This window comes from Methylobacterium frigidaeris, assembly GCF_022179185.1.
GTDB classification, from domain to species: Bacteria; Pseudomonadota; Alphaproteobacteria; order Rhizobiales; family Beijerinckiaceae; genus Methylobacterium; species Methylobacterium frigidaeris.
Genome location: NZ_BPQJ01000006.1, coordinates 227,385 through 285,055 on the forward strand (window position 1 = coordinate 227,385; position 57,671 = coordinate 285,055).

The window sequence follows — 57,671 nt, forward strand, 5'->3', positions numbered from 1 at the left end:
GAAGGGCGCCGTGGCCTTCAGCCCGGACCAGGCGGTCTACGCCGCCACGGAACTCGGCGGCGGGCACTGGGCGGTGAAGGCGCAGATCCATGCCGGCGCCCGCGGCAAGGCCGGCGGCATCCGGCTCTGCCGCACCACCCACGAGGTGCGGGACGCCGCGACCGACCTGCTCGGACGGCGCCTCGTCACGCACCAGACGGGCCCCGAGGGCAAGCCGGTGCAGCGGGTCTATATCGAGACCGCCGACCCGTTCGAGCGCGAGCTCTATCTCGGCATCGTCCTCGACCGGAAGGTGGAGCGGGTGCGGGTCGTGGCTTCCAAGGCCGGCGGCATGGACATCGAGGAGATCGCCGCGACCGATCCGGAGGCGCTGCTCCAGGTGGTGGTGGAGCCGGCGGTCGGCCTGCAGCCCTTCGAGGCGCGGGAACTCGCCTTCCGGCTCGGCCTGAACATCAAGCAGGTCGGCGCCGCCGTGAAGACGATCATGAGCGCCTACCGGGCCTTTCGCGATTGCGACGCCGTCATGCTGGAGATCAACCCGCTCGTCGTGACGCGGGACGACCGGGTGCTGGCGCTCGACGCCAAGATGTCGTTCGACGACAACGCGCTGTTCCGGCGCCGCGCCATCGCGGACATGCACGACCCCTCGCAGAGCGACCCGCGCGAGGCCCAGGCCGCCGAGCACAACCTGAACTACATTGGCCTCGACGGCGAGATCGGCTGCATCGTCAACGGCGCCGGGCTCGCCATGGCGACCATGGACATGATCAAGCATGCCGGCGGCGAGCCGGCGAACTTCCTCGATGTCGGCGGCGGCGCCTCGCCGCAGCGGGTCGCCACCGCCTTCCGCCTCGTCCTCTCCGACCCGAACGTGCGGGCGATCCTGGTCAACATCTTCGCGGGCATCAACCGCTGCGACTGGATCGCCGAGGGCGTCGTCCAGGCCGCCCGCGAGGTGAAGATCGGCGTGCCGCTGGTGGTCCGGCTCGCCGGCACCAACGTCGAGGCCGGCAAGGCGATCCTGGAGAAGAGCGGCCTCGACCTCATCACCGCCGATACCCTGACGGAGGCCGCCGAGAAGGCCGTCGCCGCCATCCGCACCAAGAACTGAGGAGAGGCCCGATGAGCATCCTGATCGACGAGACGACCCGGATCCTGGTCCAGGGCATCACCGGGGACAAGGGCAGCTTCCACACCCGCGAGATGGTGGAGTACGGCTCGCGGGTCGTGGCCGGCGTCACCCCGGGCAAGGGCGGGCGCACCGAGCACGGCGTGCCGGTCTTCGACACGGTGCGCCAGGCGGTGCAGGACACCGGCGCCGAGGCCAGCATCACCTTCGTGGCCCCGCCCTTCGCGGCCGACGCCATCATGGAGGCGGCGGATGCCGGCATCCGGCTGATCTGCTCGATCACCGACGGCATCCCCGCCCAGGACATGATGCGGGTCAAGCGCTACCTGCGGCGCTACCCGAAGGAGCGCCGGCCGATGGTGGTGGGGCCGAACTGCGCCGGCATCATCTCCCCCGGCAAGGCGATGCTCGGCATCATGCCGGGCCACATCTACCTGAAGGGCAATATCGGGGTGATCTCCCGCTCCGGCACCCTCGGCTACGAGGCCGCCGCGCAGATGAAGGCGGTGGGCCTCGGCATCTCGACCTCGGTCGGGATCGGCGGCGACCCGATCAACGGCTCGTCCTTCCTCGATCACCTCGCCCTGTTCGAGGAGGATCCGGACACTGCGGCGGTGCTGATGATCGGCGAGATCGGCGGCCCGCAGGAGGCCGAGGCCGCGGCCTGGATTCGAGCGAACATGCGAAAGCCGGTGGTCGGCTTCGTCGCCGGGCTCACCGCCCCGAAGGGCCGCAAGATGGGCCATGCCGGCGCGATCATCTCGGCGGCCGGCGACAGCGCCGGGGAGAAGGCAGAGATCATGCGCTCCTTCGGCCTCACCGTGGCCCCGAGCCCCGGCGCGTTCGGCACCACCATGGCGCAGGTGATGGCGGAGCGCCGCAAGGCGGCGTGAAGAGCCATCTCTCCTCCCCCTTGTAGGGAGGAGCCGGAGGTGGGGGGTGATGCCGGGTAGACCACAGCGGTGCCTCCTGCACCACCCCCACCCCTAACCCCTCCCCTCAAGGGGGAGGGGGAAGACACCTTGCTGCCCTCCCTCGATCCCCACGGGGAGCCCCCTGATGATCCACACTCCCGTCCCCGACACCGCCTTCGTCCCGCCGCTGATCACCGGCACCGAGGACCGCGTCGCCCTCGACGTGCTGTTCCGCTCGCTGGTGGATGTCTGCCGGCGTCACCAGCCGGAGCTGGAGGCGACCTTGCGCGGGCAGGCGGACATCGCCGGGCTCTCGCCGGAACTGACCGCGCGGGCGTTGCAGGTCCAGGGCATCTGGTTCCAGCTGATAGCCATCGCCGAGCAGAACACCGCCATGCGCCGGCGGCGCCACGTCGAGCGCAATGCCGGGCGCGATCGGCTGAAGAACTCGTTCAGCGCCGTCCTGGCCCGGGCCGCCGCGCAGGGCGTGCCGGCCGAGACCGTGCACGAGCTGCTGACGTCCTTACGCGTGCGCCCGACCCTGACGGCACACCCGACCGAGGCCAAGCGGGTCACGGTGCTGGAAAAATTCCGGCGCATCTACCTGATCCTGAAGGAGCTGGAGATGCCGCGCTGGACCGAGCGCGAGCGCCACGCCCTGATGGACGACCTGCGCGACGAGATCGAGCTGGTCTGGATGACCGGCGAATTGCATCTCGAGAAGCCGACCGTCGACCGGGAGGTGGCCTGGGGGCTGCACTTCTTCGACGAGACCTTGTTCGAGATGCTGCCCGAGACCTTGAACTCGCTGGAGGAGGCGCTGGCGAGCGCCTATCCGGGCGCCCGGTTCGAGGTGCCGGCCTTCTTCCAGTTCGGCTCCTGGATCGGCGGCGACCGGGACGGCAACCCCTTCGTCACCGCCGAGGTCACGCGGCGCACCCTGCGGCGCAACGCGCTGGCGAGCCTCCGGCGCTACCGCGACGGCGTGGCCGGGCTCGCCCGCACCCTGTCGATCAGCGCCCGCGCCCTGCCGGTGCCCGAGGCGTTCGCGAGCGCGCTCGCCGGCGCGCTCGCGCTCCAGCCGGACGGGGAGGCGATCGCCCGGCGCAACCCGGGCGAGCCCTACCGGCAGTTCCTGACCTGCCTGAGCCGGCGCCTCGACGCGACGGTCGCCGGGCTGGAGAATTCCGGAAGCGCGCCTGCGGGCCCCGGCTACGCCGATGCCGACGCGCTGATCGCCGACCTGCGCGCGCTCGAGGAGGGCCTCTCCGCAGCGGGCTGCCCGTCGCTCGCCGCCAACCGGGTGCGGCCGGTGCGCCGGATGGTCGAGATCTTCCGCTTCTCGACCGTGCGGCTCGATATCCGCGAGAACACCACCCGCACGACGCGGGCGCTCCAGGCGCTGTGGCGCCGCACCCATGACGGCGAGCCGCCGGACGTCGATGCCCCGGCCTGGACCGAATGGCTCGAAGCCGAGCTGGGGCGCCCCCTCGACGGCTTGCCCGACCTCTCCAGCCTGGACGAGGAGGCGCGGGAGACGCTGGCCACCTTCCGGCTGGTGGCGGAGATGCGCGGCAGCCTCGACCGCGAGGCCTTCGGCGCCTTCGTCCTGTCGATGACCCATTCGGTGCCCGACATCCTGGGCGTCTACCTGCTGGCCAAGACCGCCGGCGTCTTCCTCGACGCGGCCGGAATCGAGGTCTGTCCGCTGCCGATCGTGCCTTTGTTCGAGACCATCGACGACCTGCGCGCGGCGCCCGCGATCATGCGGGCGCTGCTCAAGGTCCCGGTCGTGCGCCGCTCCGCCCGCCAGCAGGGCGGGGTGCAGGAGGTGATGATCGGCTACTCGGATTCGAACAAGGATGGCGGCTTCGTCGCCTCGAACTGGGAGCTGGCGAAGGCGCAGCGGCTGCTGACCCAGGTCGGCGAGCAGGCGGGGATCGGCATCGCCTTCTTCCACGGCCGCGGCGGCTCGGTGAGCCGGGGCGGCGCCCCCACCGCCCGGGCCATCGCCGCCCAGCCGCCGGGCTCGATCCGGGGCCGGTTCCGCACCACCGAGCAGGGCGAGGTGGTCTCGTTCAAGTATGCCAACCGCGGCACCGCCGCCTACCAGATGGAACTCCTGGCCTCCGCGGTGCTGGCCCATGCCCTCGACGGGGCGGCCCCCGGGAGCCTGGCGGCGAACCCGGAATTCGACGACGCGATGGAGGCGTTGTCGGGTGCCTCGCGGGCAGCTTACGTGCAGCTCCTCACCCATCCGGACCTCGTGACCTATTTCGGCGCCGCGAGCCCGCTCGACGAGATCGCGCTCCTCAATATCGGCTCGCGCCCGGCCCGACGCTTCGGCGCCCGCAGCCTCGCCGACCTGCGGGCGATCCCCTGGGTCTTCGCCTGGAGCCAGAACCGGCACGGCATCACCGGCTGGTACGGGGTCGGCAGCGGGCTGAAGAGCCTCCTCGACGTGCGGAGCGAGGGCGGCCGGGCGCTGCTGCGGCGGATGTTCGAGCAGTCCCCGCTCTTCCGCCTGATCATGGACGAGGTCGAGAAGACCCTGCTCACCGTGGATCTGTCCATCGCCCGCGACTTCGCCGGCTTGTGCCCGGACGAGGAAGCGCGCGAGGCGGTCTTCGCGATGATCGAGGCCGAGTACCGGTTGACCTGCGCGATGGCGCTCGCGGTGAGCGGCGCAAGCACCCTCGCCGAGCGCTTCCCGCTCTACCGCGGCCGGCTCGACGAACGGCTGCCGGTGCTCAACCAGGTCAGCCGCGAGCAGGTGGATCTCCTGCGCCGCTTCCGGGCCGAGACCGACGAGGCGAAGCGCGAGACGCTGAAATCCGCCCTGCTCCTGTCGATCAACTGCGTCGCCACCGGGTTCGGGGCGACGGGGTGAACCGGGCCACCCCGCGATGAGACCGGGGGCCCCGTCTCGCCGCCCGGGCGGCAGGGCCGCCCGGGACAGGAACGTTGCAAGACCGAATCACGCGGACGATCGTCTCACGCCTTCTCGAGCACGTAGGTCCCGGGCGCCTGGCCGAGCGACGGCAGGACCCCGCCGCCGGGCTGGCGCGCCGGCACCCGCTCGGAATTCTGGTATTCGAGCCACTTGAACCAGTAGGGCCACCACGAGCCCGGATGCTCGGTCGCGGCCGCGATCCAGTCCTGGAGCGTGCCGTGAGCGGGACCGCCGGTCCAGTACTGGTATTTCGGCTTGGCCGGCGGATTGACCACGCCGGCGATGTGGCCCGACCCCGCCAGCACGTAGTCGACGGTGCCGCCGAAGGCGCGGCAGCCCTCGAAGACCGAGAGGGCCGGGGCGATGTGGTCCTCCCGCGTGGCGAGGTTGAAGACCGGGATCGTCACCTTGCCGAGATCGAGGCGCACGTTGCCGAGCACCATCTCGCCGCGCGACAGCTTGTTGTCGAGGTAGCAGTTGCGCAAGTAGAACGAGTGGTTGGCCGCCGGCATCCGGGTCGCGTCGGAGTTCCAGTACAGCAGGTCGAAGGGCAGCGGCGCCTTGCCCTTCAGGTAGTTGTTGACGACGTAGGGCCAGATCAGGTCGTTCGGCCGCAGCATGTTGAAGGCGTTGGCCATCTTGGCGCCTTCGAGGTAGCCGCGGCTCTGCATGCCGGACTCGATCGAGCGGATCTGCGCCTCGTCGACGAACACTTTCAGGTCGCCGGCATGCGTGAAGTCGACCTGGGTGGTCAGGAAGGTCGCGCTGGCGATGCGGTCGTCGCCGACCGCCGCCATGTAGGCCAAGCTCACGGCGAGCAACGTGCCGCCGACGCAGTAGCCCACCGCGGAGACCTGGCGCTCGCCGGTCGCCCGCTCGATCGCCTCCAGCGCCGCGAAGATGCCCTCGCGCATGTAGCTCTCGAAGTCCTTGGTCGCGTGGCGCGCATCCGGGTTGACCCAGGAGATCACGAACACCGTCAGGCCCTGGCTCACAGCCCAGCCGATGTAGCTCTTGTCCTTGTTCAGATCGAGGATGTAGTACTTGTTGATCCAGGGCGGCACGATCAGCAGCGGGCGCTTGAGCACCGTGTCGGTCTGCGGCGCGTACTGGATCAGCTCGATCAGGTCGTTGCGGAACACCACCTCGCCCGGCGTGCTCGCCATGTTGACGCCGACCTGGAACTGGCCCTGGTCGGTCTGGCGCACGCGCAATTCGCCGCCGCCGGCCTCGACGTCCTCGGCCAGCATCTTCATGCCGCGCACGAGGTTGGCGCCGTTCTCCCGAAAGGTCTCGCGGATCAGCTCCGGATTGGTGGCGAGGAAGTTCGACGGCGACATCGCGCCGGAGATCTGCCGGACGTAGAACTGCGCCTTGGCGCGCGTATGCGGATCGAGCCCCTCGGCCTCGTCGACCAGGATCTCGGCCCAGCGGGTGGTGATCAGGTAGCCCTGCTTCAGGAAATCGAAGACCGGGTTCGTCGTCCATTCGGGCGCGGCGAAGCGCTTGTCCTTGGGATCGGGCAGGGCGACGGGGGTGACCGTCGTCTCGCCCTGCATCCGCTGCAGCGTCGAGCCCCACAGGGCCAGGAACTGGCCGCCGATCAGGGACTGGGCCTCCAGCGCCTTCTGCGGATCGGTGAACCACTTCTCGGCCACGGTGCCGAGCGTGCGCACCACCTCGGTCACCGACTCGGCGAGCGCCGTGTTCGGCTTGCCCTCCTCGAGGGGCTTGGCGTAGGCGGCGAGCGCCCGGCTGAACTGCTCGGTCATCAGGCCCGCGTTGCGCGACAGGGCCTCCACATCCGCAACCGGCGCCGTACTCCTCTCAGACGTCACGCGCGTTCTCCTCCCTCATGTCGACGGTCCGCCGCAGCAAGCCGCCTTTCCGACAAAATATCGTCCCAAACCGTCGGTTCCGCCAGATGACCGGACCGGGTTTCCTCACCGCCACGGTGCCCTCGCGCAAGGTTCCCCAAACGTCATGCCCGCGTTCCCCGCTGTTTCGCCCGTCGTCGTCCGGGCCGCAACGCTCTTGACCTGCCTCGCGACGCTCTCGGCTTGCCTCACGGCGGGCGGCTGCGTCCTCGACGGGGCCGGCATCCGCGACGCCGCCAAGTCGGCCGGTTTCGGCCCCAAGGAGGTCGCAGCTCCCGACTTCGTGAGGGAGACCCGCCGCGAGGGCGGCGACTTCCTTCCGGTCGGCGTCTCGGCCCCGCCTCGCGAAACTCGCGCCAAGTCGGCCGCCGGGGTGAAGGCGCTCGAGGCCGAGCTCGATGCCAGCCGCCAGCGCAACGAGGCCAGGGGCCGCGACGCCGCCAAGGTCGGCGGCGCGGTCAAGCCGCCGGCTCCGCCGAAAGTCCCGCCGGCCGAGTGACGCAAGTTCCGCCGCCCGAACTTCCTCTTCCCCCAAAACCCCTCTAGACAGCGTGTGTGACACGCGCGTCGCAGCGGCGGCGCCGATCCAGGACCCGGCCATGACCGATTTTCATCGCATCAAGCGACTGCCCCCCTACGTCTTCGAGCAGGTCAACCGGATCAAGGCCGCCGCCCGCGCCAACGGCGCCGACATCATCGACCTCGGCATGGGCAATCCGGACCTCGATGCACCCCGCCACGTGATCGAGAAGCTGGTGGAGACCGCCGGCAAGCCGCGCACCGATCGCTACTCGGCCTCGAAGGGCATCGCCGGCCTGCGCCGCGCCCAGGCGAACTACTACCAGCGCCGCTTCGGCGTCTCGCTCAACCCCGACACCCAGGTGGTGGCGACGCTCGGCTCCAAGGAGGGCTTCGCCAACATGGCGCAGGCCATCACGGCGCCGGGCGACGTGGTGCTGGTGCCCAATCCCAGCTACCCGATCCACGCCTTCGGCTTCCTGATGGCGGGCGGCGTGATCCGCTCGGTCCCGGCCGAGCCGACCCCGGCCTTCTTCCCGGCGGCCGAGCGGGCGATGCAGCACTCGATTCCGAAGCCGGTGGCTTTGGTCGTCTGCTACCCGTCGAACCCGACGGCCTACGTCGCCTCCCTCGACTTCTACCGCGACCTCGTCGCCTTCGCGAAGAAGCACGAGCTGATCCTGCTCTCCGACCTCGCCTATGCGGAGGTCTATTTCGACGACGCCAACCCGCCGCCCTCCGTGCTGCAGGTGCCGGGCGCGATCGACGTGGCGGTGGAGTTCACCTCCCTGTCCAAGACCTTCTCGATGGCGGGCTGGCGGATGGGCTTCGCGGTCGGCAACGAGCGCCTGCTCGCGGCACTGACCCGGGTGAAGTCCTACCTCGATTACGGCGCCTTCACGCCGATTCAGGTCGCCGCCACCGCGGCGCTGAACGGCCCGGAGGAGTGCATCCATGAGATGCGCGCCACCTACCGCCGCCGCCGCGACGCGATGGTCGACGCGTTCCAGAAGACCGGCTGGGACATCCCGGTGCCCTCCGCCTCGATGTTCGCCTGGGTGCCGATCCCGGAGCGCTTCCGCGGTCTCGGCAGCCTCGAATTCTCGAAGCTGCTCGTCGAGAAGGCCGACGTGGCGGTGGCGCCGGGCATCGGCTTCGGCGAGCACGGTGACGATTACGTGCGCATCGCCCTCGTCGAGAACGAGCAGCGCATTCGCCAGGCCGCCCGCAATATCCGCCGTTTCTTCGACAACGCCGACCGCACGCTGCACAACGTCGTGCCGATGCAGAAGGTCGGCTGACCTCACGACTTGTGGCCGGGGGGCGACAGGGGAGGCGCAATCGCGTCCCCGGCTGCCCCCCGCGCCCGGCCCCGGGTTGATCCGGGCCTCGCGCGGCATCAGGGTATGGTCAAGTTTCGCTCCACCCTGGGTATCCGATGCGTCGCTCGCTGAAGCTCGTCGTTCTCGCCGCCGCGGCCGCCTTGCCGGCCGCCTGCGCGCCGAACCCGATCATCGCCCGCGACCCCGTTCCGGCCCCGAGTCCCGACATCGCCTATCGCTGCTCCTCGACCCCGGCGCTCCTCAACGGCTACTGGGCCGAGTGCGAGCGGGTGCGGCGCGAGCGCGAGGTCGTGGTCCGCACCAAGGGCTAACACACGCTCCAGACCGGACACCACGCCGCGCCCCGGAACCGGGCGCCGCCGCCCGCGCGTTAACCGGCATCCACCACCAGAGGATGCCCCGCGTGGTCCCCCGTCTCCTCCTGCCGCTCGCCGCCCTGGCCTGCCTCTCGGGCCCCGCCCTCGCGCAAGCGCCCCTCGCGGTGCGGGTGCGCCCGCCGGTCGTCGAGCCGGACATCTACAATCGCGCCGCGGCCAGCGGCCCCGCGGTGCTCGAGGTCGCGCCCGGTGCCGTCGCCGGCCCGTTGCCGGTGGGCAGAACCGGCCTCGTGGCGATTCGCGCCGTGCCGGTCGCCGCCGTCACCAATGGCGGGGCCTTCGGGCCGACCGGGTTCGGCTACTACAGCGACAGCGTGAGCGAGGGACCGCTCAACGGCGGGCGCCGCATGGCCGACTACGTCCTCGGCAACCGGGCCTACTGATCCTCAACCCCGAACGAAGGAAACGTCCATGCGTGCGCACCTCCTCGCGGCGGGACTTCTCGCCGGCCTCGCCACCCTCGGGACCGCTTTGCCGGTCGCAGCCCAGAGCGTCGGCTACGTCACCGGCTTCCCGGGCCGGGACCCGGCCGGCGACGACGAGATCGGCTGGGGGCCGGCCTACCGGCCCGAGACCAGCTTCTCGCAGCCCGGCACGCCGCCGACCCCGGGCGATTTCGCCGGTGCGGCCTATCGGGCCCGGACCGGCCACGGCCCCTACGACGCGATCCAGGCTCCGATGCGGCCGGTGCGCGCCTACCAGTATCAGACGCCGGGCTACGGACCGGGCCCCGGCTACGGTGCCGAACCCGGCTACGCTCCACGGATGCGGGCGGTGCGGACCCGTCACATCTACAAGCACCGCCATCACGCCAAGGCAAAGATGCACCGGGCCTATCGGCAGGTGATGCGCTGACATCAGACCTTTATCGGTCTTGAGGAAGGGCTGCTGCGGATCTCCTCCGCCACACGGGCTCGCGCCGGCACGCATCTCCTGCGCGATCCCAAAATGCCCCGGAAATACTGGACACTCCAGCGCGTCATGCTTGCACGGCCCCGCCTCACCGCCCCGGACCGCGCTCCGGCGGTGGGCGATAGGCTTCCGGAGGCAGGTCGCGCGACAGGGTCTCGCCGGCGCCGCGGCCCGGGGCCGGGCTCGGCGTCGGGGTGGCGCCGGGGGGCTCGGCGGGCTGGGGCCCGTCGGTGATGTAGCGCTGGGAGCCGCTGCGGGGCGCGGCCTCGGGAGCCGGCGGAGTCTCTGGCGGTCGCGGCTCGGGGGCGCGGGGCGCGAGATAGCGGCGCCCGCTCTCGGCTGGTGGAGGAACCGGGACGGTCGGGCGGCTCGGGGCCGGCTCCGCCTGCGGCTGTGTCCCCTGCGGCTGCGACCGTGGGCGCTCCGGCGGGGGCGGCGCCGGACGGGCCTCCGATTCGGGGGCGGGCTCGGCCGGGGCGGGGCGAGGCGCCGGCTTCGGCGGGCGTCGGCGGGGAACCACTGGCCGAGGCGCGGCGGGCGCCTGGACCACGCCGTCGCTCGGCAGCGCGATCGTCATGCGCTGGACCGCCGCCACGAGGTCGTCGAGGCTCGCCTGCGCTGTGCGGCAGAGCCGGATCCGCAGCGACAGGGCGCGGCGCGGGGCGGACGGGCCGGAGGTGCCGAAGACCTCGTCGCGGGACGCCAGCTGAGCCCCCCGCCGGGGCCGCTCGAACCACTGCCACGCGTAGAGGCAATCAGCCCCCAGCGCCATGCCGACCGGACCGTAGGCGTTGCGGCGCGGCGTGGCCAGCACCCGCATCGTCTCGCCGGGGAAGCGCACGGCGATCTCGCCCGCGATGCCGAACTCGCTCGGCTTGGCGAGCCGCGGCGGGAAGGCGAGGAGCAGGTCGCCGGTCTCGTTGCGTAAGCCGATCTCGGCGTGGTTGCGCCCGTCGCCGCCCTCGTAGCGGATGCGCTGGTCGAAGCCGTCGCGGTGGCGCGTCTCGATCACCGCGGCGACCCGGCCGGCACCCGGCAGCCGCAGGGCCGGGGCGGATTGCGCCAGGGCGCTTCCGACGGTCGCGACTCCGGCGATCAGCGCGAGGAGCGCGGTGGGGAGGCGGACGCTCACGGGTAGCCCTTCTCGGAGGGAACCGCGCGCTCCGAGGTGGTGCGGGCCGGCACCGAGAAGCGGACGCTCTCAGGGGAGGCGGAGCGGTTGCGCTCGCCCTGCTGATCCTGCCACAGCGTTCCGGGCGGGGGCGCGCTCAGGCCCTCCGGCTTGTCGAGGCCGTTATAGCCCGGCAGCAGCGTGTAGCCGTAGCGCTCGTAGGGCATCGCCCCGGCGCCGGGGACCCGACGAGCCACGAGGGGCGGGGCCGGCACCGCCGGCTCGCGGGCGTAACTCCCCGGCGCCGCGTTCTGGGCGGCAGCGGCAGCGGGATAGCGCAGGGGATTGTCGAGGGGCACCGCCAGGGGGAACTCGCCGCGCTGGACCGCCGGCGGCACCGCCTCGGCCCGGCCTCCGGCGCCCGGGGCGTCCGGCCGGGGCACGCGGCCGTAGGAGGCCTGAGGCTCGGGCCGCGGGGGCGTGGCCGGGGCGGGCGCGGCCCGGCCGGTGGAGGCGGTCGCGCCCTGGACCGCGCAAGGGAGCGGCGGGCCGCCCTGGCTCTCGCGGAACAGCAGGTCGACCACCTTCGGGAACAGGCCGTCGTAGCGGTTGACCACCTCGAGATAGGGGCGCTGGCGCCGCAGGCGCTGCAGGGTCAGGGCGTAGCCGAACACCGTGCTCTCGCTCGGCATCCAGGCGACGGCGCGCTGGAACCACTCGAGCGCGGCATCGAACTGGCAGGAATTGTAGGCGTACCAGGCCAGCCCCTGCGCGCCCTCGCCGGAGGCGGTGGCGTTGACGACCCGGGCGTAGCGCTCGATCCGGGCCGGCTCGATATAGGGCGGGCTCGCCAGCGTCAGCTTGCGCTCCAGGAGGTCGATGAACAGGAGCTCGTTGCCGACGAAGCGGTCGCGCCAGGCGAACGCCACCTCCTCGGCCTCGCGCATCATGTTGAGCTCGCGCAGGGTGTGGGCGAGGCCGTGCGCCACCATCGCGTCGCCGCCCCGCGCGATCGCGAGCTTGAACCATTCCAGCGCCTCGCGGAACTGGCGCCGCTTGTAGGCATACCAGCCGAGGAGCCCGGTCTGGCTCGGCTCGGCGGTCTTGCGGGCATAAGCCTGGAAGGCGGTGAGGTCGGGCAGCGTCGGGGTCTGGGCCGGCTCGTCGTGCAGGAAGGCGGCGATCCGCGCCCGGGTGATGTCGAGGCGGATCGGGTCGAACTCGGAATTCCCGGACGAGTCCTGCCGCCCCATCGCGATCAGGCGCTCGGCCTGCTCCATCTTGATGTGGGCCATCGCCTTCTGGATCGTGGCGAGGCGCGCGCCCGTATCCGCGTTGCCGTCCAGCACCGACTTGTAGAGGTTGAACGCGTCCTCGCTCGCCCCCGTGGCCGCGAGGTCGTCGGCGATGGTCCAGATGCTCTCGACGTCGGCGGGGTCGAGGGCGCTCGGATCGGCGCGGTAGAGCGCGACGACCTCCTCGGGGTTCTTGCCCGCGACGGCCGCGATGCTCGAGCGGAACTCGGCCCGGCGCAGCTTGCGCCCCAGCTCCTCGGAGGGCTGCCAGGACGGCTCCACCGAGCGGCGCGCGTTGATCGCGGCGCGCAGGTCCTGCAGGCGGCCGGCGGTGAACAGGTCCCAGAGCGGCGCCTCCTCGGGCGGGCTCGGCTGCAGGCTGTCGAGGTCCGGCGGCTCGGTCCAGCCCGGATAGAGCCGCTTCAGGCGGGCGATCTCCGCCTTCATCCGGGCGGTCTGCTTCTGCGAGGCGTAGTAGCGCAGCGCGCTCTCGTCGACCATGCCGGGGGTGCGGGAGGTCTCGGGGTCGACCATGATGGCGGGTGCGCGCACCCCGTCGCCGTACACGACCCGCGGGACGGCGGTCTCGGGCGCCTGGGCAAACGCCGGCGCGGCGGCCAGAGCGAGTCCAGCGGCGGCGAGGCCGAGGGTAACCGCGAGGGGCAGGGTCCGTCTCACGACTTGAGGCATGACGGGTAGCGCATCCGGGCCGCGACCAGGGCGAGGAGGTGGAGCGTCATCGGGTAGTAGTTCTGCCCGTCCTGCACGCTGCGCAAGCCTTCCGGGAAGGGAGTGCCGTCCTGTGCACAGGCGACGAGGGCCGGCAGCGCCGTGTAGCCCGACTCGGTCAGCCACTCGACCGGGCGGCCGTCGCGGGTATCGACGATCGGCAGGCGCTCGCGGTCGATCCCGCCCCACAGGGTCCGGAACGGCGCGTAATCCTCCGGCCGGCCGACGCCCGCCCAGGCGAGGTAGAGCGGGATGCGGATGGCGTTGTAGGAGAAGAGCGGCGGGAAGCCGTCGGCGGGGCGCAAGCTCTCGTCCTTGGCGGAGATCCACTCGGTCGGCAGCCCGCTCGGGCCGAAGCGCGAGCGGCGCAGGATCTCGATGCCGCTGCGGATCACCGAGGCCCAGTCGTATTCGGGCGCGACGAGGCTCAGGCGCTGGAAGGCCGGGAAGACCCAGTATGACAGGTTGACCAGCGGCCCGTCGGCCCGGTCGCGGGCGGAGAAGCCGGCGACCGCCGGCAGCAGCAGGGGACCGGGGGCGGCGCGGAACAGGATCGTCTTGCGGCCGAACTCGACGGCGATGCGCCGCGCCGCCGTGCGGTAGGACGGCTCGCCCCAGGCCTCCGCCGCCTCGGTCAGCGCCCAGGCGACCAGGATGTCGCCGTCGGTGGCGTTGTTCATGTCGGCGACCGCCGGGCGCTGGTCCGGCGCCCAGCGCCAGGCCAGCAACTCGTCGGAGCGCACCAGCAGGTTGGCGCGGGTCCAGCCCCAGATCCGCTCGAAGGCGGCCCGGTCGCCCGCCGCCACGGCGAGCAGCATGCCGTAGCCCTGGCCCTCGCTGTGGCTGATGAAGCCGTTGGCGGTGTCGACGATCCGGCCCTTCTCGGTCACGAAGCGGGCCCGATAGGCGCGCCAGCCGGCATCGTCCCCGAGGCTGCCGGCGAGCGCGAGCCCGGCGGCGCGGCCGGCCTCACCCGGGGAGGTGGCCTGGGGCAAGCTCGGCACGGCGATGGCGGGGGGCACGGGGGTCACCTCCTGTCCTTGCGCCACCTGAGCCTGCGCGCGGTCGGGCCCTTGAACGACTTGCGGCGCTTGAACGGCCTGCGGCGCTTGCGGGACCTGCACCGCCTGGGGCGATTGCGCCCGTCCGGGCTCCGACGTCAGGAGCAGGGATGCGGCGCAGGCGAGGGCCAAGCGGACCTGCGTCGGCAAGCCAACGCTTCGTCCGCGCAGCGTCCTGTTGTGCCGCAGGTCCTTGGCGCAGGACCGGTGACCACTCTTGCGAAACCTGCTGAGGAGCGTCCGGCGGCTCATCGGTTCCTCCGGCCGAGCTGGCGCACCAGGCTCGTCGTGGCGAGCCCGAGGCAGAGCGCCATGATCAGCGTCATCGCCACGTAGGCGCCCGGATTGAGGGAGAGCCAGGCGGCCGAGACCAGCCGCAGGTTCGCGAGGCCCCGCGCTTGGGTCTCGATCAGGCCGACCCGTTTCGGCTGCACGGTGCTGAGGCTGCCGTCCGAGGCGTCCAGGAAGGCGGCTTGGCCGACGAGGCCGGTCCACACCACCGGATCGACGAGGCAGGAGACCGAGGCCTTGAGGATCGACGCGTTCGGGGCGGTCACCAGGACGGTGCCGTCCTCGAACCACCCGCCGGTGCCTTGCCCGCTTCCTTGCGCGATGATCAGCGAGGCGCGGGGATTGAGCGGCACCGCCTCCGGCGCCGGCCCGCCGGCGAGGCGAAGCGCGAGGTCGCGGGTCTCCGCCGCCCGCTGCGTCAGGCCGGCCCAGGCATTGGCGAGCACCGCCGGGACGACGCCGAAGCCGCGCGCCGTCTCGTCCCAGCGCGCGACCAGATCCGCCTCGCTGTCGGCGGGGGCCTCGGCGGGGCCCGGCGACGGGGCGGCTTGCGCGGCGATCTGGCCTTGGGCCGGCGCCGGCGCCTGGGTCGTGGCGGCCGTGCGCAGCGGCGTCGTGAGGGCCGGCAGGGCGCAGCGCATCGGCAGGTTGCGGCGCAGGCGGTCGAGGGTGACGACACCCTCGGCCCCGAACGGCCCGGGCGTGGCCACGGTCTCGGCCCGGCCCTCCCAGATGCTCCGCACCTGCGCCGGGTCGAGGCCGACCGCCTCGAGGGCGGCGGGGGTGAGGGCACGGACCGGGGCGACGACGAGGCGGCCGCCCCCCGCCTCGCGCTCGTCGCTGCCGATCTCGAAGTCGATCACGCGGCCGGCCGCGATGGCGAGGCGCGCCGCCAGGGTCGCGGCGGCGGAGGCCGAGTCGCGGTCGGGGGTGGGCAGGACCAGGCGCGGGCGAGGAGCCGATGTCGGGAGATTGGGCGCCAGGAACGGCACGGCGCCGGCCTTGACGGCCGCGAGGTCGGGGCTGCGCACCGCACGGGCCAGCGCCGGAACGTCGATGCGGGTGCGGTCGAGGAAGAGGAAGCGGGCGCGCCTGGCACCGGGGGCCAGGGTGTCGCAGGTCCGGTCGGCGGCGGTGGGGAGCTGGGCGCTGATCTCGACCCGGTTCAGTCCCGGCCGCCACAGGCTCAAGGGCAGCGGGATCGCGCTGTCGGTGAACACCTCGCCGCGGCTGTAGGGCAGCGGCACGCTGGCGGCGTTGCGGCCGTTGATGTCGACGACGATCTGGGCGCTCGACTCCAGGCCGGCCGCGTAGCCGCCGGCCAAGTGCAGCATCACCTTGCCGTAATCGGCCGGGACGAAATCGGCCGGGAAGCGCACCGTGAAGCCGACCCGCAGGAGCCGGCCGTTGAACTCGCGGCTCGCGACCCCGAGCTGCTCCAGGGTCAGGCTCTCGCCGCCCTGGACCGGATAGCCTCGCGTCAGCTCGGCGAGCCGGGCCCCCGCCGGCGTGCCGGAGCCGTCGCCCGAGGAGGCCAGCGTCGCGATGGCCTGGCGCACGTCCGCAGCAGAAGGACCCGTGACGACGAGGGTCGGAGCGCGGCTCCCGCGCGGCGCCAGCAGGGCGACCCGCGGGCCGGTGATCGCACCGAGCTCCTCCACCCCGTCCGTGCCGCGGATCTCCGCGGCGGTGCCCACGACGAGGTTGAGGCCGGCGCGGCCGGAGAGCGGCGGACCGAAGCTCACCGCCGGCCCGGCCAGGCGCCCGATCAGGGCGACCGCCTGCACGGCGCCGATCATCCGCTCGAGCCGCTCCGGGCTCGGCCGTTCGCTCAGCAGCACCCCGATCGGCAGCGCACCGCTCTCGTCGGGTTCCAGGGCCGCCAGGGTCTTCAGGTCGAGGTCGGCGGCCTGCCCCACGACGAGGCCGGAGCGCGACGGATCGATCTGGGTCCACAGCTCGTAGGTGGCCTCGGTCGAGCAATCGACCCGGTGGCGCTGGCTCGCGGTGAGCGCCACCGCATTGTAGCCGGCCTTGAGCAGGCCCTCGGGGATGGGAAATTCCACCACCTTCACGGCACCCGGCGCCTGGATCCGGGTCCAGCCGACCTTGGTGCCGTTGACGCTGCCCGACAATTCGGAAGCCTCCGGCGCCACCGAGATCGCCGAGAGGTAGGAGACGCGCAGCTTCGCCGGTCCGCGCGCCTGCGCCTCGGTCACGTAGACCGGGAATTGCAGCGCGTCCTCCTCGCCGGCGAGGCGATAGCCGCGGGTGCCGGCCGGAAACCGCCGCGCCGCCGCGACCACCGCCACGACCGGCATGGTGCGGCGGGCCGGGTCGGCCTCGGGCGCTTGGCTCTGCGGCCCTTGCCCTTGCGCTGCTTGCCCTTGCGCTGCTTGCCCTTGCGCTGCTTGCCCTTGCGGCCGCGGCGGGGCGGGGCGCAGGGGCTCGCCGGCGGGCGGCAGGGTCAGGCGCTCGGCCGGGCCGGTGCCGAGGAAGCTCTGGGCGAGGGTGGGGGTGGCGAGAAAAGAGGCGATCAGGAAGACCGCCACGATTGCGACGAAGGGCGCGGGTTCTCTCCCCACCCGCGGGGAGAGGCGAAGACCGGCGCCAGTCACACGTTGGAGATTGACCAGGCGGCGCAACATCATCCGGGCCTCACGCCGCATCGGTGCGCCGGCCGCGGGCGGCGAGCGCACGGTCGTTCTCGAAATCGAGCATCAGGCGGACCCAGTCGCCGTCGGCCTCCGCCTCAACCGGAATCGAGGTCTGGGCGTGGGCAGGGGCTTGCGCGTGGGTGTGCGCCTGCGCTTGAGCCGGGGTCCGCACCGGGATCGTGGGCCGCACCGGCGGGGCGAGGGGCAGGTCGACCGGCTGCAAGGGGACGGATTCCGTGGCAGGCTCCCGAGCGGGCTCGTCGTAGACCGGGGCCGCGGCGGGCGCTTCGACCGGGGCGGGGCGGGGCACCTCACCGGCGAGCGCGTAGCGCAGGGCGCGGACGGGCTCGGCGAAGCCCCACCAGATGAATTGCAGCGTGCCGGTGAACAGGTCCTTGTGGCGGCGCCGGCGCAGCTGGAACCGGCGCATCGCCTCAGCGTCGCCGTACATGAGGCCGGCGAGCGCGACGTAGTCCTGGCTCCGCAGCGTCCCGAAGGCGAGGCGGCAGACCGCGTCGGCCCCCGAGCGGGCGACCGGCCCGAGCACCACCGGCAGGGCTCCGGCGGGGCGGGCGCCTGCCACCGGCACCACCGTGAGCGTGCCGGGAACCGGGCGGTGGCCCGCCCCGGGGGCGAGGAAGGCCGCCGGCATCCGGACGGTGCAGGCCTCCGCCGAGACCCGCTCGATCGCCACGTCCACCGCCCGGCCGCCGAGGGTGAGCTGGCCGCGGCGGTTGACCGCCAGGGAGGGGGTGCGCTCGAGCTGGCGGCGCTCGGCGCAGACGCCGAGGGCCGCCCCGGCGGTGAGAAGGTTGAACAGGTTCCACAGGCCGACGACCAGCATCAGGTTGGTCACGCCGGGCTCGAACAGGTAGCGCCAGGCCGCGACCAGGCAGCCGGTCAGGAGCAGGCCGTAGACGGCGAAGAACGGCAGCGAGAGCGCCGACAGGTGGTCGTGGTCGAGCGTCGCGCCCTTGTTGGTGACGTTGAAGGTCGGCTTGCGCGGCGACCAGATCACCGAGACGATCGCCTTCGACAGGTACAGGCCCTGGACGTACTCGTACAGTTCGGAGACGAACGGCCAGCGGAACTTGCCGTAGACGTAGTTCTGCATCATCAGATTGATGACGATGTAGGTCGCCGTATAGGCGATCGATTCGTCGACGCTGGCGACGAAGATCTTCAGGTCGAAGAAGATGTGCAGCAGCGGCGCGAACATGAAGACGAGCCGCGGGATCGGAAAGAACCAGAACGTCATGCTCGACAGGTAGGCGAGCTTCTGGATCGGCTTGAGGCCGCGCTGCAGGGCCGGGTTCTTCAGGAGCAGGATCTGGAACATGCCCTGGCACCAGCGCGAGCGCTGGCCGATGAAGTCGGCGAGCGTGTCGGGCTGGAGGCCGGCGATCAGCGGCTTGTCGACATAGGCGCTGGTCCAGCCGCGGGAATGCAGCTCGAAGGCGGTCTCGCAATCCTCCGTGATGGTGATGCCGGCGAAGCCCCCGGCCTCGTCGAGGGCGGTGCGGCGCAGGAGCGCCGCCGAGCCGCAGAAGAACGAGCCGTTCCACTTGTCGAGCCCGGCCTGCGTCACCGCGTAGAACATCTCGTTCTCGGACGGCATCCGCTCGAAGGTGCGCAGGTTCCGCTCGATCGGGTCCGGATTGAGGAAGGCGTGCGGGGTCTGGACCAGGAAGAGCTTCGGATCCTCGGCGAAGTAGCCGACGGTCTCGGTCAGCAGCGAGCGGAACGGCACGTGGTCGGCGTCGAGCACCAGCACGAGGTCGCCGGTGGCGGAAGCGAGCCCATTGTTGAGGTTGCCGGCCTTGGCGTGCTCGTTGCGCGCGCGGGTCAGGTAGCGGGCGTCGAGATCGGCGCAGAGCGCCTGGAGCTCGCGCCGCCGGGCCCGCGCTCCTTCGGCCTTCTCGGGATCCGGGTCGGCGCATTTCTGGTCGGTGCCGCCATCGTCGAGCAGCCAGACGGTCAGCTTCTCGGGCGGATAGTTCATCTGGCGCGCGGCGGCCAGCGTCATCGCCAGGATCTCGGCATCCTCGTTGTAGCTCGGCACGAAGACGTCGACGTGGGGAAGGTCGGCCGCCGGCACCGCGGCGGGCGGCCGGCGGCGCAACGGCTCGGCGTTGATGATCAGGCTGACGAACAGGATGAAGACGCAGTAGAGTTCGCAGAGCAGCAGCAGGAGGCCGAAGCCGAAGCTGACCGGATCGCCCGGGGAGGGCAGCGTGTCCGTCACCCGCCACAGGATGTAGCGCAGCACCACCAGGCTGCCCATCGCCAGGAAGACGAAGCGCGTCCGCGGCCCGTCGAACACCAGCCAGAGCCCGGCCATCGCCGCCATGGCGGCGAGGCTCATCGCGAGCTGGTTCTGGGTGCCGACGGGCTGGCTCAGCAGGGCGAGGCCGGCCGCCGTCGTCCCCATCCAGGCCAGCCATCGCAACGCACGCACCACGCCCGCCACCTCAGAATCGCTCGAAGCCCCTACGCCATAGGATTATGTCGGTTTCTCGTTACGAGAACCTGTTTTTTATCGACGGCCCTGAATGAAATCGGGTGCCGACAGCGCTCAATTCCCGGATCAAAATGTCACACTTGATCGCAGCCGAGCCCGAGACACGCCCGAGTGCCTGCACTCTCTTCTCGTAGATGAGCCGGCGTTTTCTGATCATAATTTGTAAGATCATAATCTGGAATCCTGATTTTGCGCAATCGTGAGCGCAGCACAGTCAGCCAGAGACACAGATATCGACCGTATGCATGCTATCGGGCACGGCCAGTGACGCCATGCGCGAGCGACATCCTGCCGTCGAGATGTCCGGGAGCGAGCGAGAGAGTGATCTTGCTCGACGGCATGGCGCAGCCCGGAGCCGAGGGCGCGCCCTGGGCGAGCGAGGGCGCTGCGGTGCAGGACGACGCGACGCACGATCACGTCGTCCGAGGCGGTCGGCGATCACGGGATCCGGGAGAGACGGAATCCGGGAGGAGGCAACGAGAACGGTTCCTGCACGCCCGACCGGCCTCCGCCGTCGCGTCACGATTCCCGGGGCCTGTCTGGTTTGCCTTGCACCGCCGAGCGAATCCGGTCGGAGGGGCCGCCCCCTCAGAAGTTCGCCCGCGCCTCGATGCTCGAATAATAGCCCGAGCCCTGGACCCGGTCCTGCACGTAGCCCGCCGCCAGCGACATCTGCACCGGCCCGAACCTCACGCCCGAGAGATGGGCACCGATCCGGTACTGGCGGAAGAAGTCGTCGCCGAGGAACAGCGCCTCGGGGCCGATATAGACGCCATCGGCGACCATGTAGCCGAGGCGGACGCGGGAATAATAGGCGTTGAACTTGGTCGAGTACGAGCCGTAGGCCGACACCATGGTGCGGTCGGTGGGGTTGGCGTAGAAGTTCGCGGCGACGCGCAGGCCCAGCCCGGTGCCGACCACCGGGTTGCCGGGATCGACGACCGAGAGCTGGTTGCTGCGGGCGTTGAAGCCGATGAAGCCGGCGAGCGCCGCGTCGCGCCAGACCCACTCGTAGCCGGCCATCACCGAGCCTTCCTGCTGGTAGCCCGTCACCCGCGAGGCGACGGCCTGGCCCGGATAGGAATAGGTGCCGGCGATGGCCTCGACCCGCACCCGCGGACCGCTCTGGGTCGGCGCGCCGGCGAGCGGCGCCGTGACGGTGATCGAGCCGAAGGCCGAGCTGTTCGAGGTGACGCTGGTCGATCCGTCGACGGCGACCGCCCAGCTGTCGTCGACCGCCTGGGCCTGCGCTCCGGTGTACCAGTCGGCGTCCGTGCCCGGCGCCCTCAGGTCCGCCGCCCGGGCCGCGCCGGCCGTGGCGAGCACGGCCAGGCTGGCGCCCCCGACGAGGCGAAGTGTTCGATGGTGAATCGAGGCAATCAACGCCGCCTCCTACGCAAGATACCGGGATACTGTTCACCGATTTATGCGGGGAGACGGTTAAAATTTAGCATGCCTGCGGCGAAGAACATGCCGGCAAATTTTACCTATCGAGCCGGGGGTCTTTCCAGGGATCTTTCGCACGCCGAGACGCGCGGCGCGGATCAGGCGGCGCGGGCCGCCAGCACGGCGGCGAGGTCCTCGCGCCGGAACGGCTTGTCGAGCTGCAGGAAGCGGCGGGCCGCGGCGGGCAGCTGGCCGTGCGGACTGGCCAGGATGACGCGGATGCCGGGGTGGCGCTCGACCACGGTGGCGGCGAGCTGGAGACCGGTCATCACCGGCATCGCCTGGTCGGCGATCATCGCGTCGAAGGCGGCGTCGCGCGCCAGCAAGCTCAGGGCGTGCTCGCCGGAGGCGGCCTGGACCACGTCGTGGCCGAGCTCGGCCAGGGCCTCGACGAGGCTCGCGCGCACGAGGCTGTCGCTCTCGACGAGCAGGATGCGCAAGGAGGCCTGCGGCGCCGGCCCGGCGATGGCGTCCTGACGCGCATCGGCGCGGCCCGCCTCGACGGTGCGCGCCTCGGCGGGACGTGCCTCGGCGCGCAGCCAGGCCTCGGCGAGGAACGCCTCCTCGCCGCATCCGTCGCTGAGGACGCGCCAGCCGCCGCCGCTCCCGCGCAGGAGCCGCCCCACGGTCTCGAGCGCCCGTACCTGCGGCCGCGCGGCGGCGCCCGGCGGGCGGCGCCCGCTCGCGAACAGCACGCGCAGGGCCGGCCCCTCCGGCATGCCGGGCACCGGCGTCGCGCCGGCCGGGTGCTCGGCCGCCCCGATCGCGAAGCCGTGCAGCCCGAGATCGCGGACGTGGAAGGCGAGGTTGAGCAGCACCAGCTCGACGAGCCGCTCGCTACAGGCGGCCTTCGGCAGGTCCCCGGGGATGCGGGTGACGAGGGGTGCGTCGCGCAGGACGTTCGCTTGCAGGAAGGGCAGGAACGCCGCCACCGTGGCGGCCAGATCGGAGCTGGCCAGCTCGGCCGGGGCCGCCTCGCCGGCGAGGTCGCCGCCGCGCACCAGGTTGAGCAGGCGCCGGGTGAGGGCCGCCCCGCGGTGGGCGCCGGCCAGAGCCGCGTCGGTCAGGGCCGCCTGGCGCGGATCGAGGCCGGTCTGGCGCCGCAGCACCCCGAGATTGGCCAGCACCACCGTCAGCACGTCGTTGAAGTCGTGAACGATGCCGTCGGTGACCCGGCGCAGGACGAGGTTGCGCCGCCGCTCGTTGGCGCCCGCCGGCGTGTCGGCGGGCTCTCCCTCGCGGATCGTCCGGCTGAGGGCGTGAACCCGGAGCCGGCCGGCGGCGTCGCGGCCGCGCAGGAGCCGCACCAGCAGGCGGCGGCCGGATTCCGGCCCGGGCCCGCTCGTGCGCATCACCACGTCGTGGGGACCATCCGCCCCGAGCGCCGCCGCGAGGGCGAGGTCGAGGAGGGGGCGGTCGGCGGGCTCGAACCGGGCGGCGAGGTCGGCCAGCGTCGCGACGCGGTCGGCGGCCGCGAGGGTGCCGGTGCCGTCGGGATCCGACCACACGACCTGCCGGGTCTCGGGGTCGATCTCCCAGCAGGTCCAGCCCGACATCGCCTCGAAGGTTTGCAGGCGGCCGCGCACGCGGTCGAGCCCGGTCCCGGCCCCGGCGAGCCGGGCATCGGCGCTCTGGGCCCGGTCGCGGACAGTGCCGGCGATCGCCGCGATCTCGCGCACCCGCGACACCGGCGCCTCGCCCTCCGTCTCGCCGGCGGTGCCGGCCTCCTCGGCGAGGCGGCGCAAGCGAGCCGAGACCCGGCCGCCGAGGGCGTAGCCGAGGCCGCCGGCGGCGAGCACGAGGCCGAGCCCGAGGGCGATCAGGCGCGGGTCCGGTCCGGCGGCGGGGCGCAGCGGAATCCCGGGGGCGGAGGCGGTGACGAGCCAGCCGGGACTGGCGATGTCGCGGCTGCCGCGGGTGGGCGCGGCCTCGTGCGGGTGCGGGTCGTCCGCGGCCGGCAACGGGCCGACGAGCGGCCGCCCATCGGCGCCAGCCACCGCGAAGCGGATGCCGTCGCCCGCGCCGTGCGCCCGGCGGACGCGCTCGCCGAGACTGTTGAAATAAGCCGGGCTCGCGCGGAGCACGAGGCGGTCCGACCGGCCGGGCAGGCCGAGCGCCAGGGTCAGCGCGAAGGGCGCGTCCTCGGGACCGGCCGCCACCGCGACCTGCGCGTTGCGGGCCGATGACCGGTCGACCCGCGTCCCGCCGGGCCCGCCGGCGGCGCGCAGGGTCCCGTCGGGCGCGAGCAGCGCGGCGTCGCGGTAGCGCGGATTGAGGGCGAGCCAGTCCTGCAGCCGGCCCGCGCGCCAGGAATCGGACAGGGTGGAATCGTCGAGGCGCAGGAGCAGGGCGGCGTTGCGGGCGTCGTTGATCGAGGCGCTGAGCTCCTCGTCGAGCGCGTCGGCATAGGCGCGCGCGGCCTGGACGAGGGACTGCGCGAGGGCGGGCCGCGCCGTCGCGGCGTCGCGCGGAGCGCCGGAGAGCGCGCCACCGAACCAGGCCAGCCCGAAGGCCGCGGCCGCGACGGTCGCGAGCTGGGCCGCATTCAGCACCTTGAGCGAGATCCGGACCGAGTCCAGCATGAACGGGTTCCACGGCGCGCCCGCGACCACCGGCCGAACGGCCGGTACTCACGCTCCGTAACCTGGACCGATCTGTGCTTAAAACCGAGTTAACGCCGTGCGCGCCCTCGCCCGTCAGGGCTTCGCCGCGATGCCCCAGCGCCCGCAATAGGCCATCAGCTCCTCGGAGTCCGGCCCAGCCAGCGCCACGTAGCCGTCCGGCCGCACCAGATAGGCGGCGCCTTCCGAGAACCCGGCCTCCCGCGCCGCCCCCGTCCACGGGAAGGCGTGGAGCGGAAGGCCGGCGCGCCGCGCCTCCTCCGCGAGGCCGGGGCGGCCGGCACCGTAGACGTGGAGCTGCCAGGCGAGGCTCGCGAGGGGCGCGAAATTGTCGGGATCTCCTGCCCAAGGCAGGCGGTCGCCGCCCCGCACCCGTCCGGCCCGCCCCGCGCTCAGAGGAGAATCGTGATAGGCGATGCGGACCTGCGACACGGTGTCGAACATCGCCTTGCGGGCCGCCGCGAAACCCCAGAGCGCCGGCACGAGGTGGGGCAGCAGGAGCGTCCGCAGCATCTGTCCGCCGAGCCCGGGCCCGGTCAGCGCGCGGAACGCCCGGTCGGTGGTGGAGACGAGATTCCGGGCGAAGGCGATGCGCTCCGGCTCGTAGGTGTCGAGGAGGGCGGGATCGGCCCGGCCGGCGACGGTCTCGGCGAGCTTCCAGCCGAGATTCACCGCGTCGCCGATGCCGGTATTCATGCCCTGGCCGCCGGCCGGGCTGTGGATGTGGCCGGCATCGCCGGCGAGGAAGCAGCGCCCGGCCCGGAACCGCTCGGCCACCCGGTAGTGGACGCGGTAGGTCGAGAACCAGCGCACCGCCTCGACCCGGATGCCCATCAGCGCCTCGACGCCCGGGCGCAGATCCTCGAAGCTCAGGCCCGGATGGGAGGTCAGGGCGTCCGGCACCAGGCCGATCAGGCGCTGCATGCCCGAGAGGCGCACCGGCAGGAGCAGCCCGAGGCCATGGGCCCCCAGATTGACCGTCAGTTCCTCGTGGAACCCGCCGGCGATCCGCGCATCGGCGACGTAGAACAGCTGGTCGTAGGTGCCGCCAGGAAACCCGATGCCGAGCGCCTCCCGCACCCGGCTGTGGGCGCCGTCGCAGCCGCACAGGGAGGCGGGCGTGCAGACCTCCCCGGCTCCGCCGCGCGACAGCGTCGCCCGGATTCCCGCGCCGTCCTGCGACAGGGCCGCCAGCGCCGTGCCCCACTCGACCACGATCCCGGCTCGCGCGAGCTCTCTCACCAGCAGGCGCTCGTGGTCGTCCTGCGCGTAGGCGAGGACGAAGGGGTAGGGGCTCTCGCCGGCGCCGAGATCGTGGAAGCTGACGCGCGCCACCTCCTCGCCCCCCTCGCGCAGACGGACCGCCGGGATCGGGACGCCCTCGGCCACGACCGCGTCGGCGAAGCCGAGCTGGCGGTAGAATTCGAGGGTGCGGGCCTGCACCGCCATCGCCCGCGAGGCCGTGCCGGGCCCCTCGGCCCGATCGACGATCCGCACCGGAACGCCGCGCCGGGCGAGCTGCAGCGCGAGGTTGAGCCCGGTCGGGCCGGCGCCGACGATCAGGACTGGTGGGGCGGCGGACATGACGGTCCTCCCACGAGGCGAAGACGACCACGGGGGCAGTCTCGACCGGGGACGGAGCGGCGGCAAGTCGGGCGCGCAAGTCGAGCCCGCAAGTCGAGCCTCGGTCTACGCCTCCGGCTCCGCCCCGTCCGCCACCCCCAGCATGAACCAGACCAGGGCCGCGGTCTTGATCGAGTACGGCGAGTCGCTGATGACGAGGAGCAGGCAGAGATAGATCGCCATGGCGCAACGCAGGCGCCAGCCGTCGGGGTTGCGGGCCGGCATCAGGACGAACAGGCCCCAGGCCACCAGCGCGCCGGCCACCCCGAGCTGCGAGAGGGTGTAGGCGTAGCCGGAATCCGACAGGAACATCTTGTCGGGCATGATGCCCCACACGCCTTCGGGCGGCAGCGAGGTGACGAGCAGGGCGGCCCAGAGCAGGCGGCCCGCCATGTCGTTCTGCCAGCTCGTCTGCAGGCTCTCGAAACCGTAGACCGTGAGGGCGAGCAGGATCGTGAAGGGCAGGGCGAACCAGAGCAGGCGCGGCAGGCGGTACCCCACCAGCATCGCCCCCGCGATCGCCACGCAGACATAGGCGCCGAAGCGCGCATCGGCCAGGATGATGGTGACCGCCGCACAGAGGAACAGCCAGGCCCGCCCCCGCATGGTGCGGCGGTAGAGCGCCCAGGCGAACAGCACGGCGCCGAAATTGCCGGCCGAGACCGGCTCGAGGAAGACCGACGAGACGCGGTGCGGTCCCAGGAAGGGCAGGATGGTGCGCGAATCCGGCCGGATGCCGCTGGTGAACAGCGAGCCCGTCAGCTCGCTGATCTCCGCCGCCGACATGCTGCCGCGGGCCACGTAGTAGCGCACGATGTTGAAGTATTGCTGGTAGATGTCGAACAGGCCGTACTCGAACAGGCCCATCACCACCACGATGACGCCGCTCGCCAGCACCGCCCGGTCGGCGCTGCGCAGGTCGGGCGCGCGCATGCCGAGATTGTAGAACACGACCGGGATCAGGAAGTCGCGCACGCCCTTGACGTCGGGGTTGCCGCGCAGGGTCACGAGCAGGAGCCCGTAGGTGACGAGCCCGGCGAGGACGAGCCATGGCCCCGGCCGCTCGTCGAGGGCGAATCCGAGGGTGAGCGCGATGATCGCCACCTCGGCGCCCATGACGGTGCCGCCGGAGACCGGGAACCCGGCGGTGTTGAGGAAGCAGAGGACGGCGTTGAAGACCAGCGCGCCGGTCAGCACGACGAGGGCGACACGCCCCTGATAGGGCGCGCGCCAGTCGGCGGCGGGGAGAGCGGCGGCGGGCGAGGCGGCCTGGGGCATGCCGGCCGTCATGCCGTCCGCACGTGACCGGTCACCGGCCGCGGCGGCACCCACCGGCGCAGGGGCGAGGCCCGCCGCGCCTCGACCGCGACGAGGCCGAACACTCCCTGCGCCCGGAAGCGGCCGGCGCCGTCCAGGGTCTCGAGCAGGCGCTCCAGGTGGGTACGGGTCATCCGGCCGGGGGCGACGACGAGGAGAATCGCGTCGGAGGTCTCGGGGATCGACAGCCAGCCGTCGCCGCGCGCGAGGTCCCGCTCCGCCACGACGATCTCGGGCCGGGTCAGCCGCTCCACCCCGCGGGCGGGATCGAGGACCGCGAGCCGGCCACGGACCGGCGCGTCGGTGTGCGGGCCGTCGCCGAAGCCGAGGCGGGCATGGGCCTGTTCCGGCACCATGAGGGTCGGCTCGCCGAGGCGGATCAGCAGGTCGGTGAGGATCTCCGCCGCGCGCAGGCGCTCGGGTCCGAGCCCGTCCGAGGTCACCGTGACGATCACCGATTGGCCGCGGCCGGCGAACCGGTTGCGCAATTCGCGGGCCGCGGTGACCAGGGCCTGCTCGGCGCTCGCGCCGCGGCCGGCGCGGCCCGGTCGCGGCAGGCGGGCCCAGACCGGCGCGGCGGCGCCGAAGCCCGAGATCGTGGTGATGTTGCCGCGCCAGACGTCGTAGAGGAAGCCGAGGATCAGTCCCAGCACGGCGCCGAACAGGCCGGCCGCCACCACCACGATGGGGGCCGGGGTGTCCGAGGGCTTGAGCGGCGGCGTGGCGCGCGACACGATCTGCGAGTTGCTCGGGTTGATCGATTGCTGCTGCTCGAGGTCCTTCGTCCGGTCGAGGACGAGGTTGTAGGTGCGCCGGATCGCCTCCGCCTCGCTCTCGAGCTGGCGCAGGCGGATACCCTCCTGGTTGCTGCTGGTCTGGTTCTGGATCAGCCGCTCGGCCCGGCCGCGCAGCTGGCGCAAGGATTCCTCAGCCCGGCGCAAGTCCTCCTCGATGGTGCGGCGGATCCGGTCGGCCTCCGCCGCGATCAGCCGCGCGGTCGCGGCGCGCTGGGCAGCCAGCGCGATCATCTGCGGGTGGCTCGGCCCAAGGCTGCGGGAGAGCGTCGCGATCTCTTGGAGGGTTTGGGCGTACTGGGTGCGCAGCGAGACCATCACCTGCGAGGTGTCGGCCTCCGGCACCGCCTGGACCTGTCCGTCCGGCACCCGCAGCTGGCGCACCACCTCGCGCCGGGCCGAGAGCCGGGCGAGGTTGGTCTCGGCGGCGGTGATCTGGGTGTAGAGGTCCTTGAGCTGCTGCGACACGAGCAGGCCGGCATCGCCCGACCCGATCAGGCCCTTCTCGGCCCGGTAGCGCTCCACCGCCACGTCGGCCCGGTTGAGCTGGCCGCGCAGGTCGGCGGCCTGGGTCAGCAGCGCCTCGTTGGCCCGGCGCACCGCCGAGACCCGGTCCCGGGCGCCGACCTCGAAGAACTGCGCCGCAATGGTGTTGGCGATCTCGGCCGCGCGCCGCGCATCCGGATAGGCGACGGTGAGCTGGAAGTTGAACGAGTTGTCGACCCGGCGCACCACGATGCGCTTGCGCAGGGCCTCGAGCGCCACGACCGTGGGATCGGCGCCGGGAGGCGCCCCCCGCACCAGCACCGGGTCCTCGGCGAGTCCGAGCTGTGCGATCACCGCGTCGAGGAGCTTGGCCGAGAGCAGGACCAGCCCCTGGCTCTCGAGATTCGCGAAATCGAGCTGAGCCGGGGCGTCCTGACGCGACAGGCCGCGCCCGACGATCTGCAGCGCCTGCGGGTCGATCAGGAGCTCGACCGTGGCGCGGTAGGTCGGCACCTGCCTGAGCGCGTGGAGCCCGCCCAGGGTTGCCATCACGCCCGCGCTCGCGACGATCCACACCGCGCGCCGGCGGGCCGATCCCCACAGATCCGCCAGCGTGCCGCCGGTCCTGCGGGGAGTGGCCGCAGCGGAATCTGCCGTCGACATCTGGTGTCCCTGCCTCATGCGACTTCCGATTGACTGCTCGGCAATGCGGAAATCAACTCCGCTCATCCGTCACGCGGGCCGATGACGGACTCTGTCGAAAGTTGTCTCTCGACGGGGTCCGCCCTTCAACCATCCCTGATCCGGCAGGGCACGGACAGGAACTTAATCGTGGTTCGGTTACCGATCCGGCAGCCGTTTCGGCCCCTGGGCCATGCCAAACTGAGACAGCTGGGTCCTCAACGAGGCACCAGGGCCGCCCCGGCCGCCGGTGCGCCCGCGACGGGGGCGGCCAAGCGCGTGTCCTGGCGCTTGAACCAGGCGAGGGACGGGCGCTCGACGAGCCGGTGGGTGGCGGCGGCGAGGGGCACCGTGAGCGCCACCAGGGCGGCGGCGACGGCGAGATTGGCGGGGCCTGAGCCGACATCGAGGAAGCGGTCGTGCCCGAGGATCACCGTGCGGGCGAGGCCGGTGCGCTGTTCCACAGAATGCATCACGCTCGTGAAGACCTGGATCACCGGCAGGTGCAGGAGGTAGATCGAGAACGACCACAGGCCGAGGCGCTGGGGGATCCGGGCGCGGGCCAGATCCGACACGGCACCCCGCTGATGCGAGAACAGCGCGATCACGGCGGCGAAGGCCAGGCTCGCACCGTAGCCGCCGGGGCCCTGGGGCAGGAGCAGCACCAGGGCCGGCAGGACGAGTGCCGCCAGGATCTCGGCCGCCGTCGCGACACCGCGCGGCGGGCGCACATGATCGCGCAACGTGTAGGCGAGGCAGCCCACGAACAGGTCGAACAGGCACCGCACGATGCCCCAGTTCTGGATCACGAACAGCGTGCGCGGGCTCAACCAGCACAGGACGAGGGCGCTCAAAGTCGCGAGCCCCGCGAAGACGAGACGGCCCTTCGGTCCCGCCGCCATGACGGTCGCGGCGAGCACGATCGAGGCCCAGAACTCGACGGCGATGCTCCAGGACGGGAAGTTCCAGCTGTACTCGCCGAAGGTGCGGAAGTTCTGCAGGAACAGCAGGTGGGTGACGATCTCGACCGGTCGGTGCGCGGCCCCGAAGGGCGGCGTCGCGACCGGCGTGCCGGCATGGTGCGAGAGGTAGACGAAGCGCACCCCTTCGAGCAGGACCAGGAACCCGAGCGTCACGGCGTGGAGCGGCCAGAGCCGGCCGAAGCGCATCAGCACGAAGCGGAAGGCCTGCCGGCCGGTCGCCAGCCGGTCGCCGTAGGCGTGCAGCAGCACGAAGCCCGACAGCACGAAGAAGACATCGACGCAGAATTGCAGGTTCGGGAACCAGGCCTGCTGCTGCAGCGGATGGGCGAGCGGCATGTGGAAGAACGCGACGGCGAGCGCACACACGCCCCGCCCCGCATCCAGCGCCTCGAACCGTTCCGACCCCTCGCGCCCGCGCATGGCCCGCCACCCGTGCCGTTCTCGAACAATCCTGTCCGGTCCGGGGATGCCGGGCCGATGCTCGCACCCTGGCCCGCAGGATCGATGCCGGGCGGAGGCGACCGCGAGCCCGGATAGCGTTGCCGGAACGTTACTCGGTGATTCACCAGCATCGCGAAATGTGTTTGATTTCTGACTTGTATCTGCATAAGCTGGGCCAGCAGAGATTGAGGTCGAGCATGGTGTCCGCCCAGGAGATCCGTACGATTTTGGCACGCCACGGCAGCCTCGCCCGCAGCATCGACCGTCTCTCGGACAGCGATTGCCTGTTCGACAACGGCCTCGACTCGTTCGGCGCGGTTCAGGTGATGATGGACCTGGAAGAGCATTTCGAGGTCGAGTTTCAGGAGCACCTGCTCAGCCGCGAGGTCTTCTCGACCGTCCGCAATATTCTGACTTTCGTATCGAGTCAGATGCTGCGGAAGGCGGCCTGAGCGGATCTCAGCTGGCGTCGACCAGGCCATGCGGGATCTCGGTCATGGGTCAGGGCGCCTTCTCAGGGCCCGCTTGATCTAAGAAACACGCTTCACATCCTTCGTCGTCATCCGGCGGCCGCGAGAGCGGAGCCCGGGATTCAGAAACCCAGGTGGGTCAGAAGAAGGCGGACCGGTTTCCGCTTCATCCTGGACCCTCGGCAAGTCTGGATCCCGGGCTCCGCTCTCGCGGCCGCGGGATGACGCAGTGCGTTTGCCATCTGTAGAGACCACGCAGACAGGCCCGCCTGGCGGTGCGGCCACGAACTCGACCATGCCATGACGTCATGAGATCGATCGGGGGGTCACGGCGGATGACCGGTGGCTGCGACCAGCACCTCGAGACGGTCTCCCCCCTTTCCGGACCCGGAAAGGGGAAGAGAATGGCAACGGATCAGCGCGAAGGCACCGCCCTCCGGTGCTCCCACCCACCGGAGGGCGCCCGGCTCAGTTGAACTTCCCGCTCGCCGCCGCGCCGTCCGGCCCGGTGATCTGCACCACGCCCTTCGGGTTCGCCCCGAGCGCCATCTCGGCCTCCCCGGTGAGCCGCGCCGCGGCGGGCGTCAGGACCACGCGGGCGGGCTTGCCGCCGACGACCAGGATCGCCGTGCCCTTGAAGCCGGCCGGGGAAACGGGCTTCTCCTTGGCGTCGTAGATCGTGACCTCGACGGTCTTGCCCTTGGTCACGAGCTCGATGTGGTAGGGCCCGGCATCGGCGATGCGGCCGCCATTGTGCCCGGCGCCCTCATGGGCGCAGGCGTGGTGCGCGCAGAGCGGCAGGGCGATCGCCAGGGCGGCGGCGGTGAGGAATCTCCGGATCAGCATCGTGTCGCTCCGAGTGGGGGGATCAGTAGAGGTCGGCCGGCGCGGCGCCGGCATGGACACCGGCATGAGCACCGGCCCGGACCCCGGCTTGGGCGGTCTCCCGCGCCGCCAGGCGCTCCAGCGGGCGACGGCCGAAGCGCAGCAGCAGTACCGGCGTCAGCAGCGCGTCGAGGAGGGTGGCGCTGACGAGCCCGCCGAAGATCGTCACCGCGACCGGGTGCAGGATCTCCTTGCCGGGGCTCGCCGCATCGGTGAGGAGCGGCACCAGGGCGACGCCGGCCGAGAGCGCGGTCATCAGCACCGGGGTCAGCCGCTCCAGGCTGGCGCGCACCACGAGGTCCGGCCCGAACGGCACGCCCTCGTGCAGCGCCAGGTTCAGGGTGTGGCTGACCTTGAGGATGCCGTTGCGGGCCGCGATGCCGGTGAGCGTGATGAAGCCGATCATCGAGGCCACGGAGAGCGGCTGCCCGGCGAGCCACAGGGCCGCCACCGAGCCGACGAGGGAGAGCGGCACGCTGCCGAGGATGATCAGCGCCAGTGCGCCGGAGCGGTAGCGGCTGCAGAGCAGCGCGAAGATCAGCCCGAGGGAGACGAGGGAGAGCGCCCCGATGGTGCGGCTCGCTTCCTCCTGGGCCTGGTAGGTGCCCTCCAGGCTGGCGAACACGCCCGGCGGCAGGGTCTCGGCCGCGATCGTCCGGCGGATGGCCGCGATGATGCTCGCCATGTCGGACCCGGCCGTGGTGTTCGCCATGACGACGAGGCGCCGGCGGCCGTTCTCGCGCAGGATCTGGTTCGGGCCGTCGGTCTCGCGGATATCGGCGACCTGGCGCGCCGGCACCCAGCCCGAGGGCGTCTCGATCAGGAGGTCGCTCAAGGTCGCGGTGGTGCGCTGCGCCTCGGGAAGGCGCAGCACCACCTCGAAGCGGCGATGGCCGTCGACCACCGTCGAGACGAGGCGCCCGTTGGAGAGCCGGCTGATCTGCTCGACCACCGCCGCCGGCTGCACCCCGTAGAGCGCCGCCCGCCCGTAATCGACACGGATCTCGAGCTGCGGGATCCGCACCTGCTTCTCGACCTGGAGATCGGCGAGGCCGGGAATCGCCCGCATCCGCTCCTGCAGCGAGGCGGCCACGCGGCGCAAGGAATCCAGGTCCTCGCCGAAGATCTTGAGCGCGATCTCGGCCCGGACGCCGGACAGCATGTGGTCGAGCCGGTGCGAGATCGGCTGGCCGACATTGACCGAGACCGGCAGCACGGCGAGGCGCCTTCGGATCTCGGCCACCAGCTCGGCTTTCGGCCGGCCGCCGCCTTTGAGCGCCACCTCGAGGTCCGACGAGTGGACGCCCTCGGCATGCTCGTCGAGCTCGGCCCGGCCGGTGCGCCGGCCGACCGCCGCCACCTCCGGAATCTCCATCAGGAGCCGCTCGGCGATGGCGCCCACCCGGCTGCTCTCGGTGAGCGAGATGCCGGGGGTGAAGGCCATGGTGACGGTGAACGAGCCCTCGTTGAACGGCGGCAGGAAGGCCCGCGGCAGCTGCCAGGCGGCGAGCCCCGCGCCCAGGACGAGGGCAGCGACGGCACCGACCAGCAGGCGCTGGTGGCGAAAGACGACCGCCAAGGCGGCGGCGTTGGCGCGCTTGAGCCCGCGGATGAAGCGGCTCTCGTGCTCCTCCAGGCTCTTCATGCCCGGAAGCAGCCAGGACGCGAGGACCGGCGTCAGCGTGATCGAGACCACGAGGCTCGCCAGGATCGACACGATGTAGGCCTGGCCGAGGGGAGCGAAGAGCCGCCCCTCGATGCCCGACAGGGCGAAGAGCGGCACGAAGACCAGCACGATGATCGCCGTGGCGTAGACGATGCCGGAGCGCACCTCGTTCGAGGCCGAGACCACGACCTCGAAGACCGAGCGCGGGTTTCCGGCGGCCCGGTTCTCGCGCAGGCGCCGGAAGATGTTCTCGACGTCGACCACCGCGTCGTCGACGAGCTCGCCGATGGCGATGGCGAGCCCGCCCAGCGTCATGGTGTTGATCGACAGCCCGAGCAGGTGGAACACCAGCGCCGTCGTCAGGATCGAGACGGGAATCGCCGTCAGCGAGATCAGGGTGGTGCGGACGTTCAAGAGGAACGCGAACAGCACGAGCGCCACAACGGCGATCGCCTCGACCAGGACCCGCTCGACATTGCCGATCGAGGTCTCGATGAAGTCGGCCTGGCGGAACAGGATCTTGTCGGCGGAGATGCCGGCGGGCAGCGAGGGCGCGATATCCTTCAGCGCCGCCTCGATGTTGCGCGTCAGCGCCACGGTGTCGATGTCGGGCTGCTTCTCGACCGAGACGATCACCGCCGGCCTGCCCTGGTAGCCGCCCTCGCCGCGCTTGGCCTTGGCCGCGAAGGAGACCTCGGCCACCTGGCGCAGGCGCACCGGGGCGCTACTGGCGGCGCCGACGACGAGGTCCGCTAAGTCCTCCAGACTCATCGTGCGGGCGATGTTCCGGATCAGGTACTCGCGCGAATACTGGTCGGTGAAGCCGCCGCCGGCATTGGTGCCGAATTGCTGCAGCGCCGCGTCGAGCTGGGCGTTGGTGACCCCGAGCGCCCGCATCGCCGCCGGGTTCGGGGCGACGCGGAACTGGCGCACCTCGCCGCCGATCGGGATCACCTGCGCCACGCCCGGCACGGTGAGCAGGCGCGGGCGGAGCACGAAATCGGCGGTCTCGCGCAGCGCCATCGGCGACAGGGTCTCGCCCGTCACGGCGATCAGCAGGATCTGGCCCATGATCGAGGAGACCGGGCCCATCTGGGGCGTCACCCCGCGGGGGAGCTGGTCCTGGACCAGGCTCAGGCGCTCGGCGACCTGCTGGCGGTTGCGGTAGATGTCGGTGCCCCAGGCGAACTCGACATAGACCACCGAGAGGCCGACGCCGGAGACCGAGCGCAGGCGGGTGACCCCGGGCAGGCCGTTGAGCCGGGTCTCGATCGGATAGGTCACCATCTGCTCGACCTCCGGGGGCGCGTAGCCTTCGGCCTCGGTCATGATGGTGACGGTCGGGCGGTTGAGGTCGGGAAAGACGTCGACCGGGAGCCGCGTGAGGCTGAAGGCGCCGTAGAGCACCAGCACGCAGGCCAGAGCCAGCACGAGCAGGCGGTTGCGGAGCGACTGCGTGACCAGGAAGGAGAACATCGGCGGCTCTCCCTACCGGACCTGGTCCAGGAGCTCGGCGCCCTGGACCACCACGCGGGTGCCGGGCTTCACCCCGGCCTCGACCAGGATCCGGGTCCCGTCGAGGGGCGCGACCCGCACGGCTTGCGCCTCGTAGCGCTCGGCGCCGGTATGGGCGTAGACCACGTCCTGGCCGTTGGCGGTGCGCACCACGCTCGCCCGCGGCAGGGCGAGACCGCGCTGCTCGGCATCGGTCGCGGCGAGCACGGTGACGAACTGGCCGACCCGCAGGCCCTCCGCGCCTGCTTGAATCGCGAACTGGACGGGGATCGCCTGGTTGCGGTCCGCGAGGCCGGCGCCCTGGTACGCAAGCGGCAGGCTGCGCCCGTCGGCGAGCCGCGCGGTGGCGTCGGCGGCCGGCGTCAGGGCATCGAAGCTCAGGGCCTCGACCCAGAGCTTCGCCGGATCGACGATCTGGAACACCATCTGGCCGGGATTCGCCATCTGGCCGGCGACCGCCGCGGCCTCGGCGATCACCCCGCCGACGGGGGCGGTCAGCACCTCGGGCTCGAGGCGGATGCGATCGAGGGCGGAGCGGCGGTCCTTGAGGCCCTTCAGCTCGTCCTGCGCCTCGTCGAGCTGCACCTGCGAGACCGCGCCGCCGGGGGCGAGCTTGAGGTAGCGGTCGACCCGGCGCTGGACGATGGCGATCTGCTGGTCGAGCTCACCCTGGCGCTGGCGCATGTCGGAGAGATCCACCCGCTGCACCGGCGGGGTGACGAGGGCGAGCACCTCGCCCGGGCGCACCCGGGTGCCGAGGCGCGGGAAGATGCCGGACGGCGGCGGCGCCAGGCGCCCGCCGACGGAGGATTGCACCACGCCGCTGGCATTCGGGTCCGGGATGATCCGGCCGGGCAGGGACACGGTGCGGCGGTAGCCGGCTTCGGCCGCGACCTGCGTGCGCAGGGAGAGCAGGCGCTGGGTGGGTTTCGGCACGAACACCGTCCCGTCGGGAAGGCGCTGGGCGAGGTCGGTGGGCGGCGGGACGAAGGCCGCCCGGCTCTCGGGATGGCTATGGTCCGCGCCCTCATGCGCGAAGGCGGTGGCGCCGAGCACCAGGGTCGCGGCCAGCACCAGCACGGCGAGGACGGGCGCCCGGCGGCCGGCCCGCATCAGCCCCATGGTGGCGAGGCCGAGCACGAAGCCCCCGGCCGCGGCAAGACCGGCGCCCGGGTCGCGGGCGGCGAACCGCTCGGTCAGGTGCTCGGTGAGCGCATGCAGCCAGCCCTCGCCCTCGTGCTCGCCCGCATGCTCGGCCTCGGCAGGCTCGGCGGCCTTCGGCAGGGCGACCGCCAGCGGCAGCACGTCCACGTCGCTGCCGGCCGTCACCGTGACGACGAGGTCGAGGTGGTCGTCCTTCGGATCCCGCTTCGCCAGCCAGGGCGCGGGGAGGCGATAGCTGCCGTCCGGAGCGGCCTCGGCCCTGGCGGGACCGGACGGCGTCTCGACCTCGAGGGTAGCGTCGGTGATCGGTTCGCCGGTGGCGAAGCGGTCGAGATAGAGCACCAGCGCGTCGCCCCGGGGGATCGCCACCAGCTCGAAGGCGGAGGAGGAGGCCTCGCCCCGCGGCGCGATGGTCTTCGAGACCGGCGCCTGCGGAGCGCCGTGGTCGTGGCCCTCATGGGCCTGGGCAGGATCGATTGGGTTGAGGAGGAACGGCAGCACCAGCAGGGCCAGCGCCACGGCCAGCGCGCGCGGCGCGGCCGTCAACCGGAACGGGACCATCGGGGGAGGAACCTTCGCGAACGGACGTCGTGGGGCGCCCGCGGGCGGCCACCCGTCAGGGCGGCGCGACAGCGCGGGACGCGGGCGTCAGGCGAAGGGTCGTGGGGGCCGGGCGGGAAAATCCGGCGCGATGCCGGAGGGCAGCGCGTCCTCGGCCGCCGCGAGGCGGCGGGCCGGCCGGAGGTTCGGGAACGCCGCCAGGACCTCCGGCAGCAGACCGGGCAAGCAGCAGGAGGCCCCCATCAGGCAGCACAGCCCGTTGCAGGGCCGGGCGGCCGGCGCGTCGTCCCAGGGCGTGGCAGTGACGCGCGGGCCCTGCGCGGCGACATGCGCCTCGGCCAGGGTCAGCGCCGTCGCGACGGGCGTCTGCACCGACGCCTCGTGATGGGCATGACCCTGATGCGCATGCCCTTGATGGGCCTGGGCCGCTGAGACCCCGACCACCGACGCGCTGACGCACGCAGCGATCATCACGATCACCACGGCCATGAGGCGCGCAAGGGAGCGGGGGAGCGTCATGCCGCCAGGATAGCAGATTCCGGTGGCCTGGGAAGCGGGAGCTTGGACCTCAGGCCGGTCCGGGGGTCTTGTCCGGGTAGCGGCACAGATCGGGGATCGGGCAGCGCCAGCACTCCGGCTTTCTCGCCTTGCAGACGTAGCGCCCGTGCAGGATCAGCCAGTGATGGGCGTTGAGGCGGTAGGGCTCGGGCACGATCGCCTCGAGCCCCGCCTGGACCTTGTCGGTGGTGCTGCCGGGCGCCAGCGGGATGCGGTTCGAGACCCGGAAGATGTGGGTGTCGACCGCGATGGTCGGTTCGCCGAAGGCGACGTTGAGCACCACGCTCGCGGTCTTCTTGCCGACGCCGGGCAGCACCTCCAGGTGCTCGCGGGCGCGGGGCACCTCACCGCCATGCTCCTCGATCAGGATGCGCGAGAGCGCGATGACGTTCTTGGCCTTGGTGTTGAACAGTCCGATCGTGCGGATGTGGTGCCGCACCGTCTCCTCGCCGAGCGCCAGCATCGCCGCCGGGTTGTCGGCGCGCGCGAAGAGCGGCGCGGTGGCGAGGTTGACGCTCCTGTCGGTCGCCTGGGCCGAGAGCACCACCGCGACGAGGAGCGTGTAGGGGTTGAGGTATTCGAGGTCGGAGCGCGGCTCCGGGTTGGCGGCGCTGAGCCGGGCGAAGATCTCGGCGAGCGTGGCGGCGTCGACCGGCTCCGGCGTGGTGGCGCGGGCGGTCATGGGCTTCACCAGCCCCGCCTTGACCGGTGCGGTGATTTTGTCGGGGGCAGCCTGCTTCCGGCGAGTCATGCGCGCCTTATATTGGTCGCATGGCGAGCGGCAAGGCACCGGGCGACGCGACCGAACGGCACCCCTACGGGCGTGACCCGGACGCGATCGAGCGCCCGGTCTTCTCCGCGACCATCCGGCCGCACTGCTCGCTCTCGCGCCTCGGCTTCCGGGTCGTCATGGTGGCCTGCGGCGGCGTCGCGCTGGTGACGGGGATCGCCTTCCTGCAGATGGGGATGTGGCCGGTCACCGGCTTCTTCGGCCTCGACATCGCGGCCCTGTGGCTCGCCCTCACCCTCAACGCCCGCCGCGGCCGCTCCTTCGAGGAGGTGGTGATCAGCCAGATCGAGGTGCTGGTCGCCCGGGTCAGCCACCGCGGCGAGCGGGCGGAGTGGCGGTTCAACCCACTCTGGACCCGGCTGCACAAGGTCGAGGACGAGGAATACGGGCTCCTGTCGCTGTCCTTCGTGTCGCGCGGCCAGCGGGTGCTGGTGGCCCGCGACGCCTCGCCGGCGGAGCGGCAGAATGTGGCGGAGGGGCTGACGCAGGCCTTGGCCGAGGTGAAGAAGGGGTATTGAGGGGCGCTATGCGCTCTATGCTGCGACTGCCGGGCTGTTTCTCATGCTGTTCGGACCTCTCTTCGTCTGTGCGAGCGCAATTGTGTTCCATCTTGTCTTCCCGTCGCAGACAGAAGCTATGCTGCGCGAATGGGAGGCTGCTCACAGCCTGGAGATCATCGCAGCCCAGCGCTGCAACAACCCGTGGACCCTGAAATGGGGTTGGGCTTCGCAGGCTCAAAAATTCGTACGCGTTCTGGTGAGGGACACACATACCGGCGAACGTTCGGAGATGATTTTGTGCCTGGGACACACGATCTTCGGCCTGAAAATAAAACGGGTGCGAATCTGTGAGATTCGAACTGTCGAGGCCAGGCCTGGTCGCATTACTCGCGTGACGCCGTGATTGTACTCGTCCGCGAGAGCCGCTTCCTCGCCGGCTTCCGCAACCACTCCGCCAGCTTCGTGAACCGCGGCTTCACCCCGCCCCGCACCGCGATCGCCACCGCCCGGGGCTGCGCCACCAGCACCACCAGCCGCTTGCCCCGCGTGACGCCCGTATAGAGCAGGTTGCGGGCGAGCATCGTGTAGTGCTGCAAGGCCACCGGGATCACCACGGCAGGGTATTCCGAGCCCTGCGACTTGTGGATCGTGATCGCGTAGGCGGGGCTCAGCGCGTCGAGCTCCTCGAACGGCCAGGTCACCTCGCGCCCGTCGAAGCCCGCCGTGAGCAAGCCGTCCTCGGGCTCGACCCGCAGCACCACCCCGAGATCGCCGTTAAAGACCTCGCGGTCATAGTCGTTCTGCCCCACCATCACCCGGTCGCCCGGGGCGAAGACCCAGCCGAAGCGCTCGACCGAGACCGGCGGGTTCGGGTTCAGCACCCGCTGGAGCGCCTGGTTGAGGTGGCGACTCCCCAGGGCGCCGCGGGTCATCGGGCAGAGCACCTGCACGTCCTTGACCGGGTCGAGGCCGAAGCGGCGCGGGATGCGGTGCGTGACGATCTCGACCAGCTTCTCGGCCCCGGCCTCGGGATCGTCGATCCGGACCACGAAGAAGTCGCCGTCCGGCGTGTCGGCGCCCTCGGGCATCCGTCCCGCATTGATCCGGTGGGCCCCCGTGACGATCCGGCTCTCGGCAGCCTGGCGAAACACCTCCGTCAGGCGTGCCACCGCGACCCGGCCGGAGGCGATCACGTCGGCGAGCACCCGGCCCGGCCCGACCGACGGGAGCTGGTCGACGTCGCCGACCAGCCAGAGGGCGGCGTGGCGCGGCAGGGCCCGGGTGAGAGCGTTCATCAGCGGCACGTCGATCATCGAGGCCTCGTCCAGCACCAGCAGGTCGCAGGACAGGGGGCTGTGCTCGTTCCTCTGGAAGCCGCCGTGGCGCGGGTCGATCTCGAGCAGGCGGTGGATGGTCTTAGCCTCGCGCCCCGTCTGCTCGCTCATCCGCTTGGCGGCGCGGCCCGTGGGGGCGGCCAGCAGCACCTCGGCCTTCGCCTCGTCCAGCATCCGCAAGAGCGCGTCGAGGGTGCTGGTCTTGCCGACGCCGGGCCCGCCGGTCATCACCGCGACCTTGGCGTTCAGCAGCGTCGCGGCCGCCGCGGCTTGCGAGGGCGAGAGCGGCCGGCCGGTCTCGGCCTCAACCTTCGCGAGCGCGGCGCCCGCATCGATCTCGTCCCAGGGCAGGGGGGCGTCGTCGAGGGCGATGAGCCGCTCGGCGATCGCCGCTTCCGCCGTGTGCAGGCCGCGCAGGAAGAGGTGGGGCACGTCGGCGATCGTGTCCATCACCACCGACTCGCCTCCGATCTCGTCGACCAGGGCGGTGCGGAGCAGGTTCGCCTCGACGGTCAGCAGCTCGGCCGCACGGGCGATCAGGTCCGGCACCGGCAGGGCGCAGTGCCCGTCATCCATCGCCGCCTGGAGCGCGTAGGCGAGGCCGGCGCGCAGGCGCTCGGGTGCCGTCGGCGAGAGGCCGAGCCGGGTCGCGATGGCGTCCGCCGTCCGGAAGCCGATACCGCGCACGTCGCGGGCGAGGCGGTAGGGATCCTCCGTCATCACCGCGATCGAGTCGGTGCCGTAGGTCTTGAAGATCCGCACCGCCCGGGCCGTGCCGACGCCGTGCGCGTGCAGGAAGACCATGATCTCCCGCACCACCTTGTGCTCGGCCCAGGCCGCGGTGATCCGCGCCGCCCGGGTCGGGCCGATTCCCGAGACCTCGGTCAGGCGCTCCGGATGGGCCTCGATGACCGCGAACGTGTCGGCCCCGAAGGCCTTGACGATGCGCTTGGCCATTTCCGGCCCGATGCCGCGCATCTGGCCCGAGGCGAGGTAGCGGGCGATGCCCTCGACGCCGGTGGGCGGCGTCGCCGCCAGGGTGTCGGCGCGGAATTGCAGCCCGTGCTCGCGGTCGCTGACCCAGGCCCCCGTGGCGGTCACCCACTCGCCCGCCGCCACCGCCGGCGCGTGGCCGATCACCGCCACGAGGTCGCGGCGGCCGCGCGCCTTGACCTTCAGGACGCAGAACCCGCTCTCGGCATTGTGGAAGGTGACGCGCTCGATCGACCCGGCGAGGGCGTCGGGCGAGCGGGAGGGCGGGGAAGCGAAGGCGGCCATCGGCACCCTTCGAGATCGGGACGGGATGGGGGAGCCGCAAGGGCGACGGTGAGGCCGCGCGTCGTCCCGTTCCGCCGGAGGGCCGGGACGCCCTCCGGCCGCGTCCTCATCCCCCGCCGCTACTCCGCCGCCATCGCCTGATGCACCACCGGCACCGCCGGCGCGCCCTCCCAGCGGGAATTGGCCGGGATCGTCTCGCCCTTCATCACGATGGTGAGCGGGCGCAGCTGGGCGTAGTCGCCGACCTTGGTGTCATAGAGCACCGTCGCGAAGGCGCCGACGCTGACGCCGCGGCCGACCTCGACCCGGCCGACCTTCATCACCCGGTCCTCGTAGAGGTGGGTCTGGAGCGCCGACATCCGGTTGACCGAGGCGAAATCGCCGATGGTGACGCAGTCGAACTCGGTGATGTCGGTAGCGAGCAGGCATACGCCCTCGCCGATGCGGGTGCCGAACAGCCGCAGCACCCAGGGCAGGAACGGCGTGCCCATCAGGTGCTCGAGCAGCACCTTGCCGGCCAGCCCCCAGTACATCACCGCCACCGCCTCGGTGCGCATCGCCCACCACGACCACATCGGGTGCATGCCGGGCTCGTAGCGGCCCATCAGCAGCCACTTGACCGCGATGACCACCAGGGTCTGCAGCACCGCGATCACCACGCTGGTGGCGACGAAGCTGACGGCGAGACCCGCCCAGTCGCCGGCCAGAATCGCCGGGTAGAACACGAAGTCGATCGCCAGGATGGCGAAGGTGATGAACAGCATCGGCGAGAACGAGGAGGTGAACGCCTCGAACACGCCGCGCCCGACCCGCGGCCAGATGCCCGGATCGAAGGTCTTGCTCTGGCCGAGATCGACCTTCTGCCGGACCGGCAGCTTGATCGGCGGCGAGCCGAACCAGGTCTCGCCGGGCGCCATGCGGTCGTTGGCCGGGGGCTTCGACTTGATGCCGATCAGCACGTCGTCGGGGATGATGGCGCCGGGCGGCACCACCGCGTCGTTGCCGACGAAGACCCGGGCGCCGGTGCGCACCGGGTGCAGCTCCATCACGCCGCGGCGCACCTCCTCCTCGCCGTAGACCACCTCGTCGGCGATGAAGTTGCGCGGGCCCACCTCGGCGAGGTCGTAGCGGCCGGCGAGGTTGGTCGAGATCTCGGCGCCCTGGCCCATGCCGGCGCCCATCAACCGGTACCAGGCCCGCATGTAGACGGTGGCGAAGAGCGACGAGAGGGTCTCGAGCGTCACCTCGGCGGCGAGCGCCACCGCCCATTTGCGCAGATAGGTGCCGCTGTGGATCGAGTAGCTGCCGGCGCGCAGGCGCGGCAGCACCAGCCAGCGGATGCCGGCGATCAGCCCGACCGTGCCGGCGGTCATCAGCATCGCGGTCGGCCAGGTCAGCAGCGGCAGGTAGACGTGGTAATCCACGTCGGTCATCGTCGCGAGCGAGTCGCTGATCTGGTCGAAGATGTAGAAGGCCGGGAAGATCGGCAGCAGGCCCACCGCCGGGATCGCCGCCAGGAGCGCGGCGTAGATCACGAAGAACGCGGCCCGGCGCTCGCGCGACGCCTCCGGCGCCGGGTGCAGGTCCGAGAGGTCGACCATTCCGACCTTGCGGCCCGGCGAGCCGTCCCAGGCCTCGGTGCGGCCGACGACGGTGCCGGACGGCACCGTCGTCAGGTCGGCCAGTTCCGCGTGGTCCTCGATCCGGGTGTCGTAGCCGACGACGCAGGAGGTGCCGATCGCGACGTCGTCGCCGATCGAGACCCGGCCGATGACCAGCTCGTTGCCGACCACCTCGGCATTGGCGAGCGTCAGGCGGCCGCCGAGGGAGGCGCCCCGCCCGATGCTGACGAGGTCCGGCGCGCCGATCTCGATGTCGGAGATGAGCGCGTCCTCGCCGACCTTGGCGCCGAGGAGCCGCAGGTAGATGCGGATCATCGGCGAGCCCTGGAGCCACTTCACGTGGACGAGCGGCGTCAGGCGCTGGGTCAGCCACCAGCGGAAATAGTAGGTGCCCCACAGGGGATAGCGGCCGGGCCTCGTGCGCCCGAGCACCAGCCACTTCACCGCGATGGCGATGAGCGCCGTGACGGCGTTGAGGCCGATATAGACCAGCAGCAGCACCGCCATCTCGGCGAAGAAGCCGAGCTCGCCGCCGGTGATGAGCAGGTAGGTGACGAAGATGCCGAGCCACTGCGCCGTCGCCAGCGCGATCACGAAGGGCAGCACCGCCGCCTGCGCGAGGCCGCACAGGAAGCGCCGCCTCAGCGGCGGCGGCTCGAACGACAGGTCGTGGGTCGCGGCTGCCGCGCCGGCCCCGCCGGTGCGCTCGATCAGGGTCTCGGACATCGCCCTCAAGGTGCGGCCGTTATAGACGTCCTGGAGGGTGATGGCGGCGAGCGCCGGCACCTCGCGCACCGCCGAGACGAAGCGGGCGGCGAGCAGCGAGTGGCCGCCGAGATCGCCGAAGAAATCGGCCTCGAACGGGATCGGCTGGTTGCCGAACACCTTGTGGGCCGCGGCGAGCAAAGCGGCCTCGGTCTCGTCCCGCGGCTCCTCCTGGTCGCCGGAGGTCTCGACCACCGCCAGCGGCCGGGCGCGCAGGGCCTTGCGGTCGACCTTGCCGGAGGCGGCCAGCACCGGCAGCCCCTCCACCACCTCGAAATGCGCCGGGATCATGTAGGGCGGCATCGTCTCGGCCAGCGCCGAGCGCAGCCGGCCGCGGTCGAACTCGAAACCGCGCTCGGGAACCACAAAGGCCACGAGCCGGTCGACCCCGTCGTCCTGGCGCAGGACCACCGCCGCCGAGGCGATGCCTCCTTGAGCGCGAATGCGGGCCTCGATCTCGCCGAGCTCGACCCGGAATCCGCGGACCTTCACCTGGTCGTCGATGCGGCCGTGGAAGACGATGCGGCCGGCCGCATCGAGCGAGACCGCGTCGCCGGAGCGGTAGAGCACCGGGTCCGAGCCGTCGCCGCCATAGGGATTGGCGACGAACTTCTCCGCCGTCAGCTCCGGCCGGGCGAGGTAGCCCTTCGCGATGCCGGGGCCGCCGATCAGCAATTCGCCCTGCACGCCGGGACCGACGAGGTTCAGCCCCTCGTCGGCGATGTAGGCGGTGTAGTTCGCGATCGGCCCGCCGATGGTGACGGGATCGCCCGGGCGCATCTCGGCGGCGGTTGCCACCACGGTCGCCTCGGTCGGCCCGTAGGTGTTGAACAGTTTTCGCGACGGCGTCGCCCAGCGGGCGATCAGCGGCTCGGGCAAAGCTTCGCCGCCGAGCAGGATCAGGCGCAGGCGCGGCACGTCCTTCGTCATCAGCCCGAGCAGCGTCGGCACCGTGTCGAGGACGGTGATGCCGGCCTCGATCAGGATGTCGGGCAGGGCCTCGGCGTCGCCCATCTGGGCCGGGCTCGCCACGAACAGGGTCGCGCCGGCGAGGTACGGGACCCAGATCTCCTCCATCGAGAGATCGAAGGCGACCGAGGCGCCCTGGAACACCACGTCGTCGCCGGTGATCCCGTAGAGGGCGTTGGCCGAGCGCAGGAAGTGGCAGATGTTGCGGTGGCTGATGACGATGCCCTTCGGCACGCCGGTCGAGCCCGAGGTGTAGATCAGGTAGGCCGGGTGCTCGGGGGTGAGGCCGGCCGCGCGCAGGTCCGGCGCCGGGCCGTTCGCCCGGGCGGCGACCTCGTCCGGGGTGAGGGCCGGGCAGGTATCGGCGGGCGCCTTGTCCTTGAGGGCGCTCGAGACGACCAGCGCCTTTGCGTCGGCATCGTTCAGGCAGACCGCGACGCGGTCGGAGGGCGCCTCGGCGTCGAAGGGCAGCCAGGCCGCCCCGGCCTTGGTGATGCCGATCTGCGCCACCAAGAGGTCGGGCGAGCGCGCCATCCACAGGCCCACCACGTCGCCGGGCCCGATCCCGCGGGCCGCAAGACCCGACGCGATCGCGTCCGAGCGCCGGTCGACCTCGGCGTAGGACAGGCGGGTGCGCGAGGCCGCATCCGTGCCGCTCGCCGCGTCGATGAGCGCCGCGTGCTCGGGTCGTTCCCGGGCGGTGTCGCGAAAGATCTCGGCCAGAACCTCGTCGCGGATGAGGTCCGGCCGTGCGGGGCCGCGTAGCACCGCCGCGCCTGCGGGCGGGACGGCCGGCTGGCCCGTCCCGGGGCTGGACGTGCGGACGGTCCCGGCGGTGTGGTTCATCAAGCGACTCCGCTGGCCCGGGCGGGCCGTTGACCTCGAGATGCCGGCCCGATTCCGGCCTCCGGCGCTGCGTTCGTCCCGATCTCGGGCAGGCGGGAGGTGGACGAGAACCGGGGCCGGTTCAAGGCATGGCCGGGCACAAAACGCGGCGTCAGACCCAGCGCCGCCCGCCGCCCTCGAAGACCAGGATCCGGCCCTGCAGGATCTCCAGGTGGGGCGCCTCCTCGGCCTTCGCGGTCCCCAGCGTCACCATGACGGCCCGGGCGACGCCGCCATGCGCCACGATGAGTGTGGGCCGGTCGAGGGCGTCGAGGAGCGGGCGCACCCGCTCGGCCACCATGGCGTAGCTCTCCGCGCCCTCGCCCGGCGGGCAGAAGCCCCAGCGGTCGCGGTCGCGAGCCTGGGATCGGGCAGGATCGGTGCGCCGGACGTCCTTCCAGGTCAGGCCCTCCCAGGCGCCGAAGCCGATCTCGCGCAGGCGCGGATCGATGGTGTAGCCGGCGGGATCGAGGCCGAGAGCCGCGCGCAGGCCCTCCATCGTGTGCCGGGTGCGCTCCATCGGGCTCGCGATGGAGGGAAGAGCGCCGACGCCGTCGCCGAGCAGGCCGCGCAGACGCTCGCCGGCCTCCGCGGCCTGGGCCACGCCCTTGCGGTTGAGGGGCGTGTCGCGCTGGCCCTGGAGGCGGCCTTCGGCGTTCCAGTCGGTCTCGCCGTGGCGCACGAAGTAGATCGGGGCACGGCTCACCGGTCGGCCCTCTCGGAACGGCCCCGCTTGGCTCTCGTTATTCCTTCCACGATTCGTCGCACGCGCCATCCCCGCCGGAGCCACCACCTCCCGATGTCGAAGAAGAACCCGAAAGACAAGCCGGTTTCGCTCCCCGGCCATCCGCGCCCGTCCTCCGCCGCCTGGGCGAGCGAGGCCGGATCGCTGGCGGCGGCGAATCCGGCCTTCCTCGCCGAGCACGGCGCGACGATCCCCGTCCCGCCGCAGGGGGTGGTGCAGTGCCGGCCCGAGGCGCCGTGCCGGCTCACCGAGATCGACCCGGACATGCCGGGCTCCTCCGACGGCAAGGCGGCGGCCGAGGCCGAGCTGGCGGAGGTGCGCGCCCGCATCCAGGCGCTGCAGGAGCGGCTCTACGCCGAGCGCAAGCGCAGCCTGCTGGTGGTTCTGCAAGCCATCGATACCGGCGGCAAGGACGGCACGATCCGCCACGTCCTCGAGGGCGTGAACCCGCAAGGGTGCCGGGTCTCGTCGTTCAAGACGCCGAGCCAGGAGGAGCTCGACCACGACTTCCTCTGGCGCTACCACCGCGAGGTGCCGGGCCGCGGCATGATCGGGGTGTTCAATCGCAGCCATTACGAGGACGTGCTGATCGTCCGGGTGAAGGGATTGGTGCCCGAGGCGGTGTGGCGGCCGCGCTACGACCTCATCAACGACTTCGAGCGCCTGCTCACCCTCTCGGGCACCACGGTGCTCAAGATCTTCCTGCACATCTCGAAGGCGGAGCAGAAGGAGCGGCTGGAGAGCCGGCTCGCCGACCCGACCAAGAACTGGAAGTTCGATCCCGCCGACCTCGTCGAGCGGCAGGCCTGGGATTCCTACCAGGCGGCATTCCAGGACGCGCTGACCCTGTGCGGCACGCGGCTCGCGCCCTGGCACGTGGTGCCGGCAAACCGCAAGTGGTTCCGCAACCTCGCCGTCGCCCGGCTGATCGCCGACACGCTGGAGGCGATGGACCCGCGCTTCCCGGAGCCGAAGGCGGACCTGACGGGGATCACGGTGCCGGATTGAACGCCGACCCGGACATCAAGGATCCTCGATCGGAATGACACCCTCCGCGTCATCAACTCAGTTTCGCGTCGGCGGCGAGGCTGCGTTGATGACAGGGAGGATGGAAGATTCGTCGAGCGATCGACGACCTTCGTGCCTCACGCCGCCTCGTCGCGCTTGCCGAGGCGCTTGTCGAGGTAGGTGTCGACCGTCTGGGTCAGCTCGTCGACCTTGCCGTCGAAGAAGTGGTTGGCGCCCTCGACGATCTGGTGCTCGATGATGACGCCCTTCTGGGTCTTCACCTTCTCGATCACCGGCATCACCTCGCGAGCCGGCGCGACCCGGTCCTCGGAGCCGTGCACGAACAGGCCGGAGGACGGGCAGGGGGCGAGGAAGCTGAAATCGTAGCGGTTGGCCATCGCGGCGATCGAGATGAAGCCCTCGATCTCCGGCCGGCGCATCAGCAGCTGCATGCCGATCCACGAGCCGAACGACACGCCGGCGATCCAGCACGCCCGCGCCTCGGGGTTGACCGCCTGTACCCAGTCGAGGGCCGCGGCCGCATCCGACAGCTCGCCGACGCCGTGATCGAACGAGCCCTGGCTCCGCCCGACGCCGCGGAAGTTGAAGCGCAGGGCCGCGAAGCCGCGATTCGCGAACGTGTAAAACAGGTTATAGACGATCTGGTTGTTCATCGTGCCGCCGAATTGCGGGTGCGGATGCAGCACGATGGCGATCGGGGCGCCCTTCTGCTTCGGCGCCTGATAGCGCCCCTCCAGCCGACCGGCGGGACCGGCGAAGATGACCTCGGGCATGAACGACCTCTTCTCAAGCTTCAACGGTGCGTGAGCGCAGCACGGGAACGGAGGAGGAGCATAGACCCGAAGCTTGACTCGGGTCCCGTCTCCCATAAAAGCACCCTTAGAACGGTTCTAGGTGACTAGAACCATTCTAAACAACCGGGTGCCGCCGTCCCTGGCCTCGCGCCGGCGAGCACGCACCGTCTGATGACACGTGTCCGGGGCGGCCCTTAGCACGGTCCCCGGGGGGAAAGGCAAAGGAATTCAGCGCATGGAGCGCGCGCGCGCCTATCTCGACCACAACGCGACCTCGCCCGTGCGGCCCGAGGTGGCGGAGGCGGTCGCGCGCGCGCTCGTGGAATTGCCCGGCAACCCGTCCTCGGTCCACCGCGAGGGCAGGGCTGCCCGCTCCGCCATCGAGGCGGCGCGGGCCAAGGTCGCCTCTCTCGTCGGGGCGGCACCGTCGCAGGTGGTGTTCACCAGCGGCGGCACCGAGGCGGCGAACGCGGTCCTGTCGGGCGCCTTGAGACGGCGCGGCTTGCGAGCGCCGGCCCGGTTGCTGATGGGTGCAACCGAGCATCCGTGCTGCCTCCAGGGGCATCGCTTCCCGGCGGACGACACCGAGGTCCTGCCGGTCGATGCCGACGGGGTCCTGCGCCTCGACGTACTGGAGACGCGGCTGGCGACGCTCGCCACTGAGGGCGTGACGGCCCTGGTGTCGGTCCAGGCCGCCAACAACGAGACCGGGATCGTCCAACCCCTGGCGAGGGTTGCGGCGCTCACATGCCAGTACGGCGCCTTGCTCCACAGCGACGCGGTCCAGGCCGCTGGACGAATTTCAGTTGGGCGCAATATATTCAGCGCCGACGCACTGACCCTGTCGGGCCACAAGCTCGGCGCACCGAAAGGCGTCGGCGCGATCGTGCTCGGAGAGGGCGTGACCCTGGAGTCCGCCTTCCTCCGCGGCGGCGGGCAGGAGGCGCGCCTGCGGGCCGGGACGGAGAACGTTCCGGGTATCGTCGGCTTCGGGGTCGCGGCCGAGCTGGCGCTGGCAGCCATGCCGGCGGAGGCCGTCCGCCTCGCCACTCTGCGCGACGCGATCGAGGCGGGCGTGCGGGTGCGGGCACCGGACGCGGTGGTGTTCGGGGCGGGGGCGGAGCGCCTGCCCAACACGCTCTACGTCGCGGTGCCAGGACTCAAGGCCGAGACGGCCCTGATCGCCCTCGACCTCGACGGCGTGGCGGTCTCGTCCGGGTCGGCCTGCGCCTCGGGCAAGGTATCGCGCTCCGGCGTGCTCGCGGCGATGGGGGTCGATCCGGCCCTGTCCGCGGGGGCGCTGCGCGTGAGTTTGGGATGGAACAGCCGGCAAGACGACGGGGAAAGGTTCCTCGCGGCCTTCGATCGGCTGGTTTCGTCCCTATATAAGCGTCGGGAACGGGCCGCATGAGCATGCAGCCCACCCCGGCCGTGTCATCACCTCGCGGCCCTTGAAGCCGTCAGCGGTAGGAGACGGGTATGCCTGCAGTGCAGGAGACGGTCGATCGCGTCCGCGCCATCGATGTCGATCAGTACAAGTACGGTTTCGAGACCACGATCGAGATGGAGAAGTCCGAGAAGGGCCTCTCCGAGGACGTGATCCGCTTCATCTCGGCCAAGAAGGACGAGCCGGAGTGGATGCTCGAATGGCGCCTCGACGCCTATCGCCGCTGGCTCACCATGAAGGAGCCGAACTGGGCGCGGGTCGAGTACGACAAAATCAACTACGACGAGCTGTACTATTACGCCGCGCCGAAGCGCAAGGCGGCGCAGTCGCTCGACGAGATCGACCCTGAGATCCTCAAGACCTACGAGAAGCTCGGCATCCCGCTGCGCGAGGTCGAGGTGCTGGAGGGCATCGCCCCCGAGCGCCGCGTCGCGGTGGATGCGGTGTTCGATTCGGTCTCGGTCGCCACCACCTTCAAGGCCGAACTCGCCAAGGCCGGCGTCATCTTCATGCCGATCTCGGAGGCCGTGCGCGAGCATCCCGAGCTGGTGAAGAAGTACCTCGGCTCGGTCGTGCCGGTCACCGACAACTACTTCGCGACGCTGAACTCGGCGGTCTTCTCCGACGGCTCGTTCGTCTACATCCCGCCGGGCGTGCGCTGCCCGATGGAGCTGTCGACCTATTTCCGCATCAACGAGCGCGACACCGGCCAGTTCGAGCGCACGCTGATCATCGCCGACAAGGGCTCTTACGTCTCGTATCTCGAGGGCTGCACCGCCCCGCGGCGCGACGACAACCAGCTCCATGCCGCGGTGGTCGAGCTCGTCGCCCTCGACGACGCCGAGATCAAGTACTCGACGGTGCAGAACTGGTACCCGGGCGACGCGGAAGGCCGCGGCGGCATCTACAACTTCGTGACCAAGCGTGGCGATTGCCGCGGCGCGAACTCGAAGATCTCGTGGACGCAGGTCGAGACCGGCTCGGCGATCACCTGGAAGTACCCGTCCTGCATCCTGCGCGGCGACAACTCTCGGGGTGAGTTCTACTCGATCGCGGTGTCGAACGGCATGCAGCAGGTCGATTCCGGCACCAAGATGATCCACCTCGGCAAGAACACGACGAGCCGGATCATCTCGAAGGGCATCTCGGCCGGCCGGTCGCAGAACACCTATCGGGGCTTGGTCTCGGCTCACAAGAAGGCCAAGGGCGCGCGCAACTTCACCAACTGCGACTCGCTGCTCATCGGCGACCAGTGCGGGGCGCACACCGTGCCCTACATCGAGTCGAAGAATGCCTCCGCGGTGTTCGAGCACGAGGCCACCACCTCGAAGATCTCCGAGGACCAGAAGTTCTACTGCCAGCAGCGCGGCCTCTCCGAGGAGGAGGCGACCGCGCTCATCGTCAACGGCTTCGTCCGCGACGTGCTGCAGCAGCTGCCGATGGAGTTCGCCGTCGAGGCCCAGAAGCTGATCTCGATCAGCCTGGAAGGCTCGGTGGGCTGACGCCATGGCCGAGCCGGATAACATCGTGCTCGAACACCTGCGGGCGATCCGCAGCGACATCTCCGGCATCAAGGACGACATGCGCGGAATGCGGGCGGAGTTGACCTCCATTCGTCAGCATCTCGCGGGCGTCGTGACGCTGCAGGAATTCGATCACGGCGACATCGCCTCGATCAAGCACCGGCTCGAGCGTATCGAACGGCGGCTCGAACTCGTCGACTAATCAGAGATTTCAACGATATGCCGACCGGCGGTCTTCCCACGGGATGACCGCCCGGTCCGACAGGACTCATCACCATGCTCGAGATCAAGAACCTGGTCGTCAACATCGAGGACAAGCGCATCCTCAACGGCCTGAGCCTGACCGTCAACGACGGCGAGGTCGCCGCCATCATGGGGCCGAACGGCTCCGGCAAGTCGACCCTGTCCTACGTCATCGCCGGCAAGGAGGACTACGAGGTCCTCGACGGCGAGATCCTGCTCGACGGCGAGAACATCCTGGAGATGGAGGCGGATGCCCGCGCCGCCGCCGGCATCTTCCTGGCCTTCCAGTATCCGCTGGAGATCCCGGGCGTCGGCACCATGACCTTCCTCAAGGCGGCGATGAACGCCCAGCGCAAGACCCGCGGCGAGGAGGAGCTGACCACGCCCGACTTCATGCGTCAGGTCTTCGCGGCGGCCGACAAGCTCGAGATCAACCGCGAGATGCTCAAGCGCGCCCTCAATGTCGGGTTCTCCGGCGGCGAGAAGAAGCGCATGGAGATCCTGCAGATGGCGCTGCTGTCGCCGCGCTTCTGCGTCCTCGACGAGACCGATTCGGGCCTCGACATCGACGCGCTGCGCATCGTCTCGGAAGGCGTGAACGCGCTTCGCGCCCAGAACCGCAGCTTCCTGGTCATCACCCACTACCAGCGCCTGCTCAACCACATCGTGCCCGACACCGTGCACGTGATGGCGCAGGGCCGCGTGGTGAAGTCCGGCGGCAAGGAGCTCGCCCTCGAGCTCGAGGCCTCGGGCTACGCCGAGTACCGGACGAGCGAGGCCGCGTAACCATGGCCGACGTCACGACTCTCCGCACTGCCGCCGAGACCGGGCTGACGAAGCTGTTCGAGGTTCAGCGGCTCAAGCTCCCGGGGGCAGCCATCGCCCGCGAGGAGGCTTTTCGCTACTTCGAGGCGGCGGGCCTGCCGCATCGCCGCGTCGAGGCGTTCAAGTACACCGACCTGCGGGCCGCACTCCGTGAGGCTGCGCCGCCGGCCGAGGCGCCCGACGCCGAGACGGCGCGCAACGCCGTCAAGGCTGCCCGCGGCTTCGCCGGGATCGAGGCCGCGCGGCTGACCTTCGTCAACGGCCATCTCGTGGCGGCGCTCTCCGACCTCGCCGGTCTCCCCGAGGGCCTGGAGGTGGTGCCGTTCGCGAAGGCGATGGCCGAGGGTCATCCGCTCCTCGACCACCTCGCCCCGGTGGCGCAGACCCGCGAGAACCCGATCTACCAGCTCAACGCCGCCTTCATGGCGGACGGGGCGGTGATCCGGGTCGCGGACGGCGCCAAGATCGAGCGGGCCCTGCACCTGCGCTTCGTCGGCACCGGCTCCGCCCCGTTCTCGACCGCGACCCGCGTACTGGTTGTCGCCGGCGACGAGGCCGAGGTGACGCTCCTCGAGAGCCACGAGGGCCCGGACGGGATCGCCTACCAGCCCAACGACGTTCTCGACGTCGTGGTCGGCGACCGTGCCCGGGTGCTGCACAGCCGGCTGAACCTGGAAGGCAACGCTGCCATCGCGCTCTCGACCGTCTCGGCCCGTCTCGGCGCCGGCTCGCACATCGAGACCGTCAACGTGGTGACCGGGGCGGTGCTGTCGCGCCACCAGCTCTACCTGCACTTCGCAGGCGACGACGCGACCGCGACCGTCAACGGCGCCGCGATGATCCGCGACGGCCAGCTCGCCGACTCGACCCTGCTCGCCGACCACGCCGCGCTCGGGGGCATCAGCCGCGAGCAGTTCAAGACGGTGATCGACGGCGACGCTACCGGCGTGTTCCAGGGCAAGATCATCGTCCGTCAGGTCGCCCAGAAGACCGATGGCAAGATGAAGTCCGACTGTCTCCTCCTCACCGACGAGGGGCAGATGATGAACAAGCCGGAGCTGGAGATCTTCGCCGACGACGTGGCCTGCGGCCACGGTGCTACCTGCGGTGCGCCGGACGAGGACCTCTTGTTCTACCTGATGGCCCGCGGCCTGCCGCGTCCAGAAGCCGAGAGCCTGCTGGTCCAGGCGTTCCTCGGCGAGGCGATCGAGGCGGTCACCCACGAGGGGGCCCGCGAGGCGATGATCGCCGAGATCGAGGCCTGGCTCGCCCGCCGCGGCTAAACATTGAAGACGGGCCGGCCCGACCGGGGCCGGCCCACTCTCACGCCCCGCACGAGAGCCCGACATGAACGCACCCGTCCTCCAGACCCCCTACGACGTCGAGGCGATCCGGGCGCAATTCCCGATCCTGTCGCAGCAGGTCTACGGCAAGCCGCTGGTCTACCTCGACAACGCCGCCTCGGCGCAGAAGCCGCGGGCGGTGATCGATGCCATGTCGGGGGCGATGGAGACGGCCTACGCCAACGTGCATCGCGGCCTGCACTTCATGGCGAACGCGGCAACGGACGGCTTCGAGGGCGCGCGGGAGACCACGCGCCAGTTCCTCAACGCCCGCTCCACCGACGAGATCATCTTCACCCGCAACGCCACCGAGGCCTACAACCTCGTGGCGACCTGCCTAGGCTGGGCCGGGCTGATCGGCGAGGGTGACGAGATCATCCTGTCGATCATGGAGCACCATTCCAACATCGTGCCCTGGCACTTCCTGCGCGAGCGCCGCGGAGCCGTGCTGAAATTCGCCCCCGTCGATGACGAGGGCAACTTCCTGGTCGAGGAGTACGAGAAGCTCTTCACCCCGCGCACCAAGATGGTGGCGATCAGCCACATGTCGAACGTGCTCGGCACGATCACCCCGGCGGAGGAGATCGTCCGCATCGCCCACGCCCACGGCGTGCCGGTGCTGCTCGACGGGGCGCAGAGCGCGGTGCACCAGGCGATCGACGTCCAGGCCCTCGATTGCGACTTCTTCGTCTTCACCGGCCACAAGGTCTACGGGCCGACCGGCATCGGCGTGCTCTACGGCAAGAAGGAGTGGCTGGAGCGCCTGCCGCCCTATCAGGGCGGCGGCGAGATGATCGAGATCGTCGAGGAGGAGCGCATCACCTACAACGCGCCCCCGCACCGCTTCGAGGCCGGCACTCCGGCGATCATCGAGGCGATCGGGCTCGGCGCCGCCCTCGAATTCATGATGAATCTCGGCCGCGATCGCATCGCCGCGCACGAGGCGGCGCTCCTCGCCTACGCGCAGGAGCGGCTGCGCGGCATGAACAGCCTGCGGATCATCGGGACCGCGCGGGACAAGGGCGCGGTGATCTCGTTCGAGATGAAGGGGGCCCATGCCCACGATGTCGCGACCGTCATCGATCGCCAGGGCGTCGCGGTGCGGGCCGGCACCCATTGCGCCATGCCGCTGCTCAAGCGCTTCGGCACCACTTCCACCTGTCGCGCCTCGTTCGGCCTGTATAATACGACGGCGGAGATCGACGCCCTCGTCTCGGCGCTGACCCGGGCCGAACGGATGTTCGCGTGAGGACACCATGACCGATACCCAAGCCGCGAGCGGCGCCAACACCCCGCAGGTGAACGCCCAGGTGACCGCCTCCGCGATCCCGCCGGAGGAGATGGACCGCCTGACCGACGGTATCGTGGCGGCGCTCAAATCCGTCTACGATCCGGAGATCCCGGCCGACATCTACGAGCTCGGCCTGATCTACCGGGTCGACATCGCCGACGACCGCAACGTCGCCATCGACATGACCCTGACCGCCCCGGGCTGCCCCGTCGCCGGCGAGATGCCGGGCTGGGTCGAGAACGCCGTGTCGGCGGTGCCGGGCGTCGCCGGCTGCAGCGTCACGATGGTGTTCGACCCGCCGTGGGACCAGAGCCGGATGTCCGACGAGGCCCGCATCGCGCTCGACATGTGGTGAGGCGGGTCAGCGCATCGCGTCGGTGATGCGCTCCGGGAAGGCGAGGCCGTCATAGATCTCGGCGAGCGCCAGCCGCGCGCCGATTTCAGCCAGGTCGATCACGGCGTCCAGGCCCTCGAACAGTTCCGGTTGCCAGCCTTCCGCCTCCCGGCGATAGAGCAGGGCAACCGGCGCCACGGTCTCGAGGAGCAGGATGTATCGCAGCGTCGGGTGACGCTTGTACTCCTCCAGCTTCACGGTCCGGTCGACAGCGGTCGTAGACGGGGAAACAACCTCGACGACGAGGCGCGGTTCGCGGGCCTCGTGGGTGTCGTAGACCATCTCGCCGCACTCGACCGTGACATCCGGCCGCCGGATCGTGGTGATGCTGGTGCGAAGCGAGACGTCGTCCGTGGTCGGCCGGCAGCGCGAGCCGCGAAGCTGAGTCCCTAAAGTGATGATGACGTTCACCGTCACCCGGTCGTGCTGGACGCTGGCCCCGGTCATCATCCGATGCTTCGGGATCGGAACGCCGTCGACGAGTTCGAAAGGCTCGTCCTGACCCTCCTGCCAGCGATAGAATTCCTCCGGCGTCATCCGCCGGTGCACCGCATCCGCCATCTCCGCCTCCGTCACGGCCCATCCTAGCACGTCCGGCGGTGGACCGCGGGGGCGGGGATGCTTATCTTCGGATCGTAACGTCACGCCTCAACCGCCCGGGCCTTGAACCCGGCCGCCGGAGAGAGTTTTGAACATGGCACCGAGCTTCAAGGTGATGTCGCTGACCGAAGCCGCCGCCGAGCGGATCAAGCGCATCATGGCCGACGCCGAGCGCCCCATCGCGGGCCTGCGCGTCGGCGTCAAGAACGGCGGCTGCGCCGGCATGAGCTACACGATGGAATACGCCGAGGAGCGCAAGGCCGGCGAGGACGTGGTCGAGGACAAGGGCGTTCGCGTCTTCATCGACCCGAAGGCGGTCTTGTTCCTGCTCGGCACCGAGATGGATTTCCAGACCACGAAGCTCGCATCGCAGTTCGTGTTCAACAATCCCAACCAGACCTCGGCCTGCGGCTGCGGCGAATCGGTCGCGATCACCCCCGCCGACCCGAACGCCCTGGCAACGGCCCACGCCTGAGGGCGTCTCCCCGCCCCGGCGCCGCCCCTGGGGCGGGGTCTCAGGCGACGTCGTGCATGGTCTCGACCGGCAGGCTGTCGTCGATCACCTGGTTGCGGCCCGCCCGCTTGGCGGTGAACATGCAGTGGTCGGCGCGCTCGAGCAGCGACACCGCTGTGTCGCCGCGCCGGAAGACCGCGAGGCCGACCGAGATGGTGATCCGCCCGAGGCTCTCGCCGGTGGAGCGCTTGACCAGTTCACGGCCCATCACGCTGGTGCGGACCTTCTCGGCCACTTCCTGCGCCTCGCGCCGGTCGCTGCCCGGCAGGATGATGCCGAATTCCTCGCCGCCGAACCGCGCGATCGTGGTGCGCGGCTCGACGCATTCGCGCATGGTCATCGCCACCAGCCGCAGCACCTGGTCGCCCGTGAGGTGGCCGTAGAGGTCGTTGAAGCGCTTGAAGTGGTCGATGTCGAGCACGACGAGGCAGAGCGGCTGGCCCTGCACCGCGGCGTGATCGACGGCCTTGTGCAGCATCTCTTCGAAATGCTTGCGGTTGCCGATGCCGGTGAGGGGGTCGGTCAGCGATTCGACGCGCACCGCCTCGAGGGTCTCGCGCAAACTTTCGATCTCGTTGCGGCTCTCGCGCATCCGCGCCTCGAGGGTGCGGTTGTTGGCGGCGACGTCCCGGGTGGTGACGACGAGCGAGGAGACGATCTCCCGCACCCGGGCGCGGTTCACCACCGGCGCGGCAAGATCCTGGCTGAACGCCTGCAACGAGGCGCCGTAGCGCGCCGTCGAGCCGAGCGCCGTGTCCAGCATCTCCATGATCTGCTCGATCTCGGCCAGGACGCCGGTACTCGCCCGCTCGGTCTCGGTCGCGAGCCGGCGGCCGTCGAGATAGGTCTCGAAGAGCTGGTCGACATGGGTGTCGGCCAGCACTCCGTGCTCGGCGGTGATCCGCTTGACGGCATCGATGAGCTGCGGGTTCAGGCCCGCGACATAGGTGTACCAGACGGCGTAGCTGCGCGGCGTGGCCGAGGAGCGGTACGCCTTCATCAGCTCCATGGCACGCTGACCGAACAACAAGCTCCGATCAAGCTCGGCGCTGCTCAGGTCAGGCATCGAACATCTCCGCGCTGGGCGTCGGCTTCGTGCCGGCGCCTCCCTATGACCTGTAGGGGCGGTCCGTGGAGAAGCAGTTAAAGCGCAGAGGGATTTAGGCCTGGCAAACGAGAAACCCGGGTCTACTCGTTCTCTGTCCGCTTCTTCAGTACGACTGGCCGTAGCAGGAAGGCTGGAACGTGAGCGCCCATGCCGATCTCGGCCTCCGGCATCGCATCGTCGTCCCGGTTGCGGCCGCGGTCGCTCCGCCGGCCGGCGGAGCGTTCGTCGGGGTGACGGCGCTCCTCCGGAACGCGACGCTCATCCGGCCCGCGCCGCTCGGCCGTCGAGCGCGGGGCCTCGCCGTTGCGGCGCGACGTCGACGGCGGGGGCGTCTCGGCCTCGTCCTGTCGGTTGCCACGGGCGCGCCGCCGGCGGGTCTCGTCCCGGCGTCCCTCGTCACGCCGCGATTCGTCGCGACGGCCCTCGGCCCGTCCCTCGTCGCGGCGGCCGCGTCCGCCCCGGCCGCGGCGCTCCGGCTCAGCGGCCTCCTCGTCGGGCAGGCTGGCGAGGTCGCCCTCGGCCCAGGCGATCGGCTGGCCGATCAGCGCCTCGATCGCCGCGAGCGACTTCTCGTCGCCGCGGCCGACCAGGGTGAAGGCGGCGCCGCTGCGGCCGGCCCGGCCGGTGCGGCCGATCCGGTGCACGTAGTCCTCGGCGTGATGCGGCACGTCGAAGTTGAAGACGTGGCTCACCGCCGGGATGTCGAGGCCGCGGGCGGCCACGTCGCTGGCCACGAGCAGCGGCACCTCGCCGGAGCGGAACGCGTCGAGCG

The 57,671-nt window shown here is 71.1% G+C and carries 44 protein-coding genes (2 of these 44 cut by a window edge); 20 read left to right on the forward strand and 24 right to left on the reverse strand.

Annotated elements, in window-relative coordinates:
* The 3 genes from MFF64_RS09020 to MFF64_RS09030 all read left to right on the forward strand — a co-directional run.
* A protein-coding gene (locus tag MFF64_RS09020; protein WP_099906369.1) for a malate--CoA ligase subunit beta crosses the window boundary here: on the forward strand, nt 1–1,111 show its 3' portion. The gene continues 59 nt to the left of window position 1, outside the view; the window shows 1,111 of its 1,170 coding nt (coding positions 60–1,170); the start codon falls outside the window, past its left edge; it ends in the stop codon at nt 1,109–1,111.
* A gap of 11 nt (nt 1,112–1,122) precedes the next feature.
* Nucleotides 1,123–2,022, forward strand: a complete 900-nt coding sequence (sucD, locus tag MFF64_RS09025) for a succinate--CoA ligase subunit alpha (protein WP_099906371.1) — start codon at nt 1,123–1,125, stop codon at nt 2,020–2,022.
* Between the two features lie 166 nt (nt 2,023–2,188).
* Nucleotides 2,189–4,933, forward strand: a complete 2,745-nt coding sequence (locus MFF64_RS09030; protein WP_099906373.1) for a phosphoenolpyruvate carboxylase — start codon at nt 2,189–2,191, stop codon at nt 4,931–4,933.
* Between the two features lie 104 nt (nt 4,934–5,037).
* Here MFF64_RS09030 and MFF64_RS09035 read toward each other — a convergent pair whose 3' ends face one another.
* Nucleotides 5,038–6,768: a PHA/PHB synthase family protein gene (locus MFF64_RS09035; RefSeq protein ID WP_238190529.1), complete on the reverse strand. Its 1,731-nt coding sequence runs from the start codon at nt 6,766–6,768 to the stop codon at nt 5,038–5,040.
* A gap of 211 nt (nt 6,769–6,979) precedes the next feature.
* On the opposite strand from MFF64_RS09035, the gene MFF64_RS09040 reads away from it, so the two are divergent.
* The 5 genes from MFF64_RS09040 (at nt 6,980) to MFF64_RS09060 (ending at nt 9,967) form a co-directional block, all read left to right on the forward strand.
* Entirely contained in the window at nt 6,980–7,372 is a 393-nt protein-coding gene (locus tag MFF64_RS09040) for a hypothetical protein (protein WP_238190486.1), read from the forward strand.
* 100 nt (nt 7,373–7,472) lie between these two features.
* The gene (locus MFF64_RS09045; RefSeq protein ID WP_099901297.1) at nt 7,473–8,693 is read left to right on the forward strand and encodes an LL-diaminopimelate aminotransferase; all 1,221 of its coding nucleotides are present in this window, start codon (nt 7,473–7,475) and stop codon (nt 8,691–8,693) included.
* Between the two features lie 137 nt (nt 8,694–8,830).
* Nucleotides 8,831–9,046 (forward strand): hypothetical protein, encoded by a 216-nt coding sequence (locus MFF64_RS09050; protein ID WP_093568367.1) that lies wholly within the window; start codon nt 8,831–8,833, stop codon nt 9,044–9,046.
* A gap of 92 nt (nt 9,047–9,138) precedes the next feature.
* The gene (locus MFF64_RS09055; protein ID WP_244914057.1) at nt 9,139–9,495 is read left to right on the forward strand and encodes a hypothetical protein; all 357 of its coding nucleotides are present in this window, start codon (nt 9,139–9,141) and stop codon (nt 9,493–9,495) included.
* A gap of 28 nt (nt 9,496–9,523) precedes the next feature.
* Nucleotides 9,524–9,967: a hypothetical protein gene (locus MFF64_RS09060; RefSeq protein WP_238190488.1), complete on the forward strand. Its 444-nt coding sequence runs from the start codon at nt 9,524–9,526 to the stop codon at nt 9,965–9,967.
* 145 nt (nt 9,968–10,112) lie between these two features.
* Here the strand turns inward: MFF64_RS09060 and bcsN are convergent, their stop codons facing one another.
* The 11 genes from bcsN to MFF64_RS09115 all read right to left on the reverse strand — a co-directional run bounded on the left by bcsN (nt 10,113) and on the right by MFF64_RS09115 (nt 30,060).
* A complete protein-coding gene (bcsN, locus tag MFF64_RS09065; protein WP_099903589.1) occupies nt 10,113–11,156 on the reverse strand; it encodes a cellulose biosynthesis protein BcsN in 1,044 nt (347 codons plus the stop codon).
* A complete protein-coding gene (locus MFF64_RS09070) occupies nt 11,153–13,120 on the reverse strand; it encodes a hypothetical protein (protein ID WP_238190490.1) in 1,968 nt (655 codons plus the stop codon). The genes bcsN and MFF64_RS09070 overlap by 4 nt, the downstream gene beginning before the upstream one ends.
* Nucleotides 13,105–14,370: a family 8 glycosyl hydrolase gene (locus tag MFF64_RS09075; protein WP_425324369.1), complete on the reverse strand. Its 1,266-nt coding sequence runs from the start codon at nt 14,368–14,370 to the stop codon at nt 13,105–13,107. The genes MFF64_RS09070 and MFF64_RS09075 overlap by 16 nt, the downstream gene beginning before the upstream one ends.
* Nucleotides 14,371–14,468: 98 nt before the next feature.
* Nucleotides 14,469–17,159, reverse strand: coding sequence for a cellulose biosynthesis cyclic di-GMP-binding regulatory protein BcsB (locus tag MFF64_RS09080; protein WP_238190531.1), 2,691 nt, complete (start codon nt 17,157–17,159; stop codon nt 14,469–14,471).
* Between the two features lie 10 nt (nt 17,160–17,169).
* Nucleotides 17,170–19,599, reverse strand: a complete 2,430-nt coding sequence (bcsA, locus tag MFF64_RS09085) for a UDP-forming cellulose synthase catalytic subunit (protein WP_238190532.1) — start codon at nt 19,597–19,599, stop codon at nt 17,170–17,172.
* A 678-nt stretch (nt 19,600–20,277) separates the two neighbouring features.
* On the reverse strand, nt 20,278–21,015 hold the full coding sequence (bcsS, locus tag MFF64_RS09090) for a cellulose biosynthesis protein BcsS (protein WP_238190533.1): 738 nt from the start codon (nt 21,013–21,015) through the stop codon (nt 20,278–20,280).
* Nucleotides 21,016–21,233: 218 nt separating this feature from the next.
* The gene (locus tag MFF64_RS09095) at nt 21,234–23,717 is read right to left on the reverse strand and encodes a response regulator (protein WP_238190492.1); all 2,484 of its coding nucleotides are present in this window, start codon (nt 23,715–23,717) and stop codon (nt 21,234–21,236) included.
* Between the two features lie 114 nt (nt 23,718–23,831).
* On the reverse strand, nt 23,832–25,340 hold the full coding sequence (locus tag MFF64_RS09100) for an FAD-dependent oxidoreductase (protein ID WP_099907857.1): 1,509 nt from the start codon (nt 25,338–25,340) through the stop codon (nt 23,832–23,834).
* Between the two features lie 105 nt (nt 25,341–25,445).
* Nucleotides 25,446–26,657, reverse strand: coding sequence for a hypothetical protein (locus tag MFF64_RS09105; RefSeq protein WP_133123717.1), 1,212 nt, complete (start codon nt 26,655–26,657; stop codon nt 25,446–25,448).
* An 8-nt stretch (nt 26,658–26,665) separates the two neighbouring features.
* Entirely contained in the window at nt 26,666–28,639 is a 1,974-nt protein-coding gene (locus tag MFF64_RS09110) for a GumC family protein (protein WP_165795865.1), read from the reverse strand.
* Nucleotides 28,640–28,875: 236 nt separating this feature from the next.
* Nucleotides 28,876–30,060, reverse strand: a complete 1,185-nt coding sequence (locus MFF64_RS09115; RefSeq protein ID WP_099907852.1) for an acyltransferase family protein — start codon at nt 30,058–30,060, stop codon at nt 28,876–28,878.
* Nucleotides 30,061–30,278: 218 nt separating this feature from the next.
* On the opposite strand from MFF64_RS09115, the gene MFF64_RS09120 reads away from it, so the two are divergent.
* Nucleotides 30,279–30,533 (forward strand): phosphopantetheine-binding protein, encoded by a 255-nt coding sequence (locus MFF64_RS09120; protein WP_099907863.1) that lies wholly within the window; start codon nt 30,279–30,281, stop codon nt 30,531–30,533.
* A 486-nt stretch (nt 30,534–31,019) separates the two neighbouring features.
* On the opposite strand, the gene MFF64_RS09125 is transcribed toward MFF64_RS09120, so the two are convergent.
* The 5 genes from MFF64_RS09125 to nth form a co-directional block, all read right to left on the reverse strand.
* Nucleotides 31,020–31,397: a hypothetical protein gene (locus MFF64_RS09125; RefSeq protein WP_238190494.1), complete on the reverse strand. Its 378-nt coding sequence runs from the start codon at nt 31,395–31,397 to the stop codon at nt 31,020–31,022.
* Between the two features lie 22 nt (nt 31,398–31,419).
* Complete coding sequence (locus MFF64_RS09130; protein ID WP_238190495.1) at nt 31,420–34,578, reverse strand: efflux RND transporter permease subunit; 3,159 nt, start codon at nt 34,576–34,578, stop codon at nt 31,420–31,422.
* 12 nt (nt 34,579–34,590) lie between these two features.
* Entirely contained in the window at nt 34,591–36,342 is a 1,752-nt protein-coding gene (locus MFF64_RS09135) for an efflux RND transporter periplasmic adaptor subunit (RefSeq protein WP_099906234.1), read from the reverse strand.
* An 87-nt stretch (nt 36,343–36,429) separates the two neighbouring features.
* Nucleotides 36,430–36,714 carry a hypothetical protein gene (locus tag MFF64_RS09140; protein ID WP_133123650.1) on the reverse strand — a complete coding sequence of 95 codons (285 nt, stop codon included), beginning with the start codon at nt 36,712–36,714 and terminating at the stop codon, nt 36,430–36,432.
* Between the two features lie 196 nt (nt 36,715–36,910).
* Nucleotides 36,911–37,582, reverse strand: a complete 672-nt coding sequence (gene nth / locus MFF64_RS09145) for an endonuclease III (RefSeq protein WP_238190534.1) — start codon at nt 37,580–37,582, stop codon at nt 36,911–36,913.
* An 89-nt stretch (nt 37,583–37,671) separates the two neighbouring features.
* Between nth and MFF64_RS09150 the strand changes: the two genes are divergently transcribed.
* Complete coding sequence (locus MFF64_RS09150) at nt 37,672–38,208, forward strand: DUF2244 domain-containing protein (protein WP_099906240.1); 537 nt, start codon at nt 37,672–37,674, stop codon at nt 38,206–38,208.
* Nucleotides 38,209–38,251: 43 nt separating this feature from the next.
* Nucleotides 38,252–38,593, forward strand: coding sequence for a hypothetical protein (locus MFF64_RS09155; RefSeq protein ID WP_133123651.1), 342 nt, complete (start codon nt 38,252–38,254; stop codon nt 38,591–38,593).
* On the opposite strand, the gene recD2 is transcribed toward MFF64_RS09155, so the two are convergent.
* The 3 genes from recD2 to MFF64_RS09170 form a co-directional block, all read right to left on the reverse strand.
* On the reverse strand, nt 38,574–40,802 hold the full coding sequence (gene recD2, locus MFF64_RS09160) for an SF1B family DNA helicase RecD2 (protein ID WP_238190497.1): 2,229 nt from the start codon (nt 40,800–40,802) through the stop codon (nt 38,574–38,576). The two genes, MFF64_RS09155 and recD2, sit on opposite strands and share 20 nt — an antisense overlap.
* A gap of 119 nt (nt 40,803–40,921) precedes the next feature.
* Nucleotides 40,922–45,004: a Pls/PosA family non-ribosomal peptide synthetase gene (locus MFF64_RS09165; protein ID WP_238190500.1), complete on the reverse strand. Its 4,083-nt coding sequence runs from the start codon at nt 45,002–45,004 to the stop codon at nt 40,922–40,924.
* Nucleotides 45,005–45,155: 151 nt separating this feature from the next.
* Complete coding sequence (locus MFF64_RS09170) at nt 45,156–45,749, reverse strand: histidine phosphatase family protein (RefSeq protein ID WP_099902365.1); 594 nt, start codon at nt 45,747–45,749, stop codon at nt 45,156–45,158.
* A gap of 93 nt (nt 45,750–45,842) precedes the next feature.
* Between MFF64_RS09170 and MFF64_RS09175 the strand changes: the two genes are divergently transcribed.
* Nucleotides 45,843–46,796 carry a polyphosphate kinase 2 family protein gene (locus MFF64_RS09175; protein WP_238190502.1) on the forward strand — a complete coding sequence of 318 codons (954 nt, stop codon included), beginning with the start codon at nt 45,843–45,845 and terminating at the stop codon, nt 46,794–46,796.
* Between the two features lie 137 nt (nt 46,797–46,933).
* Here the strand turns inward: MFF64_RS09175 and MFF64_RS09180 are convergent, their stop codons facing one another.
* A complete protein-coding gene (locus MFF64_RS09180) occupies nt 46,934–47,686 on the reverse strand; it encodes an alpha/beta hydrolase (protein ID WP_099905021.1) in 753 nt (250 codons plus the stop codon).
* Between the two features lie 160 nt (nt 47,687–47,846).
* Here MFF64_RS09180 and MFF64_RS09185 point away from each other — a divergent pair, with 160 nt between their 5' ends.
* The 7 genes from MFF64_RS09185 to MFF64_RS09215 all read left to right on the forward strand — a co-directional run bounded on the left by MFF64_RS09185 (nt 47,847) and on the right by MFF64_RS09215 (nt 54,638).
* Nucleotides 47,847–49,022: a cysteine desulfurase family protein gene (locus MFF64_RS09185; protein ID WP_099905023.1), complete on the forward strand. Its 1,176-nt coding sequence runs from the start codon at nt 47,847–47,849 to the stop codon at nt 49,020–49,022.
* Between the two features lie 68 nt (nt 49,023–49,090).
* Nucleotides 49,091–50,560: a Fe-S cluster assembly protein SufB gene (gene sufB / locus MFF64_RS09190; RefSeq protein ID WP_099905025.1), complete on the forward strand. Its 1,470-nt coding sequence runs from the start codon at nt 49,091–49,093 to the stop codon at nt 50,558–50,560.
* Nucleotides 50,561–50,564: 4 nt separating this feature from the next.
* Nucleotides 50,565–50,783 (forward strand): hypothetical protein, encoded by a 219-nt coding sequence (locus MFF64_RS09195; RefSeq protein WP_099905027.1) that lies wholly within the window; start codon nt 50,565–50,567, stop codon nt 50,781–50,783.
* Between the two features lie 74 nt (nt 50,784–50,857).
* On the forward strand, nt 50,858–51,610 hold the full coding sequence (sufC, locus tag MFF64_RS09200; RefSeq protein WP_238190504.1) for a Fe-S cluster assembly ATPase SufC: 753 nt from the start codon (nt 50,858–50,860) through the stop codon (nt 51,608–51,610).
* A 2-nt stretch (nt 51,611–51,612) separates the two neighbouring features.
* Nucleotides 51,613–52,932, forward strand: a complete 1,320-nt coding sequence (locus MFF64_RS09205; protein WP_099904444.1) for a SufB/SufD family protein — start codon at nt 51,613–51,615, stop codon at nt 52,930–52,932.
* Between the two features lie 64 nt (nt 52,933–52,996).
* On the forward strand, nt 52,997–54,241 hold the full coding sequence (locus MFF64_RS09210; protein ID WP_099904446.1) for a cysteine desulfurase: 1,245 nt from the start codon (nt 52,997–52,999) through the stop codon (nt 54,239–54,241).
* Between the two features lie 7 nt (nt 54,242–54,248).
* Entirely contained in the window at nt 54,249–54,638 is a 390-nt protein-coding gene (locus MFF64_RS09215) for an SUF system Fe-S cluster assembly protein (RefSeq protein ID WP_099904448.1), read from the forward strand.
* 6 nt (nt 54,639–54,644) lie between these two features.
* On the opposite strand, the gene MFF64_RS09220 is transcribed toward MFF64_RS09215, so the two are convergent.
* The gene (locus tag MFF64_RS09220) at nt 54,645–55,253 is read right to left on the reverse strand and encodes a Uma2 family endonuclease (RefSeq protein ID WP_238190506.1); all 609 of its coding nucleotides are present in this window, start codon (nt 55,251–55,253) and stop codon (nt 54,645–54,647) included.
* 118 nt (nt 55,254–55,371) lie between these two features.
* Here MFF64_RS09220 and sufA point away from each other — a divergent pair, with 118 nt between their 5' ends.
* The gene (gene sufA / locus MFF64_RS09225; RefSeq protein ID WP_099904452.1) at nt 55,372–55,752 is read left to right on the forward strand and encodes a Fe-S cluster assembly scaffold SufA; all 381 of its coding nucleotides are present in this window, start codon (nt 55,372–55,374) and stop codon (nt 55,750–55,752) included.
* A 40-nt stretch (nt 55,753–55,792) separates the two neighbouring features.
* Here sufA and MFF64_RS09230 read toward each other — a convergent pair whose 3' ends face one another.
* Nucleotides 55,793–56,857: a GGDEF domain-containing protein gene (locus tag MFF64_RS09230; RefSeq protein ID WP_238190508.1), complete on the reverse strand. Its 1,065-nt coding sequence runs from the start codon at nt 56,855–56,857 to the stop codon at nt 55,793–55,795.
* A 122-nt stretch (nt 56,858–56,979) separates the two neighbouring features.
* Nucleotides 56,980–57,671, reverse strand: the 3' portion of a protein-coding gene (locus MFF64_RS09235) for a DEAD/DEAH box helicase (RefSeq protein ID WP_238190510.1). The gene runs 859 nt beyond the window's last position; only the last 692 of its 1,551 coding nucleotides appear in the window; its start codon lies beyond the right edge, outside the window; its stop codon occupies nt 56,980–56,982.

What these genes read in the sequence shown, in the direction of transcription:
- sucD (WP_099906371.1), top strand. Translation starts at nt 1,123, where the DNA reads ATGAGCATCCTGATCGACGAGACGACCCGGATCCTGGTCCAGGGCATC.
- MFF64_RS09030 (WP_099906373.1), top strand. Translation starts at nt 2,189, where the DNA reads ATGATCCACACTCCCGTCCCCGACACCGCCTTCGTCCCGCCGCTGATC.
- MFF64_RS09035 (WP_238190529.1), bottom strand. Translation starts at nt 6,768, where the DNA reads ATGACCGAGCAGTTCAGCCGGGCGCTCGCCGCCTACGCCAAGCCCCTC.
- MFF64_RS09040 (WP_238190486.1), top strand. Translation starts at nt 6,980, where the DNA reads ATGCCCGCGTTCCCCGCTGTTTCGCCCGTCGTCGTCCGGGCCGCAACG.
- MFF64_RS09045 (WP_099901297.1), top strand. Translation starts at nt 7,473, where the DNA reads ATGACCGATTTTCATCGCATCAAGCGACTGCCCCCCTACGTCTTCGAG.
- MFF64_RS09050 (WP_093568367.1), top strand. Translation starts at nt 8,831, where the DNA reads ATGCGTCGCTCGCTGAAGCTCGTCGTTCTCGCCGCCGCGGCCGCCTTG.
- MFF64_RS09060 (WP_238190488.1), top strand. Translation starts at nt 9,524, where the DNA reads ATGCGTGCGCACCTCCTCGCGGCGGGACTTCTCGCCGGCCTCGCCACC.
- MFF64_RS09070 (WP_238190490.1), bottom strand. Translation starts at nt 13,120, where the DNA reads ATGCCTCAAGTCGTGAGACGGACCCTGCCCCTCGCGGTTACCCTCGGC.
- MFF64_RS09080 (WP_238190531.1), bottom strand. Translation starts at nt 17,159, where the DNA reads ATGTTGCGCCGCCTGGTCAATCTCCAACGTGTGACTGGCGCCGGTCTT.
- bcsA (WP_238190532.1), bottom strand. Translation starts at nt 19,599, where the DNA reads ATGGGGACGACGGCGGCCGGCCTCGCCCTGCTGAGCCAGCCCGTCGGC.
- MFF64_RS09095 (WP_238190492.1), bottom strand. Translation starts at nt 23,717, where the DNA reads ATGCTGGACTCGGTCCGGATCTCGCTCAAGGTGCTGAATGCGGCCCAG.
- MFF64_RS09100 (WP_099907857.1), bottom strand. Translation starts at nt 25,340, where the DNA reads ATGTCCGCCGCCCCACCAGTCCTGATCGTCGGCGCCGGCCCGACCGGG.
- MFF64_RS09105 (WP_133123717.1), bottom strand. Translation starts at nt 26,657, where the DNA reads ATGCCCCAGGCCGCCTCGCCCGCCGCCGCTCTCCCCGCCGCCGACTGG.
- MFF64_RS09110 (WP_165795865.1), bottom strand. Translation starts at nt 28,639, where the DNA reads ATGTCGACGGCAGATTCCGCTGCGGCCACTCCCCGCAGGACCGGCGGC.
- MFF64_RS09115 (WP_099907852.1), bottom strand. Translation starts at nt 30,060, where the DNA reads ATGCGCGGGCGCGAGGGGTCGGAACGGTTCGAGGCGCTGGATGCGGGG.
- MFF64_RS09120 (WP_099907863.1), top strand. Translation starts at nt 30,279, where the DNA reads ATGGTGTCCGCCCAGGAGATCCGTACGATTTTGGCACGCCACGGCAGC.
- MFF64_RS09125 (WP_238190494.1), bottom strand. Translation starts at nt 31,397, where the DNA reads ATGCTGATCCGGAGATTCCTCACCGCCGCCGCCCTGGCGATCGCCCTG.
- MFF64_RS09130 (WP_238190495.1), bottom strand. Translation starts at nt 34,578, where the DNA reads ATGTTCTCCTTCCTGGTCACGCAGTCGCTCCGCAACCGCCTGCTCGTG.
- MFF64_RS09135 (WP_099906234.1), bottom strand. Translation starts at nt 36,342, where the DNA reads ATGGTCCCGTTCCGGTTGACGGCCGCGCCGCGCGCGCTGGCCGTGGCG.
- nth (WP_238190534.1), bottom strand. Translation starts at nt 37,582, where the DNA reads ATGACCGCCCGCGCCACCACGCCGGAGCCGGTCGACGCCGCCACGCTC.
- MFF64_RS09150 (WP_099906240.1), top strand. Translation starts at nt 37,672, where the DNA reads ATGGCGAGCGGCAAGGCACCGGGCGACGCGACCGAACGGCACCCCTAC.
- MFF64_RS09155 (WP_133123651.1), top strand. Translation starts at nt 38,252, where the DNA reads ATGCTGTTCGGACCTCTCTTCGTCTGTGCGAGCGCAATTGTGTTCCAT.
- recD2 (WP_238190497.1), bottom strand. Translation starts at nt 40,802, where the DNA reads ATGGCCGCCTTCGCTTCCCCGCCCTCCCGCTCGCCCGACGCCCTCGCC.
- MFF64_RS09165 (WP_238190500.1), bottom strand. Translation starts at nt 45,004, where the DNA reads ATGAACCACACCGCCGGGACCGTCCGCACGTCCAGCCCCGGGACGGGC.
- MFF64_RS09175 (WP_238190502.1), top strand. Translation starts at nt 45,843, where the DNA reads ATGTCGAAGAAGAACCCGAAAGACAAGCCGGTTTCGCTCCCCGGCCAT.
- MFF64_RS09180 (WP_099905021.1), bottom strand. Translation starts at nt 47,686, where the DNA reads ATGGGAGACGGGACCCGAGTCAAGCTTCGGGTCTATGCTCCTCCTCCG.
- MFF64_RS09185 (WP_099905023.1), top strand. Translation starts at nt 47,847, where the DNA reads ATGGAGCGCGCGCGCGCCTATCTCGACCACAACGCGACCTCGCCCGTG.
- sufB (WP_099905025.1), top strand. Translation starts at nt 49,091, where the DNA reads ATGCCTGCAGTGCAGGAGACGGTCGATCGCGTCCGCGCCATCGATGTC.
- MFF64_RS09195 (WP_099905027.1), top strand. Translation starts at nt 50,565, where the DNA reads ATGGCCGAGCCGGATAACATCGTGCTCGAACACCTGCGGGCGATCCGC.
- sufC (WP_238190504.1), top strand. Translation starts at nt 50,858, where the DNA reads ATGCTCGAGATCAAGAACCTGGTCGTCAACATCGAGGACAAGCGCATC.
- MFF64_RS09205 (WP_099904444.1), top strand. Translation starts at nt 51,613, where the DNA reads ATGGCCGACGTCACGACTCTCCGCACTGCCGCCGAGACCGGGCTGACG.
- MFF64_RS09210 (WP_099904446.1), top strand. Translation starts at nt 52,997, where the DNA reads ATGAACGCACCCGTCCTCCAGACCCCCTACGACGTCGAGGCGATCCGG.
- MFF64_RS09215 (WP_099904448.1), top strand. Translation starts at nt 54,249, where the DNA reads ATGACCGATACCCAAGCCGCGAGCGGCGCCAACACCCCGCAGGTGAAC.
- sufA (WP_099904452.1), top strand. Translation starts at nt 55,372, where the DNA reads ATGGCACCGAGCTTCAAGGTGATGTCGCTGACCGAAGCCGCCGCCGAG.
- MFF64_RS09230 (WP_238190508.1), bottom strand. Translation starts at nt 56,857, where the DNA reads ATGCCTGACCTGAGCAGCGCCGAGCTTGATCGGAGCTTGTTGTTCGGT.